The organism is Wolbachia endosymbiont of Tribolium confusum (assembly GCF_020405475.1).
Classification (GTDB): Bacteria; Pseudomonadota; Alphaproteobacteria; order Rickettsiales; family Anaplasmataceae; genus Wolbachia.
On record NZ_JAIZNT010000001.1, the window covers coordinates 1 to 57,671 of the forward strand.

Annotated in this window: 51 protein-coding genes, 1 tRNA gene, 2 rRNA genes and 2 pseudogenes; 25 read left to right on the forward strand and 31 right to left on the reverse strand. The window is 34.0% G+C overall.

All coding sequences use genetic code 11. The features are described 5' to 3' along the window. Window positions 1–96 precede the first annotated feature (96 nt). Window positions 97–225 (reverse strand): type B 50S ribosomal protein L36, encoded by a 129-nt coding sequence (ykgO, locus tag LEM02_RS00005; RefSeq protein WP_006015378.1) that lies wholly within the window; start codon window positions 223–225, stop codon window positions 97–99. A gap of 69 nt (window positions 226–294) precedes the next feature. Continuing rightward, window positions 295–1,113 carry a pyruvate, water dikinase regulatory protein gene (locus LEM02_RS00010; RefSeq protein ID WP_226079188.1) on the reverse strand — a complete coding sequence of 273 codons (819 nt, stop codon included), beginning with the start codon at window positions 1,111–1,113 and terminating at the stop codon, window positions 295–297. Between the two features lie 142 nt (window positions 1,114–1,255). Between LEM02_RS00010 and ccmC the strand changes: the two genes are divergently transcribed. The 6 genes from ccmC to guaA all read left to right on the forward strand — a co-directional run bounded on the left by ccmC (window position 1,256) and on the right by guaA (window position 8,978). Then, complete coding sequence (gene ccmC / locus LEM02_RS00015; protein ID WP_226079189.1) at window positions 1,256–1,966, forward strand: heme ABC transporter permease CcmC; 711 nt, start codon at window positions 1,256–1,258, stop codon at window positions 1,964–1,966. 339 nt (window positions 1,967–2,305) lie between these two features. Beyond that, the gene (locus LEM02_RS00020; protein WP_226079190.1) at window positions 2,306–2,902 is read left to right on the forward strand and encodes a hypothetical protein; all 597 of its coding nucleotides are present in this window, start codon (window positions 2,306–2,308) and stop codon (window positions 2,900–2,902) included. Window positions 2,903–3,459: 557 nt separating this feature from the next. After that, complete coding sequence (locus LEM02_RS00025; protein WP_226079191.1) at window positions 3,460–4,935, forward strand: type II secretion system protein GspD; 1,476 nt, start codon at window positions 3,460–3,462, stop codon at window positions 4,933–4,935. A 644-nt stretch (window positions 4,936–5,579) separates the two neighbouring features. Next, the gene (locus tag LEM02_RS06740; RefSeq protein ID WP_226079192.1) at window positions 5,580–5,825 is read left to right on the forward strand and encodes a reverse transcriptase N-terminal domain-containing protein; all 246 of its coding nucleotides are present in this window, start codon (window positions 5,580–5,582) and stop codon (window positions 5,823–5,825) included. Between the two features lie 919 nt (window positions 5,826–6,744). Next, a complete protein-coding gene (locus LEM02_RS06745; RefSeq protein ID WP_226079459.1) occupies window positions 6,745–6,993 on the forward strand; it encodes a group II intron maturase-specific domain-containing protein in 249 nt (82 codons plus the stop codon). A gap of 422 nt (window positions 6,994–7,415) precedes the next feature. Continuing rightward, a complete protein-coding gene (guaA, locus tag LEM02_RS00045) occupies window positions 7,416–8,978 on the forward strand; it encodes a glutamine-hydrolyzing GMP synthase (RefSeq protein WP_226079193.1) in 1,563 nt (520 codons plus the stop codon). A gap of 228 nt (window positions 8,979–9,206) precedes the next feature. Here guaA and LEM02_RS00050 read toward each other — a convergent pair whose 3' ends face one another. Continuing rightward, a complete protein-coding gene (locus LEM02_RS00050; RefSeq protein ID WP_226079194.1) occupies window positions 9,207–9,899 on the reverse strand; it encodes a TerC family protein in 693 nt (230 codons plus the stop codon). A gap of 281 nt (window positions 9,900–10,180) precedes the next feature. On the opposite strand from LEM02_RS00050, the gene LEM02_RS00055 reads away from it, so the two are divergent. The 3 genes from LEM02_RS00055 to lepA all read left to right on the forward strand — a co-directional run bounded on the left by LEM02_RS00055 (window position 10,181) and on the right by lepA (window position 14,495). Beyond that, on the forward strand, window positions 10,181–11,557 hold the full coding sequence (locus LEM02_RS00055) for a malonyl-CoA decarboxylase (RefSeq protein ID WP_226079195.1): 1,377 nt from the start codon (window positions 10,181–10,183) through the stop codon (window positions 11,555–11,557). 67 nt (window positions 11,558–11,624) lie between these two features. Next, complete coding sequence (locus tag LEM02_RS00060) at window positions 11,625–12,617, forward strand: hypothetical protein (protein WP_226079196.1); 993 nt, start codon at window positions 11,625–11,627, stop codon at window positions 12,615–12,617. A gap of 81 nt (window positions 12,618–12,698) precedes the next feature. Further along, the gene (gene lepA, locus LEM02_RS00065) at window positions 12,699–14,495 is read left to right on the forward strand and encodes a translation elongation factor 4 (protein WP_226079197.1); all 1,797 of its coding nucleotides are present in this window, start codon (window positions 12,699–12,701) and stop codon (window positions 14,493–14,495) included. A 239-nt stretch (window positions 14,496–14,734) separates the two neighbouring features. On the opposite strand, the gene LEM02_RS00070 is transcribed toward lepA, so the two are convergent. Both LEM02_RS00070 and LEM02_RS00075 read right to left on the reverse strand, forming a co-directional pair. Next, entirely contained in the window at window positions 14,735–15,607 is an 873-nt protein-coding gene (locus tag LEM02_RS00070) for a hypothetical protein (protein WP_226079198.1), read from the reverse strand. 96 nt (window positions 15,608–15,703) lie between these two features. Continuing rightward, window positions 15,704–16,075, reverse strand: a complete 372-nt coding sequence (locus LEM02_RS00075) for a glutaredoxin (RefSeq protein ID WP_226079199.1) — start codon at window positions 16,073–16,075, stop codon at window positions 15,704–15,706. A gap of 68 nt (window positions 16,076–16,143) precedes the next feature. Here LEM02_RS00075 and ribF point away from each other — a divergent pair, with 68 nt between their 5' ends. The 4 genes from ribF to LEM02_RS00095 are packed head-to-tail and all read left to right on the forward strand — an operon-like array spanning window position 16,144 to window position 20,194. Then, window positions 16,144–17,076 (forward strand): riboflavin biosynthesis protein RibF, encoded by a 933-nt coding sequence (ribF, locus tag LEM02_RS00080; RefSeq protein ID WP_226079200.1) that lies wholly within the window; start codon window positions 16,144–16,146, stop codon window positions 17,074–17,076. Then, entirely contained in the window at window positions 17,073–17,549 is a 477-nt protein-coding gene (lspA, locus tag LEM02_RS00085) for a signal peptidase II (RefSeq protein ID WP_007301940.1), read from the forward strand. Before ribF ends, lspA begins: the two co-directional genes overlap by 4 nt. 4 nt (window positions 17,550–17,553) lie before the next feature. Continuing rightward, on the forward strand, window positions 17,554–18,885 hold the full coding sequence (locus LEM02_RS00090; protein ID WP_226079461.1) for a M16 family metallopeptidase: 1,332 nt from the start codon (window positions 17,554–17,556) through the stop codon (window positions 18,883–18,885). Then, complete coding sequence (locus tag LEM02_RS00095; RefSeq protein ID WP_226079462.1) at window positions 18,872–20,194, forward strand: M16 family metallopeptidase; 1,323 nt, start codon at window positions 18,872–18,874, stop codon at window positions 20,192–20,194. Before LEM02_RS00090 ends, LEM02_RS00095 begins: the two co-directional genes overlap by 14 nt. On the opposite strand, the gene purN is transcribed toward LEM02_RS00095, so the two are convergent. Then, a complete protein-coding gene (purN, locus tag LEM02_RS00100) occupies window positions 20,182–20,754 on the reverse strand; it encodes a phosphoribosylglycinamide formyltransferase (protein WP_226079201.1) in 573 nt (190 codons plus the stop codon). The genes LEM02_RS00095 and purN overlap by 13 nt on opposite strands. Window positions 20,755–21,020: 266 nt before the next feature. Between purN and LEM02_RS00105 the strand changes: the two genes are divergently transcribed. Further along, on the forward strand, window positions 21,021–21,437 hold the full coding sequence (locus LEM02_RS00105; RefSeq protein ID WP_226079202.1) for a hypothetical protein: 417 nt from the start codon (window positions 21,021–21,023) through the stop codon (window positions 21,435–21,437). Here LEM02_RS00105 and LEM02_RS00110 read toward each other — a convergent pair. Next, window positions 21,430–21,951, reverse strand: coding sequence for a Na+/H+ antiporter subunit E (locus LEM02_RS00110; RefSeq protein ID WP_226079203.1), 522 nt, complete (start codon window positions 21,949–21,951; stop codon window positions 21,430–21,432). The two genes, LEM02_RS00105 and LEM02_RS00110, sit on opposite strands and share 8 nt — an antisense overlap. Before the next feature lie 103 nt (window positions 21,952–22,054). Between LEM02_RS00110 and LEM02_RS00115 the strand changes: the two genes are divergently transcribed. The 5 genes from LEM02_RS00115 to LEM02_RS00135 all read left to right on the forward strand — a co-directional run bounded on the left by LEM02_RS00115 (window position 22,055) and on the right by LEM02_RS00135 (window position 26,411). Next, entirely contained in the window at window positions 22,055–22,963 is a 909-nt protein-coding gene (locus tag LEM02_RS00115) for an ankyrin repeat domain-containing protein (protein WP_226079204.1), read from the forward strand. An 87-nt stretch (window positions 22,964–23,050) separates the two neighbouring features. Next, window positions 23,051–23,500: an SsrA-binding protein SmpB gene (gene smpB, locus LEM02_RS00120; protein ID WP_226079205.1), complete on the forward strand. Its 450-nt coding sequence runs from the start codon at window positions 23,051–23,053 to the stop codon at window positions 23,498–23,500. 6 nt (window positions 23,501–23,506) lie between these two features. Beyond that, window positions 23,507–24,298 (forward strand): prolipoprotein diacylglyceryl transferase, encoded by a 792-nt coding sequence (gene lgt / locus LEM02_RS00125; protein WP_226079206.1) that lies wholly within the window; start codon window positions 23,507–23,509, stop codon window positions 24,296–24,298. A 510-nt stretch (window positions 24,299–24,808) separates the two neighbouring features. Next, entirely contained in the window at window positions 24,809–25,027 is a 219-nt protein-coding gene (locus LEM02_RS00130) for a hypothetical protein (protein ID WP_143688855.1), read from the forward strand. Between the two features lie 37 nt (window positions 25,028–25,064). Beyond that, entirely contained in the window at window positions 25,065–26,411 is a 1,347-nt protein-coding gene (locus LEM02_RS00135) for an IS110 family RNA-guided transposase (RefSeq protein WP_226079207.1), read from the forward strand. A 96-nt stretch (window positions 26,412–26,507) separates the two neighbouring features. On the opposite strand, the gene LEM02_RS00140 is transcribed toward LEM02_RS00135, so the two are convergent. The 6 genes from LEM02_RS00140 to LEM02_RS00165 form a co-directional block, all read right to left on the reverse strand. After that, complete coding sequence (locus LEM02_RS00140) at window positions 26,508–26,660, reverse strand: hypothetical protein (protein WP_226079208.1); 153 nt, start codon at window positions 26,658–26,660, stop codon at window positions 26,508–26,510. 83 nt (window positions 26,661–26,743) lie between these two features. Further along, the gene (locus LEM02_RS00145) at window positions 26,744–27,271 is read right to left on the reverse strand and encodes a phospholipase D family nuclease (protein ID WP_226079209.1); all 528 of its coding nucleotides are present in this window, start codon (window positions 27,269–27,271) and stop codon (window positions 26,744–26,746) included. Between the two features lie 127 nt (window positions 27,272–27,398). After that, on the reverse strand, window positions 27,399–28,943 hold the full coding sequence (locus tag LEM02_RS00150) for an MBL fold metallo-hydrolase (protein WP_226079210.1): 1,545 nt from the start codon (window positions 28,941–28,943) through the stop codon (window positions 27,399–27,401). Window positions 28,944–29,003: 60 nt separating this feature from the next. Beyond that, complete coding sequence (locus tag LEM02_RS00155) at window positions 29,004–30,482, reverse strand: UbiD family decarboxylase (protein WP_226079211.1); 1,479 nt, start codon at window positions 30,480–30,482, stop codon at window positions 29,004–29,006. A gap of 118 nt (window positions 30,483–30,600) precedes the next feature. Then, a complete protein-coding gene (locus LEM02_RS00160) occupies window positions 30,601–31,758 on the reverse strand; it encodes a Ulp1 family isopeptidase (protein ID WP_226079212.1) in 1,158 nt (385 codons plus the stop codon). 96 nt (window positions 31,759–31,854) lie between these two features. Then, entirely contained in the window at window positions 31,855–33,738 is a 1,884-nt protein-coding gene (locus tag LEM02_RS00165) for a DUF3857 domain-containing protein (protein WP_226079213.1), read from the reverse strand. Between the two features lie 392 nt (window positions 33,739–34,130). Here LEM02_RS00165 and LEM02_RS00170 point away from each other — a divergent pair, with 392 nt between their 5' ends. Continuing rightward, entirely contained in the window at window positions 34,131–34,880 is a 750-nt protein-coding gene (locus LEM02_RS00170; RefSeq protein WP_226079214.1) for a DsbA family protein, read from the forward strand. A 425-nt stretch (window positions 34,881–35,305) separates the two neighbouring features. After that, window positions 35,306–35,899, forward strand: a complete 594-nt coding sequence (locus tag LEM02_RS00175; protein ID WP_226079215.1) for a TIGR02217 family protein — start codon at window positions 35,306–35,308, stop codon at window positions 35,897–35,899. A gap of 74 nt (window positions 35,900–35,973) precedes the next feature. On the opposite strand, the gene LEM02_RS00180 is transcribed toward LEM02_RS00175, so the two are convergent. From LEM02_RS00180 to LEM02_RS00195, 4 genes are all read right to left on the reverse strand, one after another. Further along, window positions 35,974–36,753 (reverse strand): hypothetical protein, encoded by a 780-nt coding sequence (locus LEM02_RS00180; RefSeq protein ID WP_226079216.1) that lies wholly within the window; start codon window positions 36,751–36,753, stop codon window positions 35,974–35,976. Window positions 36,754–36,946: 193 nt separating this feature from the next. Further along, entirely contained in the window at window positions 36,947–39,613 is a 2,667-nt protein-coding gene (locus LEM02_RS00185) for a 2-oxoglutarate dehydrogenase E1 component (RefSeq protein ID WP_226079217.1), read from the reverse strand. A gap of 460 nt (window positions 39,614–40,073) precedes the next feature. Next, complete coding sequence (locus tag LEM02_RS00190) at window positions 40,074–40,544, reverse strand: transposase (RefSeq protein ID WP_226079218.1); 471 nt, start codon at window positions 40,542–40,544, stop codon at window positions 40,074–40,076. A gap of 213 nt (window positions 40,545–40,757) precedes the next feature. Then, window positions 40,758–41,087, reverse strand: coding sequence for an IS110 family transposase (locus LEM02_RS00195; RefSeq protein ID WP_226079219.1), 330 nt, complete (start codon window positions 41,085–41,087; stop codon window positions 40,758–40,760). 319 nt (window positions 41,088–41,406) lie between these two features. Between LEM02_RS00195 and LEM02_RS00200 the strand changes: the two genes are divergently transcribed. Beyond that, on the forward strand, window positions 41,407–42,477 hold the full coding sequence (locus LEM02_RS00200; RefSeq protein WP_226079220.1) for an Aim21 family protein: 1,071 nt from the start codon (window positions 41,407–41,409) through the stop codon (window positions 42,475–42,477). Between the two features lie 53 nt (window positions 42,478–42,530). Here LEM02_RS00200 and LEM02_RS00205 read toward each other — a convergent pair whose 3' ends face one another. From LEM02_RS00205 to LEM02_RS00220, 4 genes and pseudogenes are all read right to left on the reverse strand, one after another. Continuing rightward, window positions 42,531–43,763 carry an IS256 family transposase gene (locus LEM02_RS00205; protein ID WP_226079221.1) on the reverse strand — a complete coding sequence of 411 codons (1,233 nt, stop codon included), beginning with the start codon at window positions 43,761–43,763 and terminating at the stop codon, window positions 42,531–42,533. 88 nt (window positions 43,764–43,851) lie between these two features. Then, window positions 43,852–44,571, reverse strand: a pseudogene (locus LEM02_RS00210) (IS66 family transposase); the annotation flags it as partial. Between the two features lie 191 nt (window positions 44,572–44,762). Beyond that, window positions 44,763–44,869, reverse strand: a 5S ribosomal RNA gene (gene rrf / locus LEM02_RS00215). Between the two features lie 67 nt (window positions 44,870–44,936). Next, a 23S ribosomal RNA gene (locus LEM02_RS00220) occupies window positions 44,937–47,701 on the reverse strand. A gap of 317 nt (window positions 47,702–48,018) precedes the next feature. Here LEM02_RS00220 and LEM02_RS00225 point away from each other — a divergent pair. Genes LEM02_RS00225 through ruvX form a run of 3 tightly spaced genes read left to right on the forward strand, consistent with a single transcriptional unit; the run spans window position 48,019 to window position 51,447 of the window. Continuing rightward, window positions 48,019–49,089, forward strand: a complete 1,071-nt coding sequence (locus LEM02_RS00225; RefSeq protein WP_226079222.1) for a methyltransferase domain-containing protein — start codon at window positions 48,019–48,021, stop codon at window positions 49,087–49,089. A 48-nt stretch (window positions 49,090–49,137) separates the two neighbouring features. After that, window positions 49,138–50,922, forward strand: coding sequence for a ribonucleoside-diphosphate reductase subunit alpha (locus LEM02_RS00230; RefSeq protein ID WP_226079223.1), 1,785 nt, complete (start codon window positions 49,138–49,140; stop codon window positions 50,920–50,922). Window positions 50,923–50,979: 57 nt separating this feature from the next. Further along, a complete protein-coding gene (gene ruvX, locus LEM02_RS00235) occupies window positions 50,980–51,447 on the forward strand; it encodes a Holliday junction resolvase RuvX (RefSeq protein WP_226079224.1) in 468 nt (155 codons plus the stop codon). Between the two features lie 28 nt (window positions 51,448–51,475). Here the strand turns inward: ruvX and ruvC are convergent, their stop codons facing one another. The 10 genes and pseudogenes from ruvC to LEM02_RS00285 all read right to left on the reverse strand — a co-directional run bounded on the left by ruvC (window position 51,476) and on the right by LEM02_RS00285 (window position 57,585). Next, the gene (gene ruvC / locus LEM02_RS00240; RefSeq protein ID WP_226079225.1) at window positions 51,476–51,961 is read right to left on the reverse strand and encodes a crossover junction endodeoxyribonuclease RuvC; all 486 of its coding nucleotides are present in this window, start codon (window positions 51,959–51,961) and stop codon (window positions 51,476–51,478) included. Next, entirely contained in the window at window positions 51,962–52,789 is an 828-nt protein-coding gene (locus LEM02_RS00245; protein ID WP_226079226.1) for a cytochrome c oxidase subunit 3, read from the reverse strand. It lies immediately after the preceding gene. A 47-nt stretch (window positions 52,790–52,836) separates the two neighbouring features. Continuing rightward, window positions 52,837–53,496: a TenA family protein gene (locus tag LEM02_RS00250; protein WP_226079227.1), complete on the reverse strand. Its 660-nt coding sequence runs from the start codon at window positions 53,494–53,496 to the stop codon at window positions 52,837–52,839. Window positions 53,497–53,535: 39 nt separating this feature from the next. Then, on the reverse strand, window positions 53,536–54,201 hold the full coding sequence (locus LEM02_RS00255; protein ID WP_226079228.1) for a TenA family protein: 666 nt from the start codon (window positions 54,199–54,201) through the stop codon (window positions 53,536–53,538). 110 nt (window positions 54,202–54,311) lie between these two features. After that, complete coding sequence (gene metK, locus LEM02_RS00260) at window positions 54,312–55,478, reverse strand: methionine adenosyltransferase (protein WP_226079229.1); 1,167 nt, start codon at window positions 55,476–55,478, stop codon at window positions 54,312–54,314. A gap of 39 nt (window positions 55,479–55,517) precedes the next feature. Then, window positions 55,518–55,594 (reverse strand) — tRNA-Ile (locus LEM02_RS00265). Window positions 55,595–55,602: 8 nt separating this feature from the next. Further along, entirely contained in the window at window positions 55,603–55,872 is a 270-nt protein-coding gene (gene rpmA / locus LEM02_RS00270) for a 50S ribosomal protein L27 (protein ID WP_017532465.1), read from the reverse strand. A 10-nt stretch (window positions 55,873–55,882) separates the two neighbouring features. Then, complete coding sequence (rplU, locus tag LEM02_RS00275) at window positions 55,883–56,185, reverse strand: 50S ribosomal protein L21 (protein WP_015588327.1); 303 nt, start codon at window positions 56,183–56,185, stop codon at window positions 55,883–55,885. A gap of 216 nt (window positions 56,186–56,401) precedes the next feature. After that, window positions 56,402–56,880: pseudogene (locus LEM02_RS00280) on the reverse strand (outer membrane protein). A 234-nt stretch (window positions 56,881–57,114) separates the two neighbouring features. Further along, the gene (locus LEM02_RS00285; protein ID WP_017532463.1) at window positions 57,115–57,585 is read right to left on the reverse strand and encodes a P44/Msp2 family outer membrane protein; all 471 of its coding nucleotides are present in this window, start codon (window positions 57,583–57,585) and stop codon (window positions 57,115–57,117) included. Between the last annotated feature and the right edge of the window lie 86 nt (window positions 57,586–57,671).

Sequence of the window (57,671 nt, forward strand, 5' to 3'; positions counted from 1 at the left end):
AAGAGAAGAAATGGGCAGTGCTATGCAACAATTTTTGTTTCTTTCTAACTATGCTTCCATATGAAAAACATATGACATAAAAAGGCAAACAAAAAGCTAAGAACCTTGACGCGCTTTACATCTTGGCTTTACCTTATTTATAATATAAACCTTACCACCCCTTTTCACAACTTTACAATTTTTATCTCTGTTACGATGAGATTTTAGTGACCCTTTAACTTTCATATCTACAGTAAGAATAGAATTACCTTACATTATGATTACTGACAGAGAGTTAGTCAATTGATAAATTTTTCACATTTTATTAAAATACTGTATAATTGTCGCTGATACTTCTTCGATTGACTTTTGCGTGACATCAATAATTGGCCAGTTATTTTGCTTAAAGAACTCCTCTGCTTCTTTAATTTCCTTTTCTACTTTTCTAGGGTCAGCATATATATTATTACCTTCATTATTAATTGAAGTCAGTCTATTTTTGCGTATTTCTATTAGCCTTCTTACGTCTATTGTTACTCCTATAGTCAGTTTATTTTTTAATTTTGCTAAGTCGACGTAAAAGGGTATCTCGCTAACAAAAGGAACATTTGCAACTTTATAGCCTCGGTAAGCTAAATACATACTGGTGGGAGATTTTGATGTGCGTGAAACTCCAACCAAAATTATATCGGCTTTATCAATATCTTGAATATTTTGTCCATCATCATGATTAATGGTATAGTTTATTGCCTCAATGCGCTGAAAATATTCGTTATTTATCTCAGCATGTAAGTTAAGTTTTTCGTCTTTTTCAATTTCAAGATAGGATGAGATTTCCCTAATAATGTGTGATAATATCGCTCTGTAGGGAATTCTTAGCTTTATACAATTATTTTTTAGATATTTTCTTAGCTCATCATTAGTAATAGTGCATATAACAAAATTATGCTCATCACTTTTTCTATTAATTTCCTCTAAAATTTTGTCAATCTGCTCTTCTCCTTTTACGAAAGACCAAACATATTCGATCGTTTCTACAGAACGAAAGTGTTTCAGAGCTGATTTTGCAACTGATATAACAGTTTCACCACTTGAATCTGACACTAAGTGTAGGTTAAGCTTTTTAAGGGTCATCAACGTTATACTAAAAATAATAGCAAGCAATCTGCTACTGAAATTGTGCTAATTTATTATACTACGTAAATATAGAAAAACTATCTTGTTGATAAAACTCAAACTAATTGATAAATTCTTAACACAATTATTCTCAAAACGAATGTTTTTATTAAAGCCTACAAATTTCACTTCTTTTACTAAAAAAGCTCTACCTTGGCTTGGGGTTATTTGTTTCGCATGTTTTTTAATTGGAATGTTCTTGGCATTATTCTTCTCCCCAGGAGATTATAAACAAGGAGAAATTGTACGAATTATGTATCTTCATGTGCCTTCTGCATGGCTTGCTCTTGGAATATACGGACTCATTGCATCACTCAGTTTCATTTCGTTGGTATGGAACAATAGTGTTGCTAGTGTCTTAGCACATGCCGCTGCTCCTGCAGGGACAGTCTTTTCGGCAATATGCTTAATCACAGGTAGCATCTGGGGAAAAGGAACATGGGGTACTTGGTGGGTATGGGATGCAAGGCTTACTTCAATGCTGATTTTGTTTTTTCTGTATGTTGGTTATCTTTCATTGTGGAGCGCTTTTGATAATCAAGCAAGAGCAGAGAAATCATCAGCAGTATTTGCCATTTTTAGTGCTATAAATATTCCCATAGTAAAATTTTCTGTGAATTTATGGTCTACTCTTCATCAGCCAGCAAGTATTTTTAGAAAAGGTGGAGTAGCAATAGAAGGTTCTTTACTGCTGCCACTCATTGCAATGTTTATATTTTGTACCACGTTTTTTCTAGTAGTGTGGATACTTAATGCCCTTCATTTAATTAATTTGCAGAAGATAAAGAGAGAAATCAGCATACGATATTAGGTATATAGTTCCAGAGTGTAATGTTGTGAACAGCGACGGAAATTAAAATGTAGAGCAATCATCAGCAGAGACTGAGTGGTATAAAAAATAGCTGAAGAATGTAAAAAAGGAAGTGGTATAGATAAATCTGTTACCGATAGAGAAGGTGAAATTGATACGGGCGAACCTGTTACTGATGAAGGAGAGAATGAAAATGGAGAAATTACATCTCGAAAAGTAACCCCAGATTGTTCCAAGTATGAAAATTGTGGGCCATATTCTCATTTTTATAAAGTTGATAATAAGATAGGTTGTCAAGGTTTTAGTGCATCTGATTTACTAAAGGAATTATATCCCGAGATGTACAGCAATCCTAAGATTGCAAAATATATAGAAGAGGGAGCAAATGGTAATTATGGTGCAGTAAATTTTAAATTTGCCTTTACAGAGGATCTTAATTCAATATCCTGGCTTGGTAATATAGAATGTGAAAAATGTGTGGATGATCAAATAGAGTTAGCGTGTCAAGAAGAAGAGATTAAGAGTTTCTGTTACCCGAACGTTTACCATAGTAATCCAGAATTCAACAAGAGCTTTTTTTCCAGAGGAGCATGTCCTAATCTCTTTAGAGAGCCCAGTGAAACAAGTGTTGTAAAAGCAAAACAAGTTGCACCATTGATACTTGTTAATACCTCAGGACAAATGATAGATAAAGAGGGTAATAACACTAAAGTATACTATGATGCATTGAAGCGTTATCTAAATGATGATGGTAAAATCAAGGATTGTGGAGACAATCAAAAGTGTAAGGATTATATTCCAATTATGGAGAAAGTTGCATGGAATAGTGATAAGGAAGTACTATTAAAAACTGTTGTTAATAATACGCAAGAAGCAAATCCTTACTATTATGGAAATGAGGATAATTCTGCTTCTGTTGAATTTGGTTCTATATAAGGCTGAATTTGTCTAATTTTTTCTACACTAGACACAATTTAGTCGTATCTAAACAAATACATAATCTATATAAAGAGGACGTAGGTACCATCTGTCCTTTTAAGGCATTTATGTCAATGATATGCGTAATCCATGATTTTAAACATGATGATCCTCCTAAGTAATACAAAAAAACTCAGAAAAATGTATATAGCTATGATAGAAGTTATCTATACCAATATACTTTAACTAGAGATTATAAATTAATGAAGTTGAAAAGTCTGCAGACGAAGATAGATTTCGAGCTCTAGAATATCTTCACTATCAAAATAACAAAGCTGTCAAAATTTGTCAAGTAATTTTTATCGCAACTGTACAAACATTTCACAGGACAAATTTAAAATGCTGTAAAATGGTGTCTGTTCAGACGCATGTGAAACCAGTGCTTCTTTTCATCCCACTTCCATGCGGCTAAACCCTTTTCATAATCTCCTATCTATCATTTCTTAAACCACTCCCCTGAACGGATACAATTAAATACATTTTTAACATTTTTATAGAAAACTATTAGTATAGGTTTGTATGCTGCCCTCATGGCTATTTTAAAATGTTTAATACTCCTTTTCATTATTTCTTGTACACATCTACCTAACAAGCAACATTCTGTTAATATAGACAATTATAAGCACGATTATTCATTGCAACAATATAATACTCCTTTGAAGAATAACGAACCAGCAATACCAGAAATGATACCTTTACCGATAGAGTTTCCCGATCTTACAACCAGTAATCAGTTTCTTTCGATTAATGTTGATGAAAAAGTACCAGTAAAGGATTTACTGATTGAAATAGGAAAACTTTCTGACGTTAACTTAGACATAGATCCCAAAATATCAGGTAATATTATTTTAAAGCTAAAGGATAAGAATATAAATGAAGTAATTCAGAGTATAGCCAACAGCGCCAAATTGCGTTACTCAATGAACAATGGTGTAATTAGAATTGAACAAGATTTGCCATATGCACAAAATTATTACGTAGACTTCATCAATATTCAACACTCTGCGCAAAGGAGTTTTATCATTGGTAACAATATTACCGACAGTGATGGTGATAGAAACTATATGAAATCTCAATATAGTAGTGATTTATGGAATTCATTAGAAAAAGGCTTAAATGCAATAATGGATGTTAACGGAGTAGATGATGGTGAGTTTCTTTCATCCAACAGAGAAGCTGGTGTCATTATTCTAAATGCTAGAAAAGATATTCACAAAGCTGTTGAAGAATATATTAATAAAGTTAAGAAATTGGCGTCTTCTCAAGTAATGATCGAGGCCAAAATAGTTGAAGTTTTATTAGACGATAAATACCTTTCTGGTATCAACTTAAATGATTTGCATAATGAAACAAAATCTATAACAAATCAAGGTAACTCTATTATTGACCTAGCAATTAACTCTAGTGTGAGTGATTTAGGAGATTTAGTAAAAATTTTAGGCAAATTTGGCACTTCAACCGTAATTTCAAGCCCTAGAGTACATGCTATAAATAATCAGCAAGCAATGATTTCATTTACTAAAAACCATATCTATTTTACTTCCAATATACAGAAAAATACCAAAAATTCTAATCATGCATTAATTACCAAGATGAATAGCACTCCAATAGGTGTGGTGTTAATAATCCACCCAAGCATTAACATTGATACTAACGAAATATTTATGGATATACACCCAACCTTATCAAGAATTAACGATTACACTAAAGACCCAAATATAGAATATGTCGCACAACAGAATAAAATGAAATTAAATAGTGACATTCCAATTATTGAAACCAGAGAAATGCACTCTACGTTAAAAATTAAGAGCGGCGAAGTTATGGTAATTGGTGGGCTTATAGAGCATAGAAAAGATAACCAAAACTTATTGCGTCAAAAGTCAAAAAAATTGGCTAAGACAGTAGAAACCGTCATCTTCCTGAAAGCAACAATCGTACCAACACTTGGTTTATTAGATATAAAAGATAGGAATTTATATATATATTAAACGTATCCGTTCAGGCAATGGCATCAACTTAAGGAAAGATGTTGGGGTTGCTATTATGATAAGAAGATAGTATCAGAATGATAATTAAGACCGCATAAGTGCGACCTGGGAGTCATGAAATCGTGATGGTTAAATTCCATCCACCATAACATCTGGTTGAAATTGTAACCCATATTTTAAAGATTGGCAACCTTTAGGATGCAAGCATGGGTTAAAAGGAGGTAATACCAAACCCAATGGTAAATCCCTTCAAGAAGAGTTAGATAAGGTTACGAAAGGAACTTATGTTTGAATTGTCGTTATCGAAGATATGCGAAAAGGGTTGATACGCATAAACCAAAAGGTACGGAGAAAATAGGTGATCAATGTTTATGCGATTGATCAAGATGTAACTTGTCTCCCGGCAAAAAGTAAGAACCTAAGTCTAACATGAAACGGTTTTATGGAACGGGGTAATCACATAAAAGTTCTTATTATCACTTTTAGTGTAATGAGCAGAAGCAACCGCAAGTTTCTATGTGAAAGGATTGTCCAAAAAGCCAATGCCTATGTAATATTTAGGGATATGCTGGACGTGGACACTATAGTTTGGAAGGTAAGTTGTAAGTAGTGGTTAATATGTTATGAACCAACAAATGTTAGGTATGAATGGAACGAAGTCCCCCTGGCGCAAGTTAGAGAAATCTTCTAAGCTACAAAAGCGAATTTACCGAGCTTCAAAATGTGTAACAATATCAAAAGATGCACAATCTTCAAAGGTTATTACTAAAATCAACAAGTGCAAGAATGCTGTCAGAAAAGTAACCCAAGACAATAGGGGAAAAAGACTGCAGGTATTGACGAAAAGCCATCTCAATCAAAAGAAAGGCTGCAACTGGCACATTCTTTAGATATTAGGAGAAAAGCAAAACCATCAAGACGAGTCTGGATTCCAAAACCTAGCAAACCGCTGAGCAACGTCCACTTGGGATACCCAATAGCAGATCGAGCAAAGCAAACACTTGTTAAGATGGCAATAGAACCAGAATGGGAGGCAAATTTGAGCCAACACTTATGGTTTAGACCTGGTAGATCGTCAGGATGCGTTAGCCATATTCATCGCACTTGAAGGAAAACATACATACTTGATGCTGATATTTCTAGTTGCTTTGATAGCATTGGATCATAACGCACTGCTAGAAAACTCAATACCAATTCAACTTTGAAGAAAATAATAAAAGGATGGCTGAGAGCAGGAGTTATGGAAGATAGAGAGTTTGAACCCACTAAATGTGGTACAATTCAAGGAGGACAATTTCTCCGTTACTGCAAATGTTGCATTACATGGTTGGGGACAGCACATCAAAGAAAACTTAAGGAAGAACTTTTTCCAATTTGTAAAATGAAATATATCACTTATCATATAAAAATGCACAAAACACAAGCATAATTGCGTATGCTGATGATTTTAATTTTACATGAGAGTGAAGAAGTTGTTTTGAAGGCAAAGGTTTTAGCTGGAAAATGGTTAAAACCATAGATTAAAATTGAACCTATCAAAACAAAATTACATACATTAAAAAATCCCTGAATATAGAGAAACCAGGTTTTGATTTTCTCGGTTTTACAATACGACATTATCCAAGAAAACGGCATAAGAGACCATACAAGTTAATAATAAACCCAAGTTGTAACTGTGAAACAGCATACATTAGATATTAAACAAAGACTCAAAAGAATGCTTTGGAATAACTCAAGAAGCTGTACAAGGGGCATCTTAATCCGGTCATCGGTGGATGGTGGTGTCGATATAATCAGTAGTACTGCAAGATCTTTAAATCTTTTGACAATATTATGTTTAACAAACTTTGGAAATGGGCGGTATTTAGGCACAATAACAAAGGAAAGTTCTGGATCAAAGATAAATACTTTAAAAGGTATAAGAACGATAACTGGAGGTTTATGTCAAATAACGGAATGTATCTTATTAATCACGGAGACCATGCTATTAAACGGCACATCTTGCAAGACAAGTCGCCATATGATGGAGATTGGTTATTGGGGAAAACGGCTAAGTAGAATCTCGAGAAAATCACCAAAATAATAAAATTACTGAAGATACAACAAAGTAAATGTAAACATTGTCAACTACTTTTTAGGTATGATGATATTATAGAAGTACATCATCAAGATAAAAGTAGAAATAACAATAATATAGAGAATTTATCTTTGTTACATGGGCATTGTCATGATCAAGTACATAAGAAGTGTGCATGACAAGCACCAAATTACAGAGGAGCCGTATGAGGTGAAAGTTTCAAGTACGGTTCTGAAGTCGAGTGAGGAGAGGTGACTTTCCTCACTTAGATAACTCATAAATCTGTTGCGGTAAATTTAAGTTACTTTAGTCATATATTAAAGTTTTTAAACAGGTCTTAGTTTACTTACTTTATTGTTTTCTTTATTATCAAATATTGCTTTAAATAATATGGAGGAGCACATTGTCAGCAATTGCCGTTATTGATTTTGGTTCACAGTTTACACAGCTTATTGCAAGACAAATCAGGGAAATGGGCGTTTACTGTGAAATATTTCCAAGCAATATCGATTTCGAAACAGTATCAAAATTCAATGGATTTATTTTTTCTGGAGGACCGCAATCTGTAAATGACAATTGCTCTGAAGTAAGTGAAGTAGCACATAAAATTATAAAACTTAATGAAACAATAAACACTCCTATACTTGGAATATGTTATGGACAGCAACTCATTTGTCATTATTTCGGGGCAAAGGTAAGAAAAGAATTCAATCAGGAATTTGGCAAAACTAAAATCAAGATACTAAAAGAATCCCCAATTATAAAGGATACTTGGGACGTTAATTCCGAAGTCGATGTGCTAATGAACCATGCAGACAGTGTCGAAACTATACCGCAAGGATTTACTGCTATTGCCTCAGGTATAATAAATCAAACAATCGCAATAATTGCCAACGAACAGCAGAAGATTTACTGTACTCAGTTCCATCCTGAAGTTAAGCCTACAACAAATGGTAGTAAACTTCTCTCTAATTTCTTAGATATTGCAAATTGTGAGAGAGATTGGACAATGAAGTCATTCATTGAAAAACAGAAGGAAAAAATTCAAAACTTAGTAGGGGAGAAAAAAGTAATTGCTGCAGTAAGTGGGGGGGTTGATTCAAGTGTTGCAGCAGTTCTTACACACAAAGCTATAGGAAAACAATTAAACTGTATTTTTATCGATACTGGGTTATTGCGTAAGAGCCAGACCACTGCTATGTTAAAAGAAATTCCAATAAATTACGTTGATAAATCAAACTTGTTTTTAAGTAGGTTAAAGGGAATAACTGATCCGGAAGAAAAGCGAAAAATTATCGGCAATACTTTTATTGAAGTATTTGAAGAAGAGGCAAAAAAAATAGGTGATGTGGATTTTTTAATGCAAGGCACCATTTACTCTGATGTAGTTGAATCAGGGCACGCTTCAGGAAACACTAGTACAATTAAATCTCATCACAATGTTGGTGGGTTGCCAGAAAAAATGAATCTGAAATTAGTAGAACCTTTACGCTATCTCTTTAAAGATGAAGTAAGGCTGCTTGGCAAAGAAATTGGGCTTTCAGATGAGATAATATTTCAACATCCATTTCCTGGACCTGGACTTGCAGTGAGGATCATAGGTGAGGTTGATGAAGAAAAGGTACGAATATTGCAAGAAGTAGATGAAATATATATCAACACAATGAAAAATTATGATCTGTATGATAAAATATGGCAGGCCTTTGCTGTACTGTTACCAGTAAAAACTGTGGGAGTTATGGGAGATAATCGTACATACGGATACGTTTGCGCTTTAAGGGCTGTGACTTCATCTGATGGCATGACAGCTGATGCATTTCCATTTGAAAATAAAGATCAACATTCGTTAGTATTTTGGAGATTTTTGCAAGACGTCAGTAGTATAATTGTTAACAAAGTTTCCGGAGTAAATCGAGTTGTGTATGATTTAACTTCCAAGCCACCAGCAACTATTGAGTGGGAGTAGCAATAATTTCATTCCAGTTTCAGCTACTCGAATCACACCAAAGAGGCTGCTTGCATAACTCAAATTTTAAGGAAAATTATTTAATGTCATTCCAGCACGTAACGCTGGAATCCAAAAAAAAGAATAATGGATCCCAGTGTCAGCTACTCGGATGACATCGAAATGTTCGTACAGATATTCGTCACATACCGGAATAAAAATTAGACTTTTGCCTTGTACAAAATAATTTCAAGGCCGCATTGCCTTTATTTTGCTTATAGCTTCCACAAGCAATGCAAATATAAACGAAAAATATAAATATTCTTTTGGTAATTCTATATGAAATCCATCAAGCATGAGATATACACCAACAAGTAAAATAAATAGAACGGCAATTACTTTTAAGCTTGGGCTGGATTTTATTAACTGAGCGGTATAACTTGATGAAAATAGCATTGCTAATATGGAAAATGTAAATGCTATAGCAATGATTATCATATTATGAGTTAATGCTATAGCAGTTAATATTGAATCAACAGAAAAAACTAAATCTATTAATATAATTTGTAGCACAACTAAAAAAAATTGTGATTTAACGTTTGCCTTTGTTTTGTTCTCCTTATGTACAAAAATTTCTCTCCATAACTCCATAGAACTTTTAACAATAAGAAATAACCCTCCTGCAATCATAAGCAAATCTTTTACTGAAATATCTAGTGATACAGAGTGAAATATAGGCTTTTCCATTGATAATATATGTGATATAAAAAATAGTATTACAAAACGCATCAATAGCGCCAAGCCAAAACCTATCAGGCGGGCTCTTTCTCTCAGCAGATTTGGCACCTTATCTATTGCTAGAGAAATAAAGATTAAATTGTCTATACCAAGTATAGTTTCAAGTAGCGTAAGTATCAATAAAGTCCAAGCATCAGCCAGCATTTTCATTCCAAAGTCAGATTTTGTACTTTACAATAGATGTGTAAAAATTAAGTAACTTCGACTAGGTAATTAAAAAATCAGCCTTACCCGGAAAAGAAAGAGGAAAAAGGGCATTTTTATAATAAAAGTACTTTTGTAAGAGAAATAATGAAATTAAAAATCTAACTCTCTTTACGAAAATTTTAAATAGATTGTAAAATAGTTGTACCATGAAAATATATGCCTTCTTTGTAGACTAAGATTTTTCTTTAAATTAAGATAGATACACGATAAAAGGAAATATGATAAAAGAGTCATTAGCAAAAACTGATATAGTAAAAGTTGAAGATAAGAAAGCAACAAAGGGCTTTTTTAAAATATTAGGTGAAGTAGCAGATGCTGTAAGGTCATGGGTTGGCAATATTGGCCCTGATTTAAGTAGTAGTCGCGATGTCGATAGTTTAGTCTTGAAGATGAACGAATGCTTAAACCCAAAGGGGGATGAAGTCTCAGCACGTAAGAACACTGTATCTCTTGGTAATCTATACTTGAGTTTATCAGAGAAAGGTAAAATAAAATTTTTACAAACCCTGGCAGAAAAGTTCAATCCGGATAAAACGAAAATAGATGAAGAAATAAAAGTATATAAGAAAAATCAAGGTTCTGAGTCGAGCTATAAGTTTGAACAGAGCCTAATAAAAGTCCTTGAATCACCACGTTCTAAAATATTGAAGCAGTTTATCTCCTTACCAGAGGGTCTTAAGTTTATTGTTGATATGCGTTCTGATGTGCTTAAGCTAAAGAACCAATATAAAAATCTAAGTCCACTAGAAAATGAATTAAAAAATATACTCTGTACTTTGGTTGATGTTGATCTACTTGATCTTCATCAAATTACCTGGGATTCACCTGCATCATTGTTGGAAAAACTTATAAAATATGAAGCTGTACATAAAATTTCCTCTTGGGGTGACCTAAAAAATAGGCTAGATTCTGACCGTCTCTGTTTTGCTTTCTTTCATTACAAAATACCAAATGAACCTTTAATTTTTGTAGAGGTTGCATTGATGAATGAGATTTCAGATAGTATTCAACACCTTTTGGATGAGTCAGTGCCCTCAAGTGACCCAAGCAGTGCAAGTACTGCTATATTCTATTCAATATCAAACACTCAAGCAGGGTTATCTGGAATTAGCCTCGGCAACTTTTTAATAAAGAGAGTAGTAGAAAAACTATCGCAAGAATTTAAAAGCGTAAAAGTGTATGCAACTCTTTCTCCAGTTCCTGGATTTACAAAATGGCTAAAAAATCAAGACGTAGCTTTTTTAGGTAAGCTTAATATAAAACAATCAGGTACAGAAATTTTAGAAAGCATAAAAACTAACATTGAATGCGAAAAACAGTCCCTACTGAAACTTTGTGCACATTATTTGCTAAAGGTTAAAAGCAGTGGTGGGGGTGCTTATGATCCAGTAGCACACTTTCATTTAAGCAATGGTGCATCAATCAATCAAATCAACTGGATGGCTGATACTTCTGAAAAAGGCATTAGTCAGTCAGCCGGAATAATGGTGAATTATTTGTACGAGTTGCCTAAAATAGATAACAATCATGAGAATTATATGATTAATAAAGTGATTTCTCATTCAAAAAGAGTGTCAACTATGTTGAAGAATTAATAGAAAAGATGTTGAAAGTTTCCTAATGCTTATATATGGTATAAGATAGTTTGATGAGGTAAAATATATGAATAGTGAGATATTAAAAAAAATAAAACAAAAAATACAAGATAGAGTAGAACATAAAGAACTGTACAGTGTATTTACAAATTCTGAAGAAATAAAGTTAATCAGTGATTGCATTAGTAGTATTAAAAATGGTGAAGGAAGCCAAAAGGAATTAGATTTGTTGAAAGATATTTATGCAGGACTTGATTCAATATTTAGAAACATTTCTGCCGACTGGGATAGCAATCGAGGTGGCCTAAGTAGTGAAAAAATTTATATACATTATCAAAACTTAGGGTCTATCTTAGAGATAGTAACCCTAATTAAAGGATTGAAGACAGGATTGAATCGAGCATACGTGATCTTCGACCTTGATGAACCTGCGTTAATTCGTGATGTAGAATCACTTCAGAAAAAAATGAAAGAAGCTCTGGAAAAAATGCAAGAAGAACTAGAAAAGAAAGCTAAAGAGGAGTTTGGCAAGTACATAGAAAATAGTACTATTGATGAAGTGTTAATTAAAAAATATAATGCTCTTGATCTTTTTTATGCACAAATTAAGTTAAAAGACGACAATAAAAGCACAGATATTAAAATAAGCGAGTTTTTAAATAATGATTTTTGTAAAAAAAACAATATTGCTAATTTTCTTATTTTAAATGGCAATCAAGAAAAAATTGTCTATGGTTTTGTGAAGGAAGAGGTTAGGCATTATGATTTAGGTGCTACAGTTCAATATGGAATAAAGTTTAATTGGTATGTAGATGGAAAAGAATTTAGCATTACATTAGGTGCTAACAGTGATGGCAGCATTAGAGTAATAGGCGATAGACCCACTGATAAAGATTTAGAAAAAAATAAAGATGTAAAAATTAAAGTTCCTGGCCTTGATTACCTAAGCCTTGCTGATGCAGTAAAAACATGCAAGCAGGAAAAAAATGAGGCAAGTAGCAAACTTAGTCAATCATCAACTACTGAATATTTCCGCCCATTGGTAAGGACTTCAGTTTAATGTTTTTAGCAAAAAGAGATATAAATAATTGCTCTTGTAATACTCAAAATGTAAAATAGATCTACTTAAATAAGTAGATCTATGAACAATATAAGAAATTTTGCAATAATAGCACATATAGATCATGGGAAGTCAACTCTTGCTGATCGTTTGATAGAAGAATGTAACGGTCTTGAGACAAGGGAAATGACCAATCAGGTACTTGACTCAATGGATATAGAGCGTGAACGCGGAATCACAATCAAAGCACAAACGGTAAGACTCAATTACACTGCAAATAATGGTAATAAATATTGCCTCAACCTCATGGACACACCAGGTCATGTTGACTTTTCATATGAAGTCAGCCGAAGCTTAGCCGCATGTGAAGGCTCACTTTTGGTGGTGGATAGCAGCCAAGGAGTTGAAGCTCAGACTCTGGCAAACGTGTACAAAGCTATTGACAATAATCATGAAATAATAGTTGTACTTAATAAAGTCGATCTTCCTGCTGCAGATCCAGAAAGAGTAAAGTCTCAGATTGAAGAAGTAATCGGTATTGATGCAAGTGAGTCAATTTTGATATCAGCAAAAACTGGGCTTGGGATAAAAGATGTACTTGAAGCTATAGTAACAAAACTTCCAGCTCCTCAAGGTGATAAAAATGCTCCACTGCAAGCAATTTTAGTTGATAGTTGGTATGATCCTTACCTAGGAGTAGTAATTTTAGTGCGAGTTAAAAATGGAGTACTAAAAAAAGGCATGAGAATCGTTATGATGTCTAATAATGCTACATATCAGGTCGATAATATCGGTATTTTCACTCCTAAAAAAGTTATGACTGGTGCACTTTCAGCAGGTGAAGTTGGTTTTATAACTGCTTCAATGAAAGAAGTAGCAGACTGCAAAGTAGGAGACACTATTACTGAAGAGAAAAGGCCGTGCAGCAAGGCATTACCTGGCTTTAAAGAAGTACATCCTGTAGTATTTTGCAGTATTTTTCCCAATAACACAGATAATTTTAAATATTTAAGGGAAGCACTAGAAAAATTACATTTAAATGATGCTAGTTTTACATTTGATGCTGAAACGTCAAATGCGCTAGGTTATGGATTTCGTTGCGGTTTCTTAGGAATGCTACATCTTGAAGTAATTCAAGAAAGGCTCGAAAGAGAATTTGATCTAGATCTAACAGCAACTGCACCGAGTGTTATATATAGGGTTGCAACACAAAACGGCGAGATTTTGAATATTCATAATCCAAGCGATATGCCAGATTCAACAAAAATTAAAATGGTAGAAGAACCATGGATTACTGCAACGATAATGGTGCCTGACCAATATTTAGGAGAAATTCTATCTCTATGTGAAGAAAGGAGAGGAGAACAGCAGGACTTATCTTATATTGGTAATACAAAAACAGCACTTCTGAAGTATACATTACCCCTATCTGAGGTTGTTTTTGATTTTTACGATAGACTAAAATCAATTTCCAAGGGATATGCAAGTTTAGATTGGGAAATTTCCAATTACCAGGAAAGTCAAATAGATAAATTGAGTTTTTTAGTTAATGGAGAACCTGTAGATGCATTAGCCTGCATCGTTCACAAAAGTAGAGCAGAAAAAAGGGGACGAGAAATCTGTGCACGTTTGAAAGACTTAATACCTCGTCAGCAATATAAAATTGCGATTCAAGCGGCAGTAGGCGGAAAAATTATTGCTAGAGAAACGATTAACCCGTATAGAAAAGATGTAACAGCCAAGCTCTATGGTGGAGACGTCACACGAAGGATGAAGCTGCTTGAAAAGCAGAAGAAAGGTAAGAAAAGATTGCATTCTGTGGGAAACATAAACATCCCACAAAATGCTTTTATTGAGGCTTTGAAAATAAATGATTAATATATATCCAAAAACATAAATTTAAAGAACTAAGTGATATTTTCTCAATAAATTTACTGACATTGATATGGATAAATTTGAAATAGCTATGTGAATTTGTAAAACACTATACAAGATACTATACAATGAAATCATCCCAGTGTTAAACGCCGGGATGACAGAGAGCAGCTCAATTGCTCCACTCAATCAGTAAAAATCAGATATATGTAGACATTGGCTAAAACCATTCCAACAACATTTTAGTGAAACTTAACAAGCTTATCTATAGTTTTAGTGATGATTCTTGGAGTATTTGGAGAGACTTCTGAGCCCAGTCTATTTAACCGCTCTATAGCAAACCCGCTGTTCTCATTTATTATGAAATCACATAAAATATTTTCTATATCTTTAATAACACTTTCATGCTTTCTCAGAGGATGGTTATTCGGATATCTATGAATGGTTTTGATGCTAGAATACTCAACGAAAGCTTGATCTTTAAAAGCAAGTTGTCTCAATTTCTCTTTGAATTTTTCTTCTTCATCTCTTGCTAAAAGGCAAGACTTTATCAGTGATTTTATAATCGAGTTTATAGCCTGATGTATTTCAGAATGCACTATAACTTTGATGATATTTTCTTCCACTATGCAATCATAAGTGCTTTTTTCGCTCTTTAATGACTCTATAAGCATTTTGCTATTTTGCGAATTCAATTCCAGATTCTCTTCACTTATAGGAGTCATTATAAAGGTATTCTTATTTACCCTGATGTAAAATTGTGGAAACCCTTTAGAACAGGCAAATGCTACATCCTTAGACTCAAGTGCGTGATTGTATGAAGAAGAAAGGGTGCTTGCTATAACGCTACTTGGTACTTTCATTCCATGATTACTTAGGTGATTTAACACATTCTCAACATCATGATATGTAAAACCTGTATCTTTTATCAATTCAACAACTTGTATGCAATTGTGTTGTTTATACTCTATTGTCACTTCTTCTGTAAAAAGAGTTTTAGCTGCTATATGCTTATCAAGCACTGTGAAAATCTTGATGAAACTCTCTAAATCTTGTTTGTTAATTAATTCAATACTAATTAAGTTTTTGCTAACAATTATAATATTTTTTATCATTTTTTTCCCACTAAAAAAACTCACTAGATGAATTGTATTTTTAATTCATTAAAAATTGTTTAAAGTGGGTATGCTAGCAACAGTAAGACAAAAAAATCACATAAAATCTTCATTATGTATTATATTACATCCCTCGTGTTCATCACTGCCGCTTGTGTAAGCTGTTGCATTAATGCTATCTTCATTGTTATTTAACATATTATTCAACTTTCCTTCTTTTTCAAGATCCATCAGTTTGTCACATCCAGCAATATGATATACATAATCACCATTTTCATCAGTAATAAAAATTTGTGGAACTGTCCTGACGTTATATTTTGATTTTATACCGTCAAACAAATCCGAGTTTCTAAGTACATCAATTTCTTCGTATTTCACACCTTTTTCATCCAATAACTCTTTTGCTTTCCTGCAGAATGGGCAGTACTTCTTCACATATATTACAACTTTTCCTTTAGTGTTTTTCACGATTTATCTCCATAGTTTATAAAATACAACTATTATATATAAAAAATATATATATAATATCAAATTGTATGAAAATTATTTACAACTGTGAGCAAGGGATAAAAGATAATGTGGCACTAACTTTCGGAAATTTCGATGGCGTTCATTTAGGACATAAGTTTGCAATTTCCAATCTAAAGAAGGTAGCACAAGAAAGAGGATTACCCTCTGCAGTTTTAACTTTTGAGCCTCACCCATCAACTGTTTTATTTAGTAGGAACAATTTTAGGTTAATAGACCAAGAACAAAAAAAGGAACTTATCAGCAGCTATGGTATAGATTACTTGTATATTATTAATTTTAGTAGAGGTTTTTCTGAGGTTAGCTGCGATGACTTTATTGGTAAGATTTTGGTAAAGAAGTATGGTGCTAAACATATAACTGTTGGAGAAAGTTGTACTTTTGGTCACAAACGATTAGGTAATATATCAACTTTAGAGAAATATTCAGAAATGTATGGATATTCTTTAACTAAATTAGAGCCATTGATAATCGATGGAAAAATTTGCTCCTCTTCCTCAATTAGGGAGTGTTTACAAAAAGGTGAAATAGAAGTTGCTAATAAGTTGCTTGGCAGGCCTTATCAAGTTTTTGGTATTGTAACAAAAGGTGCGTGTAGAGGGAGAGAAATAGGATTTCCAACTATAAACATTCCGATAGAAGATTATATGATAAAACCTAAGCTTGGTACATATTACGCTAAAGTGGCATTTCCTGAAAATAGTTCAAATTGGCTATATGGAGTAGTCAACATTGGTATGAGACCTACATTTAAGGACTTAAAAAAACCTATAGTAGAAATGCATATATTTGACTTCAACGAAAATGTATACAATTTTAAGGTTGATATACAACTTTTAAAATTTATTAGGGCAGAAAAAAAATTCCATAGTATTAACGAGTTAACAAAACAGATAGATCGTGATATAATGAAGGCTTACCAGTTAAAGATAAACTTATGAAAAGGATATGTTTAGTTATTATATTGATTATAGTATCATTCGATCAAACAAGTAAATTGTATATAAACTCATTGATTGATGAGGGGGAGTCAATCGAGATTACTAGTTTTATGAAATTAGTTGAAGTTTGGAATTCAGGAATTAGCTTTGGAATGTGTAGTACTCTGCCGCATGGCAGCTTCTTTTTTTCGGCATGTTCAATATTAATAATTGGTATACTTGCATACTTGATATATAAATCTAATGATAAGTCAATTTACCTTAGTTTTTCTCTGATGATTGGTGGAGCGATCGGAAATGTAATTGATAGAATCTATTGGGGCGCTGTATATGATTTCATATATTTTCATATCAATGATTGGTATTGGCCAGCCTTTAATTTAGCTGATCTATCTATAGTTTGTGGAATGTGTACATTGTTATATAAGTGGTATATATATGATAGGTCTATCTCTAAGCAAAATGAGGAATGAAATAATGCTTCGCAAATTCTTTAGCTTTTTCATACTATCCGTGTTTTTTTTCATTTGTCCGATTTCTTTGGAAGCTGAAATCATAAAGCATGCTAAGCTCAGTAACGGATTGGATGTTTATGTAGTACCTAATCACCGAATTCCAGCTGTTTTTCATGCAATAATATATAAAGTTGGGGGAATGGATGACCCAATTGGCAAAGCAGGATTGGCTCACTACTTTGAACACTTAATGTTTGAAACTACAGGAAAATTTAAAGACATAGAATCCACTTTGGGCAGCATTGGGGCCCAATTTAATGCTTTTGCCACCAAAGAATACACCTGCTACTACGAATTAGTTCTCAAAAAAGATTTACCACTAGCAATGGAAATTGAAGCAGATAGAATGGGCAATTTTGATGTTACTCAAGACAAAATAGATAGAGAAAAAAATATCGTATTAGAAGAAAGAAAGATGAGATTTGATAATAATCCTGAAGCTTTACTATGGGAGGAAATGAACAGTGCATTTTATCGTAATGGTTATGGTAGGTCTGTTATTGGTTGGGAGAGCGATATTAAAACTTACAATCAAGATGACATAACGAGGTTTCACGATAACTATTATCATCCAGGCAATGCAATACTGCTGATTGTTGGTGATGTGGAATTTGATGAAGTAATGAAATTAGCAGAAGAAAAATATGGAGAAATTAAAGCTAAGCCTGTAATTAGGCATTATCCAAATCAAGATCCAATACATAATGCAGATATATCGGTAATTTTAGAAAGCACTGAAGTAAAAGAGCCAGTTTTATACTTTCGCTATAGTGTTCCTTTATTTGAGCAAATAAGTGAAACTTTTCCTGTTGATTTGGCAGTTGATGTTTTGGGGAATGGCAAGTCTAGTAAGCTATATAAAGATTTAGTTCTAGATAAGAATGTAGCAGTAGAAGTGTTTGCTTATTATAATAGCTTAGCTTTTAGTAATGGTTACATTGAGATTCGGGTAACTCCAAAAAGCGGGGTAAATTTGGGTGCTGTTGCAAGAGAGTTAGAAAATTCTATTAATCACTTTAACTCTGAAGGAATAACAAGTGAAGAGTTGCAAAGCACAAAGTCTAAATACAAAGCAGCACAGTTTGATAATCTATCTGATTTAACTAGTGTAGCAATATTTTATATACCACGTCTAGCACTAGGTATCCCACTTGATGAAATAGACATTTCATATAGCAAAATTAATGATGTCAATCTGAAAGATGTAAATCACAAAATTCGTACTATTTTTTCTACTAATAAATTAGTCGGCCGTTTGTTACCAAAAGGAGGTAATAATGATGAGAATAAGTAAGCTTGTATTTCTACTTTTTTTCTGTCCGGTCTTTAATTTGCAGGCGAGCAGCTACCTAAATATAGAGGAGGTTACTACTAATAAAGGGCTTAAGTTTTTGTTTGTTGAAAACCGTGATCTACCAAAAGTTTCACTCAATATATCATTCAAAGATGCAGGTTGCGTGTACGAAAGTGCAGAAAAGCAGGGGCTTGCTTGGTTTACTTCTCTTGTAATTCAAGAAGGAGCAGGAAAAAACGATGCCAAAGATTTTGTAAAAAAGCTTGAGGATAAAGGAATTAGTTTAAATTTTACTGCTGGTTTAGAAGCATTTAGGGTTTCATTAAACACTTTATCTGAGAATCTAGAGGATGCAATTTCACTACTGAGTGATGCTATAATGCGTCCTAAAGTTGATCCTGAAGGATTGAATAGAGTTTTTGAAAAAGCCAAAGTAAACTTTAATAATTTTGAAAAAGATCCTTATTTTATTGCTGCAAAAGAGTTGGATACGTTGTTGTTCAAAAAACATCCTTACTCAAGAGATCCATATGGAACTCTAGATACCATAATGAGCATTACTAGAGATGATGTTTTAACATACATAAAGCGTAATCTTACTAAAGATAACACCGTTATTAGTGTTGTTGGTTGTACAACAAAAGAAGAAGTTGGTATATTGCTAGATAAATATTTATCTAAATTACCATCAAAAAGGTCAAAAGTTAGAAAAATACCTGTAAAAAATGATTTTTGGCCTGCAGAAAGTAAGAACATTTTTATGGATATACCACAGAGTGTAATACTTTTTGCTCAAAAAGGCATAGCATATGAAGACCCTAATTACTATAATGCTAGTGTTTTGATTAATGCGCTTGGTGGTATGAGTCTAAACTCAATACTGATGAAAGAGTTGAGACAAAATCTAGGTATTACTTATGGTATTAGTGCACGTAATGTTCCTAATAAGCATGGAAATATTATATCTGGATTTATGAGTACTGATAGTTCCACTGCTAGCAAAGCTATATCAGCAGTAAAAGATACATTTAGCAGAATAAAAAAGGAAGGAATTGACGAACAATTATTCAAGGATGCAAAAATCAGTTTAGTAAATGACCTTACCTTCTCTTTCCTATCCAATAATGCAAATACAGCAATGTTGCTGGATAGTATGCAGATAGACGATCGTGATGTTAACAATATAAATAATTATACGAATATCATTAATAATATTAAATTAGAGGAAGTAAACAAGCTGGCAAGTTCTTTACTGAATCCTGAAAATTTATTTTTTGTCGAAGTTGGAAGAAACGCTCAAGGCCAATAGTTAATACCTTCTGCTATTGATCTTACTGCTTTTACATAACACTTATGCTCTTCAGCTAGAATGCGCTCTGAGAGACTTTGAACATCATCATTTGGTAACACTGGAACAGTAGCTTGAGCAATTATGGCTCCAGCATCAACTTCAGTAGTAACATAGTGTACGGTACAACCTGTGATTTTTACACCTGCTTTCAGAGCTTGCTCTTGGGCATTTAGGCCTTTAAAAGATGGAAGTAAAGAGGGATGGATATTAATAATCTTGTTATGCCATTTACTCAGAAAATCAGCTTTTAGGATTCTCATAAACCCTGCAAGGCAAATTAAATCAATCTTATATTGAACAAGTATTTCATGAATTTTATCAGTATCAAGTGGCTTATCTTCAACAACAAACGCTGGAATTTTTTCTTGCCTTGCTATTTCAAGGCCTTCAGCTTCACTATTATTTGTGATAATGCATACAGTTTGAGCAGGAAAATTCTGATCTTGACATGCTTCTATTAAAGCCTGCATGTTTGATCCTCTACCTGAAATTAGTATTCCGAGTTTTATCTTTTTCATTTTAGTGCAGCCGTAAGAATGGACATTAATAAAATAGCTCAAAAGGAAAGTTTATTTTAGAATAAATACTATTGTGTAGCAATATTTTACACTGCTGAATAACATGGAATTAAAGAAATCATTCATCTTAGAGTAATTTTAACGTTTTACTTTGGGAATATTGTGCAATTTATGGTAAATAAATGCATATTTTTATGGCCGCGTTATTATTTATTTAACGAAATATTAGTATAATTTATTACACTGAATTAAGTGGAGAGAATTCAATGAATAAACTACCAAATAATGCAAAAACAAGCAAGTCTCAGGTTACTCAGTGGGAGGTAATAAAAAATTGTGAATATTCTGATAATTGTTTATCAAAAGTAGTAACTTTATACGTCATTAAAATGGCGGAATTATCAGATATTTATACGAGTAATGAACCTGAAATTAATACTATACTTACAAGAATAAGCATAACAAGTGAAAATGCATTTTTAAATAAGGTTGTTGATATTGAAATTATGGAGGGCATTTTTCCGTACAAATTCAACAGCAAGAAGAAAAATAACATATCAAGGCTAGAAGATTTGTACAATTATTTATGTTCTACTGTTATTGATAGCCTTCCAAAAGAAATGCTTGAAAGCCTAAGAAGAGAATACAGAGACGCTGTTAACTTATTTAAAGCAATTACTTAACTAGGTGTAGCATTTTTAAGACTTTACCTTCTATTTCAGAAATGCCACTTTCAAGATCTTTATCTATCAAACATATGGTAGATAAATATGTTTTCTGCTTCTTTTCAACATTGATAGTTAAAGTTCCAGGAGTAATCGTAACCGAGTTAGCAAATAATGCAATGGTCTTATCATTATGTCCTATGCATTCTCTTACAATAACAATTGGCTCAACTGTAGATTTGAATCGTAGCACCTTTTTTGTTACATAAATACTTGAAAAAATAATTTGGTAAATTAGCCAAGGTATATAACTTATAAGCTGATAAAATGATAGCCTACCACTATCATTTAGAATTTGACTAAGGGCACTTTCAGCATCAATTAACCTTTTAAAGATAATCAATGTGAACACAGAAGAAAATACTCCACAGAGAATAAAAAAAGGCTCAAAATAACCAGACAATATAGTCCATAGAAAAAATAAAATTATAAATGATAGAGAAAAAAACTTAATATTTTGCCTGAGTTTCATGGTTTGGAGTATAACTTAAATGATTTTTTAGGAAAATAAAAAGTTCTTGATTTTTGTGTCAAAGAACATAATAACCAAGTTATTTTAATAAGTAGTGGAGATTATGACGCTTGATGATTTTCTAAAAATGCTTGAAGAAATAAATGATACTTCAGGTTTAAGCAAGAACAACATAGTTGAACGAATAAAAATAAAATTAGAAAGAATTGATTTACGGAGGTGGGAAGATAGTGGATTTAATATCAATCATATATTCACTACACATAGTGCTGTAGAAACTACATTGTTGCATTTTGCTGCTAAGAGTGGCTATGAGAACATAGTAAGAACTCTAATTGAATATGGAGCATATGTTGATGCACGGGACAGCGATGGATGCACCCCTTTACATTTTGCTGCTGAATGGAACCACAAAGGCATATTAGATATTTTAATTGAAAGTGGAGCAAATGTTAATGCGTGGGACAATGATGTATGCACACCTTTACATCTTGCTGCTGAAGGTGGGAATGAAAGTGTAGTAAGAGCTCTCATTGCATTTGGAGCAGGTGTTAACGTGCAGAACAATAATGGGCATACTCCTTTACATTTTGCTACTGAAAACGGCAATGAAAGTGCAGTAGGAGCTCTAATTGCATGTGAAGCAGATGTTAATGTGCAGAGCAATAATGGATATACTCCTTTGCATTTTGCTGCTGAAGTTGGTAATGAAAATATAGTAAGGGCTCTAATTGCATACGGAGCAGATGTTAATGCACAGAACAATGAAGGACAAACTCCTTTACATCTTGTTGCTGAATGGGGTTCTACAGGTGTAGCAGAAATTTTAGTTGCAAATGGTGCGAATGTTTATGCACAGGACAATGAAGGACAAACTCCTTTACACTTTGCTGTTGAATGGGGCTGCAAAGATGTAATAAGCTTCTTGTTAAGTAATGCTAGTCCTAGTGCTGAAATGGCAGTAGGAAGAGTAGAGCAAGTTACACCTGTGAAAAGATTGAAGCTCTTTTAATCACGCACGCATTTTTAAGATAATCGTTTTGTTATGAATTAAAGCAAAAATTCTGTAATATATTGAAGCTTAAAGATATCTTTAGATATGGAAGTTATTGCAGAAAATAGGAAAGCAAGGTTTGAATACTTTATCTTAGAAGAATTTGAAGCAGGTATGATTTTGTTAAGTAGTGAAGTGAAATCACTAAGGGAGAGAAAAGCAAATATTTCTGATGCTTACGTTACCGAAAAAAAAGGTGAAATATGGTTATACAATATGCATATTGCAGAGTATAAAGCTGCGAATCAAAAGAATCATAAGCCAAAAAGAGAACGTAAATTGCTTTTACATAAAAAAGAGATAGATAAGCTAATTGGTCAAATCAAAACCTCTGGAATAACTGTTGTGCCGCTTTCTATCTATTTTAATGATAAAGGGTTGGCAAAAACTAAAATTGCTATTGTTAAAGGAAAAAAACTCTACGATAAGAGAGCAACCATAAAGCAGAGAGAGTGGGACCGTGAGAAAAGTAGATTGTCTAAGAATAATTTGTAGTAAAATATGTCTTTAAGTCCAATTATTTTTAGCATCGGTCCTGTTTCTATATATTGGTATTCTTTAGCATATGTTTTTGGTATAGTTTTTGCATATTGGTATTTACATAAGCTAGACAATCAAAAAATATTTACTAAGAATTTTTACGATTCGTTATTAACAACTACTATTATAGGCGTTATTCTTGGGGGCAGGCTTGGCTACGTGTTGATATATGATCCAGTTTTTTATATAAGCAGCCCTATTGAGATATTAAAGACCTGGGAAGGAGGAATGTCATTTCATGGTGGTGCTATAGGAGTTTTGCTTGCAGTAATAATCTCCTGTAGAAGATATAAAATTCCTATATTTTATACACTGGATCTAATTTCTTGTGGAACTCCGATAGGTTTACTTCTAGGCCGCATAGGTAATTTTATAAATGGAGAGTTATTTGGCAAGGTTACAACTATGCCGTGGGGTATGGTATTTCCAGAAAGTGGTGATAATTTATTGCGCCATCCAAGTCAACTTTATGAGGCATTTTTTGAAGGAGCGCTACTTTTCGTAGTTGTAAATTCACTATTTTTCTTGACCAAAATGAGATTGTATTATGGTGCAACAACTGGTGTTGCAGTTATGTTGTATGGAATAGCACGTTTTATGGTTGAATTTTTCCGCGAGCCAGACTATCAAATTGGCTATTTATGGTTCAATTCAACTATGGGACAGTTGCTTTCTATACCTATGATTTTGGTGGGAATGCTTATATATTTAGGTGCGTTGAATTTTAGGTTTGATACAAAATCTATTCAATAGACAAGAGGTAAGTTGAATAAAAAAATACAGTAGAAGTTTATCTACTCCATAGCATGTACAACTGTACGAACTTTTCGTGTTGCAGAGAATAAACGTGAGGGCACAAACCTTTTGTTGCATAGCTATGAAACAAACTTAGTAGCTACTGACCAAATTCATTACTAAGTAGATATTCATTTTCCACCAGAATATTCCTGATTGAGAAGCTACTTTATTAAAACATATTTTTAAATTTTTGCCAAAACCCTGGTTGATTATCATTAACCTTTGTGAAGGCTATGTTTAAACTGTATCTCGAATCGCTTGGCATATCATACCTAATGTTCAGTATTGAAATTTTGTTTTTATTATGAACAGAAACATCGTCATATGATAACTTTGTCGTGTAGCACTTTATATGCTTTTACTTGTCATATACTATATCACCTGATTCCCCTTCTAGTTCTACAAATTTAGTTTTTTTCTGACATTCTTTTATTTTTATTAGATCCTCGTTTAGCATCGAACAAAATGAATCTGTCAAACCAGGAAGAAACTCATCAATTTAAGTTTCTAGTAGTTTTAAGTATAGTTGTGAAGGAAGCGCCTCATGCAGTTATAACCGGAATCTTCACTGGTGCCATAAGTGCCCGTCGTTTAGCATGGTTTTGGAGGAACGGTCAAATCATTGATGGAGTCCTTAGACTACCTCGGTTAGGAGATTGTATTATATCAACCGTCCCAAGCTGAAGCGTTTCCCTGCTATAAATTATATGAAGGAGTTACCATGAAAAAAACAAAAAGTAAATTAGAAATAATGAACCCTAACGCAGCAGGAATAGATGTTGGTTCAGCTATACATTATGTGTGTGTGCCAGAAGGAAGTGATGAACAGCATATACAAAAATTTAGCTGTTTTACAGAGGATCTTCATAACATAGCAAAATGGCTAAAAAAGTGTGAAGTTACTACAGTAGCCATGGAGTCAACCGGAGTGTACTGGATTCCTTTGTTTCAAGTACTTGAATCATATGGACTTGAAGTAAAACTTGCAAATGCAAGACATGTAAAAAATGTACCTGGAAGAAAGTCAGATGTCCAGGACTGCCAATGGCTTCAACAACTACACAGTTATGGGTTAATCGAAGGATCATTTAGGCCAGATAATCAAATGTGTGTATTGCGTAGTTATGTGCGGCAACGTAAAAACTTAATTGAAAATGCTGCTACACATATTAATCGTATGCAAAAGGTGTTGGTACAAATGAATATTCATTTACATAAAGTAATAAGCGATATCACTGGCGTCACAGGAATGCAAATTATTAAAGCAATAGTAGAAGGTGAAAAGAATCCCGAGAAGCTAGCTGAATTCAGAAGTGTGAATATGAAGAACGATAAAGCTACTATAGCAAAAGCATTAACAGGCGATTATAGAGAAGAACATTTATTTGTACTGAAACAAGAATATACAGCATATACTTTTTTTCAAGAGCAAATAACTGAATGTGATAAAAGCATAGAAAATTACTATAAAACATTTGAAACAAAGTCCGATGAGAGTAAAGAGTTAGGTAAGGAAAAAAACAAGTCTAGAAGAGGCAGACCAAACTTCACCTTGCGTGAGAAATTGTATAGGATAACCGGAATAGATTTTACTAAAATTCCTGGATTTGATATACTAACTGTACAAACTATTATTTCAGAAGTTGGCATTAACCATAATAAGTGGCAATCAGAAAAGCACTTTACTTCATGGTTAGGACTTAGCCCTGCTAACAAGATCACAGGAGAAAAAGTATTTGGGACAAAAACTCGTAAAGTCATTAATCGCGCTACAAATGCCCTGCGAATGGCTGCTTATGCTGTGGGAAATAGCAAAAGTGCATTAGGTGCATATTGTAGGAGATTAAAAAGACGGCTAGGAGCAATAAAAGCAATTACTGCCACAGCAAGAAAATTAGCATGTATTTTTTACCAAATGTTGAAATATGGACAAGAGTATGTGGAAAAAGGAATGAGTTATTATGAAACACGCTACAAAGAGAAAATTGTGAAAAATTTGATCAAAAAAGCGCAGGAGTTTGGCTACACATTAGTTCAACAAGAAGAGTTAATTAATGGAGTTTCTTAGGAGTGATATTGAAACCGGTAGTGTATTCCCAGCATACTCTTTAGCTAAAAGCTCACTTTGAGGATACATTTTTATTTCCCTTCCAAAACTGTGAGTCTATAAAATTATTGCTCCAAAATGTACATATTCGTCAGTAGCATACGGTACACCACCATAATTGCATTGAACTTTGTAATCTCCAACACCATTGTTTTGAAAAAAATCATGAATGGCAGTGTAGCTACCAGCAGCATCGTCTATATAATCCACTACCTAACCCTTAAAACCTTTGACTTATTGTACCACATGTAATGACATTAATCAACCAGAAAATCTTTTTGATAACAAGTTATTTAGGGAGCATATTGATAGGATTGTGACATCCGTATTTCCCAGTTCTTCACATACTGCTGGACTAATTCAGGATAGTTTTCAATGATTAATAAATTTTCAGCATTTCCCTTTTCAGCTGTTTTACTTAGGTTAAACGACCCTGTGATGACTTTTTGATTATCAACAATTATTACCTTATTATGGGCGATTTTTGGCTTATTATCGATCCAAATCGGTATTCCATTTGAAAACAATTCGCTTATGACACTATATTTTGAATGGAGTTGTGATTTATCTAAGACGACTTTAACATCAACACCACGCTTTTTGGCATTAATCAAAGACTTCGCAACTGTTCCAAGAGTAAATGTATATTCTTGAACTAAGATGGATTCTTTAGACTGATCTATCTCGCTGATTATCGGTACAGCACAGTCTTCTTCAGGTGAGAAGCAAACTGTAGCTTTTGGGCAAGGCGAGAATATAGGACCCACATAGTAATACAGAGAAAAACATGCTAACAAAAATAAAAGATATAGAAGCCTCACAAACCACACCTAAATATATGGTGATAGACTACATTATAGTTTAATTATCTGTCAACCCATACTCCTTCACTTCTCTGTAATTTTTTTCATTACTTCCTCGCTCATTTCAAACTTATGAGTTATTACATCAATTAACCATAAACTTACTATTCCCTCTATACTTTTGCACACTCTCTACATCAAATTTCGAATCTGCAATTTGTCCATCATTCAATCTTTCTCCAATCTTTGGAAATATGGTGCTTTCTGTAAGATAGTCTTTAAGCAATTTCTTATCAACGTCCCCAAGTTTTTCAGCAACCTCCATAATTTCCTTAATGATGAAGTTCTTTGAATGAACCAACAATGATGTCTGTTCAGGTAAAATTGCAACAATAGGTTTTGCTATAAGAGGAGTGCTTTCCTTTAATCTTTCCTTATCAAGATTCTGCTTCAACTTTTCTTCTTGCCTTGCAAGTTCCTTACTTAAATCTTCTTCACTTAGATCTAAATATTTAAGTAACTTTTTTAACACAAACAAACCTTCATTAAACCTATCAGGTCCAAGTTCAAATTTATAATGATGCATCATTATAGTTTGAATCTTCTGTAGAAACTCCTGAGAACCTTTCCCACTTAGCTTAGCAAGATTTTCAGTTTCTATGAATTTTAAAAGAGCACTGTATGAAGTAGATTGATGAGTTATATCCATGTCATGGCGTGTATAGTTCGGACCGCTTGGCTCTAAACAAACAATGTTCGGGATTTCCACATTTTCATCACTTTTTTCTTTATTAATCTTCTTACTTCTGATTTCATTCCATAACACGGCATCAGTTGCTTGTTGATTTTCATTAGATAAAGATCTTGTATCTCCTGAATACTTGAATATCACATCTTCTTGTTCAGGATTTATTACCCAGCCAGCAACCAAAGACTTGTGATGGTCAATACCAGATCTACCAGAACGATGATCTGCAGGAATATTAACGAAATTTACTGTTTTGTTTGTTCCACCAATATCTTTGGTAACAGAAATTTTTGTATACCACTCTACTTCTTCCACTTGATTAAATCCAAAACCCTTGAGTAATTTTTTATCTCCCATAGGTACAAATATCTGTGGTTGAGGCCAATCTTTTGTTTTATAAAACCTTAATAGTTTTTTGAGGGAATTTTCGTCTACATGGTCACGGTGGTTATGTGAGATTATGATAACATCAATTTTAGGTAAACTTTCAATTTTAGGGTGAGAGTTCGTTTTCTCTGGATAAAGCAGCCTGTTCAAACCGCTAAATACTGGATCTGTTAAAATATTGAAGCCAGGAACCTGAATTAATTGAGTTGCGTGACCCATATTTTGGATGGCATATTTTTCCCTTTCTTGTAAAGCTTGAATACCATCAGACTTATAAATTTTATTTTCATCTTTATTTTCTTCTTGAGAAAAGTAAGATAGTTTACTCTTCACGTCCTTTGATAAAAATGGAGCAAAAATACTCCTGATTATCCTCTTAATTTGCGTCTCTATAAAAATCCTCAGATCGTTCAATGTGCTTTTATTACCAAGACTAGTAATGTATCTATTTTTAGTTTTTTCAGTGCGCTCGAATTTTACATCCTGAAACTTGCCTTGTAATTCATCGATATAATTACAATTAACATGAACTTTGGGTTCCTTAGTACTTACCATAACATTTATCTATTATTAATAAAATATTATAAGTGTATAATATTTTTAACTTTTTAGCAACTACAATCCATATTCCTTCCATTTCTCTGTAACTTTCCTTACTATTTCCTCACTCATTTCAATTTCTCTTCCCCATTCCCGATTAGTTTCAGGTGGAAGTTTGTTTGTTGCATCAAACCCTATTTTACCTCCGAGACCACTTTCAGGAGAAGCGAAGTCTAAATAATCAATTGGAGCATTCTCTATCATGATTGCATCACGTACAGGGTCCATTCTTGTTGAAACTGCCCACATTACTTCCTTCCAATCACGTATATTTATATCATCATCAACAATTATAATGAATTTAGTATATAAAAACTGTTTGAGAAAAGAGAGTATGCCCATGACAATTCTTTTTGCATGTCCTGGATAAGCCTTTTTTATCGACACTATCGCTATTCTATATGAGCAACCTTCTGGAGGCAGGTAAAAGTCCACTATCTCTGAAAATTGATTGATAAGAATGGGCACAAAAATTTCATTGAGCGCTTCACCAAGAATTGATGGTTCATCTGGTGGCTTGCCAGTGAAAGTACTGAGATAAATTGGATTTTTGCGCATAGTAATTGCAGTAATATTAAACTCAGGAAATTGTTCAACAGCATTATAGTAACCGGTGTGGTCCCCGTATGGCCCTTCATCTTGATAACTATCCAAACTCACATATCCTTCCAGAACGATTTCTGCGTGAGCTGGCACTTGAAGAGGAATAGTCTTACAATTTACAAGCTCAAGAGGCTTTTTTCGCAGTAGCCCAGCAAATTGATATTCTGACAACGTTTCTGGCACTGGAGTTACCGCAGCAATAATCGTTGCAGGATCTGCTCCAATTACAGCAGCAGCAGGAAACTTCATACTTCGCCTCTTTTCCTTCCACCTTTTATGATGACTTGCTCCTCCACGATGTGCAAGCCAGCGCATTAGAGTCGTTTTTTTATCCACAACCTGCATACGATATATTCCAAGATTAAAATTATCTTGTTTGTCTTTCGTAGGTCCTTTTGTTACCACAAGTGGCCAGGTGATAAGCGGTGCAGGTTCATTTGGCCAGCATGTTTGAATAGGCAGCAAACTAAGATCTACTTCATCTCCTGTTAATACTACTTCTTGACATGGAGCTTTGCTCACAACTTTACTTCGCATTGACAATACAACTTTCAGCAGAGGAAACATCTTCACAGCATCTTTGAAGTTTTTGGGTGGCTCAGGTGATCGCAAAAATGCGAGAAGTTTACCCAGATCCCTTAATTCACCAGGATTTATACTAAGTCCCAATGCAATTCTCTCAATAGTACCAAATAAATTCACTAAAACTGGAATCGAATTTTTGCCGCTTTCTGTGACAACATTTTCAAAGATGATAGCTGGTCCTTTGTTTGACAAAACTCTGCGGTGAATTTCTGTCATTTCAAGAACGGTTGAAACTTCCTTTTTAATCCTAATTAGATCTTTTTTTTCCTCTAAGGCTTTGATGAAGTCGCGTAAGTTGTTATACATACTTTGATTTTAGAAGTTTTACACTCCATACTCAACTCTTCTGTTCTAATCACAATTTTAGGTCTTTATGCAGGGTAAAGCATTTACCCTACATAAATTCAGAGCTAATTTTTGAAACTTATCTACCTTCACGTATTTTTTCTTTCACAATTTTGTCACCCCAATATTCAAATTTTTCATCAAGTTCACTATCGCTCTTATCTGCTACACTCTTCATAAGCGCTTCCGCAAACTCTTTTCGTTTTCCTTGTATTCGCTCTTCTTCTTGTTTTTTATCTGCGTGAACATACCCTGCCAATTTCTCATCAATCTTATCAAACGACTTACCTTCTTTCATCATGTCCGTAATTATCTTCGCATTCTCTAAAGCATATATTCCACAATCATAAGTATTGCCTTGTTGCTCTACTTTACAGCTTCTTATATCTTTCTCTTCTAACTTCAGCTCTCCTTTAAAAAAATTCGATAATGCATCTTGCATTGGGTTACCAAACGAATTACAGTAATACGCTCTAAAATTCCCATTTTCCTTATCATATGCAGTAACTAACGTAACAAAGTGGCTGCTTAAATTTAGAATTAAGGTCATTATCCCTGGCCCTCCTTCCTTATTTGCTTCCTCTTTATATCGTTTGCAATGCTCTCCGATTGCAAATTCTATCGTTTGATGAGAAACAGGCTGGATGTTATCTATAACATCAAAAATCATACCATGACTTGGACTCGACAGTTCAACATCATTCTCAAAGTTAAGATCAGCATCATACCCATACACAGCTTTTGCAATATCCTCGATCTCTCTAGTTGATAGCCAGCTCGTATATTTTCCATTATTCACGTTGTGCACAAGAGTATTATATTCTTTGCTATAGAATAATTTTTTCTTATTCACACTTACATCACTTTCTAACAAAGAACTAGGGCTTTCAACCTTAATATTTGTATTTACTGGCTGTTTTTCATCTCCATCTACTACCTTTTCTCTGCCTTGACCTTCTTCTTTCTTAATTTTCCTCTGATTAATAGAATCCTTAACCCGATGATATAAAGGACTCCCAATACTCATTGCCACTGCAGAAAAGCTAACAAAAGCAACTCCAAGCATAGCCCATACAACTGGATTAAAAATTAGTAACGTAAATGGAAAAATTGGAACAACAGCTAAACTAATAAGCAAACTAGCAATAGTAGCTCCTAGATAAAGGTAGGCACTATATTTAACACCAGACTTAAAACCACCCCACGAATGTTCTTTTATATAACTTTTTTTATCCATTTACACCTCACACTGAATATATTTTAATTATACTGGCATTAACATTAACGTAAAGTTAAAACTGGATTTAGTTTATCAAAATAAGTAACAAAATATCTATTCACTGATTACTATAGAAGCTCTAGAAAAATTATTCTCTAGCTCACTTTTTAAGTTTTTATACTTAGCAGTCTTTAATTCTTCATTGGTAATAAAGCTTTTCTTTATGGTTATTAAATTGCTAAATTCGGTTCCATCATTTTTATATTTACAGAACCTATTTACATATAACCAAGGAGAATCTATTTCAAAATTCAAATTTTCACAGTTTTTAATTTTGATATCTTTTATTATCATATGGCTTTCCTTCGTTTTAGGAACACCAATAAAAAGGTCTGATATTTGATCAGAAGCTGTATTCACAATATCATTAAGCCAATTATCTCCTAAATTCAAAGCTGGCCCTAAATTTGTCTTAAAAATCTTATTTTTTTGCTGAAACTCATATTTGATTGTAAGATCTTCTACATTACGTAAAGTAAGGTCAGGCAATTCTAAGAACTTCTTTTCTTCTTCATCAAGATATACTCCACTAATCATACGAAAAACAGAATCTCTTAACTGCTCATCTGAATAATATAATCCAACACCTGTTAAGCCTAGAGCTGCTTCCCCTTGCACGATAAGCTGGCCATATTCATTTACAACATCATCTTTTATAGTTAATTCACTATGGGATATCACTTTTGAATTTTCACCTTGTACAGCAGGAATTTTTATGTAATCCGCTTCCTCAGAATCGAGTACTAGAGCGTTCCTATCAGCAATGTCTGGAAAAATACCCTGTGCCATACTGACAGTGTTAGTTGGATCAATCCAATATATTTTTCCATCTCTATTTATTACTCTGAGCATCACATGATTAAAATTACCCATATTAGGTAATGCTTCAGGATTAGAAGTGCTAGTAGTTCCTCTCATAACTAAAATAGGTTGAACTTTATAACCAAGTTCTTGTAAAATAGCAGCCGTGCTAGCAGAAAAGTCTTTGCAATCCCCAACTTGAGAATCAGCAACTTTCTCCAAATCTCTCGGAAAAAATTTTCCTGACACTGTACGCCAGTCTCCCATGTACTGAACTTTTTCATTCAATAAAGAAGTAACTGCATTAATTTTCTCCTCATCGGTACTCTCATTGGCAGCAAATTCTGCTATAGCTTCAAAAGTTGCTGGAAGTGGCTGGTTAATGACGCTATGATATCCAGGGGCTAATTTTTTAGCCAAATCCTCCCATTTAGATAGGCTCGACAGTGATACCCAAGTGTTATGTTTAATATTCAATATTCCATTATGTGGTTCATTTATTGTGTTTTCATAAATTGCTTTCTTTAAGGTAATGTTTATATAATGTACACCATCCTTTTTTTCCTCAGCAATCTCTAATACTTTTCTTGGATCATTCACTTTAATCTCTAGAGGCAATTCAGAGTTGATTTTAGTATTTTCTGCTTGTAAATAATCTCCATAATAAGAGAAGCTCAAGCCATAAAAATTATCAACAGGAACCTTTTTGTTAACTTGTTTATACCTTAAATATACTTCTGTACCAATTTCTATTTTAGGAAACGATATAGTTACTTGCCTTAACTGATCGAAGCCTTTACTAGGACTAGCTAGCGGTTTATCCTCTATCATGTCTTCAGTGACTATATATTCCTCTCCGTTATAAGCTGTTTTAGCTTCTAAAACAGTCAAATCTGCACTATCATCATTGTAAACAAGACTGTATAGAGAGAACCTATCACGTCCGGATTCCTTGAGTATTTTCGCTTGTAGTTTTACTTCCGTTTCATAGGTACCATCTCTATTAACATTAATGTTAACATTAGAAAACTTAATCCCAACAGAAGCATCTGCGTACTTACTCCACCTTGCTTCAGCTATAGTAGACATGAAAAATACTAGTAATGCTAAGTTAAAGAGAGTTTTTAAAAATTTCATTATGTACCTACACTTATTGAACCATTAAATCCATGCAATTTTGTTCACAGTGTAAACAGGAATAAACTCAGCAGATTGGGAAAGAAGCTTATTTTCTAGAATGGCTATTTCTTCCTCTCTACCAATTATTGGTTCGCTCATATAATTTACCGCCGTGTTTGTCAGCATTATATGCGGCGGTTATAAAATAATCAACTTTTTTACCGCCGCGATTACAATTGTTATACGCGGCGGTAAGGATTGCTTAAATCTCAAATGCCTTATTATACACAAGTTTTCGTTACTTAATATCACCAGATTCTCTGATATAACATATATAAAGTTTGCATTTCTTGATAAAAATGTTTTAACATTAAGCATTTCTTTAATATTTGTATTCTTTAAGTAAGTATATGTCTAAGATATCGTTTTTATTGATTTTTATACTTGCAGTAGCAAGTTTACCAGTAATAAACAATTGGCTTTCACACCGCAGTCAGACCTTAAATGATGATTATATAGGTGAGAGATTGGATAATTACATCAGTAAAAATTTTGATAGAGTTCTAAAAGCTCTCCAGGAAGAGTCAGCTAAAAATAGTTATGCTAATGCAACCAAAAATAAAATTTCTCAGCATAAAAATGAAATATTCGACTCCACTTATCCTTATTCAGGAAATGAAAATAGCAATGTCGTAGCTGTAGGATTCTTTGACTATTCTTGTGGCTATTGTAAGGCAATAAAGAATGACATAAAACAGTTGATCAATGATGGCAAAATTAAATATATCTTTAGGGATGCTCCAATACTTGGTAACAACTCCTTAAAGGCAGCAAAAGGCGCTCTAGCTACTTATTTTATCGATAAAGAAAAGTACTTAGATTTTCACTACGCTGCACTAGATCACAGAGGAGAATTTTCAGACAAAACTATATTAGGTATAGTAAAAAATATAGGGATTAACGAGGACGATTTTAACAACTCTATGAAAAGTAATGCAGACAAAATTGAGCAAATGATAAACAACAGTAAACTTTTAGTAAGCGAGCTTGGAGTAGGCGGCACACCTTTTTTGATAATAGGAGATAGTCTTTTTGTAGGAGCAACTGATTTGAATGTATTACGCAAAAAGGTGGATGAATTGAGCCGCAAGGAGGGCTAAAATTTTTTTACTTTACAGAATAAACGAATTTAAGTACACTAGCCATGATAGGTAATAGTACGTATTTCTACGTATTAATTCAAGAAAAATACCCACAACTAAGCAGCACAACCTTCAGTAATTAATCTCAAGGACTTGCTAATTAAATAAAATGTATATTATTTTGGAGTTATAATATGAGAAATTTTAACAGAGAACCAATTGCTCTTTTTCGGCAAATCAAAGAAAATAAAAATTTAAGTAGTTTATTGCATAACTTAAAGAGCGCTTATTCTGAAAAGTGAGTTAGAAGAAAATTGCACCCTTACTTTTCTAGAAGAAGCAGGATTAAAAATTTATAGCCTGATTGATAAAGCAACTTCGAAAGTTTAAGATTTTTACTACTTTATCTATATCAACTCAATTTTATTTTCACAGGAGGAAATATGTCATTTACAGAAATTAGATTTCCAGAAAATATATCTTATGGTTCCACTGGAGGACCAGAATTTTCCACTGACATTGTAACAACTCATAATGGCTGTGAGCAGCGCAATATTAATTGGTCTCGTGCACGTGCCAGGTATAACATAGCTTATGGAATTAGGTCAAACGAGCAGCTAACAGAACTCATAACATTTTTTCAGGCACGAAAAGGTAAAGCTATAGGGTTTCGCTTTAAGGATTGGTCAGACTTTACAGTTATCAATCAAGAAATTGGCATAGGAGACGATAAAAAAACGATCTTTCAACTGATGAAAACTTACATAAGTGGAAAAGACAAGCATACACGAACTATTAAAAAGCCAGTGCATGATACAATAAAAATTTACCTAGATGGTGAAAAGACAGAAAAATATTCAGTGAATTATTCAACTGGAGAAATAGAATTTATGAAACCACCAGCAAAAGGCACAATAATCACCGCAAGCTTCGAATTTGATGTACCAGTACGATTTGATACAGATTACCTAAACGCTTCTATTGATAACTATGGCAGCAATAGCTGGAACAATATTCCCTTGGTGGAAGTGAAATAAAGTTAAAGTATGCTCCATAAAAGTTAAGCGATACTGAGGCTCATATTTAAATGAGCCTCAGCATATTTTAAAGCCTATCGTCCATTACAATGTTCCACACCTGAAATTTGAGGAGATTCTAATGTAGTGCTTTCTTTTTCCTGTAAAATAAAAAGTTTTAACAACTCCTTTATAGCTATTTTTGCAAGTGTTTTATCATCTTTATTTAAGACTTGATCTAGCATGTTTTTTTTCTGTAAGCGACTAACATAATTTCTATCTTCCTCATTCAGCCCTTGTATTTTGTTAATACAAGACAATACTAAATCCGAATTCTTCATTGCTAAAATTCCATTTAGGAAAATATCTAATTTTGTTTTATCTTTAGTCAAATCTTCAACTAACCTATTTCTGACATCATCATTATTCATAATAAGTGTGGGATAAGAATTAGGCTGGTTAGTAAGTATAGAATCCTCCAAAGGTACTCCCTTCATGCCAGGTTGAGAGTAGTAAATTATACTACATACAATAACTTCTGAAAAATTATCTATAGTATGATAACCAAAACCCTTGTAACAACTTGCTAGCAAAGAAAAAAGACGTATTATACTTGTACCTCTATCTTTCATTTCCTCAAAAAGCTTCCTATCTTTTATTAGTTTATTCAAAATGTAATACATAGCTTGACAATGTGAATCGTAAAGACAAAACATACTACTTCCGTCAAAAATAGCCTCAGCTAATTCTATAGACTTTTTATCCTCATCTATAAAAGCCCTTTCATTTCTATTTAATTGTATGATTTCCTCTCTTCTCCCGCCACCTAGCTTCATTATTTTCTTTATTAACATTTCAAATATTTCTGTATTCATATATATCCTATATTAATTAATATTAGTATTAATCATAGTTACTTTTAAAATAAAGATAAAATGAAAATTTTAACAAAAATTATACTTTTATATTTGTATGAGTATATAAGAGGTTTGATTGTTGTAAGTTATCTAAGTGCCAGCGTCTAATTAATAAGTCTGCTTGAAGCCGTTTGGTATTTGCACGATTGTGCTAGATACCCTGTACAATCTGCTTCAAAATTTCTTCTTGTTGCTGAGCATGAACACTAGTATAACCACATGCAGGAGATGCGGCAGTGGGTCTTGCAATACATTTAGGCCTTTTTGCTTGAATATTGAGATTAGATAACACTTCTTCTATCAATGGGTTAACAAAAAACCACCCTCCCATATTTTTTGGCTCTTCTTGGCACCATATAATTTCAGCATTCTTATATTTTTCGAGTTCACTGTTTAGTTTATCAGCAGGGAATGGATAGAATTGTTCTAAACGCATTACTGCTATATCGTTTATTTTTTGTACTTCAAGCATTTCAATTATGTCGTAATAAACTTTACCACTACATATTACAACTTTACGTATTTTATCACTTGCAACTAAACTTTTTCTACACTCTGGAATTACCGTGAGAAATTTTCCTTCAAAGTCAGAAAGGTTAGAAACTGCCCTTTTATGACGCAATAGTGATTTAGGTGTAAACACCACTAAAGGCTTACGAAAATCTCGATGAATTTGTCGGCGTAAAACATGAAAATAATTCGCAGGAGTAGAGCAATTAACCACCTGCATATTATCTTCCGCACAGAGTTGCAAAAACCTCTCTATACGAGCAGAACTATGCTCAGGCCCCTGCCCTTCATAACCATGAGGCAAAAGTAAAACTAGACCACTTGATCGCAACCACTTTGTTTCTGCAGATGAGATAAATTGGTCGATCATGATTTGCGCACCATTTGCAAAATCACCAAACTGTCCTTCCCAGAGCACCAGTGAATATGGAGAGTCAAGGCTATATCCATATTCAAAACCCATCACAGCATACTCAGATAGTGCGCTATCTATAACTTCAAAGCGAGCTTGCTTCTCACTTATGTTGTTTAGTGGAATAAACTCTTCCTCCGTTGCTTGATTGATAAGTCTTGAATGACGGTGCGAGAAGGTGCCGCGACCAGAATCTTGTCCTGACAAACGCACTCCTATTTCTTCTGTAAGTAGCGATGCAAACGCAAGACTTTCAGCAGTTGCCCAGTCTATGTTGCTACCGGAATTTATACTGTCTATTCTGCCATCAAGTATTTTCCTAACTTTATTATTGAGATTAAAACTGCTTGGGATATTGCTATTTATGTGTACACCTAATTTTTTTAGCTCATCTGGTGAAACACCAGAGTCCGTATAATATTCACTCAAATCATTTAACTTTGCTCTTCTCAATTTCGACCACACTCCATCAAACCAGTCAGCTTTTTTTGGAGTGTAAGTCACTGACCCAGCAAGACTTTTATCCAACCTTACCCTAAATTCGCTGCGCAATTTACTTACTTCATCACTAATTAGGACTTTCTCTGCAGCCAGCTTCTCTTCGTAAATTGTTCCCGGAGTTTTATGCCTTAATATTGCTTTATACATAAGTGGCTGAGTAAAATTTGGTTCATCACCTTCATTATGGCCATATTTGCGGTAGCATATTATGTCAATCACCACATCCTTTTTAAATTTCTGCACATACTCCATTGCCAAACTCGCGGCAAAACTCACGGCTTCTGGATTATCTCCATTAACATGAAATATTGGAGCTTCTATTGATTTTGCTACATCAGTACAATAAAAAGAAGAGCGTGCACAACGAGGATTCGCAGTAAAACCAACTTGGTTATTGATGACAATATGAACGATACCACCAACTTTATAACCTTCAATGTTGCTCAAAGTCAGGGTTTCGGCAACCACTCCCTGCCCGATAAAAGCTGCATCACCATGAATTGATATGCCAAGCACAGATCTCGTATTTTGCTTTGCTCTTACTCTTCCAGCTAGAACCGGATTTACCGCCTCAAGGTGAGATGGGTTAGGACATAAACTTAAGTGTATTTTTTTACCACCAGCAAGTGCTCGATCAGAAGAGTAACCAAGGTGATATTTGACATCACCAGATACCTCAAGACCACTTGGGTATGCAAGATTGCCTTGAAATTCAGACAGCATTGCCGCATATTCTTTCCCCATAACTTTGGTTAGAACATTAAGCCGTCCTCGGTGGGCCATACCAAGAACTATTTCTTCAATACCAAAAGCTGCAGAATCACTAATAACTCCTTCAATTGCAACAATGGCTGACTCCCCACCTTCGATAGAAAAACGCTTATATCCAGGAAATTTCATATGGAGAAATTGCTCGAACATCTCAGATTCAATCAAGTGCCTCAGTATTTCTTTTTTATCCTGAGGGCTTAGCGTATAGACCTGATTTTCAATTTTCTCCTGCAGCCAAACTCTTTCCTCATAAGAGGAAATATGCATAAATTCAAAACCGATATTCTTGCAGTAAATATCTCTGTAGATTCTAGTGTCACTTGTAGGAGAAAGATTCAAGTATTTTTGATAATCTATTTCCTTATTTACATTCGGTGATAATGGATTTAAGTCTGCAAAAAAGTGACCATAAGATCTGAAAAAATTTGCTAAATCATCATCATCTACCTTGGCTTCATTCTGTGCTCTGCAGGGTTCTGCTTTATTAACTTCTAAATTGCTCGAAAAAATTCTGTACCAATCTTCTCCAATTGATTTATCGCCTTGCAAGTAACGGCTATAAATTTCTTCCACAAATTCGACATTATCGCCATAAAAACAGGAGTTATTTTTAAAACTGGACATAATCACTACAAAAGTATCAAATACTTATGAGTATAACTTAAGTTTTTTAAAAAAGAACTCCTTTAGTTTCTAATTATTAAGTTATACAAACACTGTAATCTGAGTTTTACAGAAAGGGTGTCATTCTAGACTGACATCTAATCTTTCCATAAATGCTGTATAAAACAACTATACTCATCAACTTGTTCTCTAATTGCACATAAGTCAACAATAATTTTTATATAAACCAAAATAACATATTTCCTACATAATCTTTAATAATTTTACATACAAGAGCAGTGTGCTTCCATGGTTCTCTCCGCGGTCTGATATGACAACAAACTTGTCAAGCCGCACTATACTTGTTAGGTGGAAGTGGACGGCAACATGTGCCCAACGAAGTCTAGGCTTCAAGGTTTTTTCTTGCTTATCCCTTCCATCGGCATTACTACCTCGAGTAAAATTATTGTTTATGCTCCTCTTAATTGTAATAACAAAATTCTGTTTTATTGACCAACATCCTGTGCATAATTACAGCCAATTTTCTTGCTACTGCTACAATTGCTTTCTTCATCCCTTTTTTCCTTGCAAGTTTTAACCCCCAGCTTTTCAACTTAAAATTTTTCTTACTAACTGTAAGTAAGACTTGTGCAGCTTCATATAACATACTTCGACATTCCATGGGCCCCATTTTTGATATACTACCATGCCGATCAATTTCTCCAGAAGCATATTGTCTTGGTGTTAACCATATACGCTCAACTGTACTAGATCTTTCAAATCTATTTGGGTTATCCACTGTTGCTTTATATGTCATTGCTACTATAGTACCAACACCTGGAGCAGTAGTTAATAATTTACAATCCTCATCTTTTTTGCCTTGTTCTAAGAGCATCTTGTCAAGTTTTTCCAATGACTTCTCTATTGCCTCTAAACTACAAACTAACGCCAATTGAAGCCTTACTTATTTCATCAAATCTTTAATTGCTTTTTCTATTCTTAAAGACAAGCTTTCAAATTTTGACCCTTGACCGAGCTTTATCCCGTATATTTTTAATAACCTCTTATTGTCCCAACAATCTGCTGGTAGCTGCATGTTAACTGTCTTCTACTTCCAAGTGCTATTTTAATTTGACAAGATTCATCCGATTTTACTAGTACTTCTTTATAGCCCAGCCCTCATCATTTGAGCTATACCTCTTGCATCATTCTTATCGTTTTTATTGATTCTTGCAGACAAAGCTGCTGCCATATGTCTTGCATCTACACAAACTACTGGCAAGCCAAAACTCCTTAATTTTTTGCACATTGATATTGAAAGTTGTCCACTTTCTACTCCTATAGTTTCGTAATTTTTGCCTTGTTCAAGCAAGTACTCTGCTATTGCCTTGCTTTCGCTTGCAACAACTCCTTCTTTAACAATCTTTCCTTTCTCATCAACGATACTAATGAAAGTTTCTTTGAGTGAGACATCTAATCCGCTATAATATTTCATGAGACTACTCCTACTGTAAAAGTTTAAATTGTTTTTGAAGAACTTATTCTACTGAATTCGTTACTTCGTGTTAAAATAATGGAGTATGTCTCTCCATCATTCAACAGCAATTACAGTATGTGCCCAATCATAATTCCTAGATTCCAGTGTTAGCTACTTGTTTTTTGGATTTCTATACTATTGCTGATTGAAGATTATTGAAATTTTTTTGCACATTAAGGAACGCAAGCGTTTATGAGTCAGAGGATAAGTCATATAACATTTACTCGGTCTTAATACTTTGAATTTATATTTGAGTAAACGATAAACAGCAATTGGTATGAGTGATCTATTTAAAAGTGACAATTATGATAAAAATCTCAATTCTTTGATAAGAGTCATAAAGCTGAAGGATACAAAAAAAATTAATGAACAATATGATGAAACACTGAAAGATTTATCTCAAGCTCTGAAGAATTTTACAAACAACGCAAAAGATGTAGCCAAATTTGTTATATATAGCGACTTGAATAATTATGTAGAACCTTTGAGCACAAAGCCACTCGGTTTTATTGGAACATTAAAAGGGATATTAGATAGAGTCTTGGAAAAAGATATTCCAACTAATAATAATGACATAAAAAATTTTGTTGGTGATGAATTATCAGGTTTCACTATAGAAAAAGCAGCCGAGTACACAAATATTTTAAGTACAATTAATCTATTCAAGAAAGGACTTAAAGAAATTTTAGATTCGAAGCAGAGTGGAAAAGGCAATAAAGAACATAAATCATACGAAGTAAGCACGGAAAATAAAACGACACCAAAGCAGAAGGAAGATACTCCTAAGCTGCAAGAAGGAAAACAGCCGGTAGGAAAATTAGTTATGAAGAGAATAAAACGGCCAACAACAGCACCTCCGCCACCTCCTACTGTTCCGAATGAGCTTAAACCTGAGCCTCAAGAAAAGGTTTCTACTACTGAGAAGAAGAAGGTGCGCTTTAAATCAGAACCAGAGATTATATCTTTTGATGATTCAGGATATGAAAGTTTATCAGATGAGGACTCTGGTAAAAAAATATCTAATTATCAAGAAAAAGGGTCCATTTACGCAGCAGTTCCTAAAGAGCATATAAAAACGAAAAGAGTAAGTAAACAGCAGCAGCAATCTAAGCCTCCAATACCATTAAAACCATCAATAGCACCACGAGTGCCAAACACTACCGAACAGAAAGTGAGGCAAAATCAGGAAAAATCTCCGTCAGTAAAAGAAAGAGCGAAAAGCTTTGAGTCCAATACCTTAGTCTATAATGCTAATAAAAAAGCCCATGCTTCTACACAAGTTAGTGTTAAGGAAATAATTGCACAGTTTGAGGGAGTGTTAAATAAACTGTGTCAAACCAAGAAATAAAAATATAATTGATATAAAAGGGAGTGTTAAATAAACTGTGTCAAACCACATTTTTAGCTCAACTGAATTTTCAATCTGTTGGGAAAGAAAATATCGAGCTGAGATATAGTTAATGCCCAATTAGGCAAAGCCATTACCCATTTTTGCTCTACTTTTTTTATAGCACAATATACCTGTTTGTACAAGGCGTTTGTGTTGGTAAATGAGCCCTTGGTTTTGGTGAATTTCCTAATTTGCCTATGTAGCCCCTCTATGGGATTAGTAGTATAGATTATCCTCCTAACTGGATCGGAATACTTAAAATAACCAGATAGGTTTTCCCAATTATTCTGCCAAGATTTTATAACCATAGGGTACTTTGTGCCCCATTTTTCATCTAATTCCAACAGATAATTCTCGGCAATTTCCTTACTTGAAGCTTGATATACCTTCTTTAAATCACTCAAAAAACTCTTTGCATCTTTACTAGCTACATACTTCAGTGAGTTACGTATCTGATGCACTATACACATCTGCACTTCTGCATTAGGGAACACACCGTTTATTGCTGCAGGAAAGCTTTTTAGCCCATCTACACATGCAATTAGAATATCTTCCACTCCTCTCTCTTTGAGATCATTTAGTACTCCCAACCAGAAGTTAGCTCCTTCACTTTCAGCTAAATAAAAACCTAATACTTCTTTTCTGCCATTTTGATCTATACCTAATATATTATACATACATTTACTTACACAATGCCCGTCCTCCTTGACTTTAAAAAATATTCCGTCCATGAAAACTATCGGATATACAGACTGCAGCGGACGACTACGCCATTCGTTGATTACTGGTAGCAGTTTGTCAGTAATACTTGATATCTCTGCCGCCGATATTTTGTGATCGTAAATTTCCTCAATATGTGACGCTATATCTCTGTATCCCATGCCACTGGCAAATGTGCTTAAGACCTTTGCTTCAAGTTCTGGATGTAGGCTTGTTTGTCTTTTTCTAACTATTTGGGGTTCAAAGCTTCCTTCCCTGTCTCTAGGTGTTAACAACTCAAATGAGCCTCCACTCGTGCGTAAAGTTTTTGCGTTTCTCCCATTTCTTCGGTTATTTTCTTCACTTTTAGCTGACATGTGGCTTTCTATTTCACCTTCCAGACTTGCCTCTAGCAACCTTTTTATAAACGGTGTTAATGCTCCATCTCTTCCCGTCAGCGGCCTTCCTTCTCTTATCGATGATAGAATATTTGCTTCCAGTTCTTTATAGTCTACCAAACCGGTAGTTCTGTTTACTTGACTCATGTCAAACCTCCATTTTTTTATATCAATTATATTTTTATTTCTTGGTTTGACACAGTTTATTTAACACTCCCGTTCCTAGCTCTGATTACGTAAAATATGAGCTTTTACAGTAAACGATATAATGCCTAATTTGCTGTTCAGCATGATAGTGGAATACTTTCTGGTTTACTTAAAAAATTTCACATCATTCTTTCAGATTTTAAAATATTTTTCGCAACTTGAGAAGCTCCAGTTGCTTCAGATAGGTAGCTTCAAGTAATACCTTATACGTTTTGCAACTTTCTTACACTTCTGTTTCATTTTTTAATAAAGCTTTTTTTAGCATAAATAATTCAGTGGATGCGTTTTTTAAGTAACAACCCAGAATTTTAACTTCAATAGTCCAGCTATGTTTCAAAGTACCTGTCAGCGACTATTACGATTGCAACATACACTGTCTTTTAAATCTTCTTTCCCTTTAAAACTTGCAGTATTGCTTCAGCACTAACCAAGTTTACCTTTATTATAACACGTTGATGCGCAAAACCTTACTTTTCTTATTCGATTTGCTCATACACCTTTTTGTATTTTGAAGGAACTCTATATTCACTATTTGATACGCTTTCAATTCACATTAAAAACATCACTTATAATCCTCACGTTTTGAATTTTTATAAAATCCACTGAGTGCTACAATTATCACCTAACTATTGGACCAAATGTATCTGCTTTTTGGTAGTTTGCTACTTCTTCTTTCTCCTCATCTCTAACAACTTAATTAATATTCAATTATATAAAGTTTGATTTTCGGAAGATCAATTGCTTGATGATTTGTTAAATGTTGCTATCTCTCCTCCTCATTTGCAAATAGGTGACAAACTCTACTTTTAAATTTTCTACTTTTATTTTAAAGTTTTCGCAGAGTTCTAAAAGATCAGTTACATTACCTCACAGCTACTCTATGTTTACCTTGTTTCATCGCTCTACTGAACAGATATAAATAAAAAGAAATTTTTATAAACTTGGCAACGACCTACTTTCCCTTTTTAAGTATCATCGGCGCTAAAAAGTTTCACTTCCGAGTTCGAAATGAGATCGGGTGGTTCATTTTTGCTATAGCCACCAAGTCAACAAAAATTTCTAACTTAACAAATTTTAATTTAATATTTAACACTGCATATGCACATATAGAAAGCAAATAAATCAATCAGGCTATTAGTACCAGTTAGCTTCACATGTTACCATGCTTCTACACCTAGCCTATCAACGTGGTAGTCTCCCACGGCCTTAATTGGGAAATTTTTTTGAAGAGGGTTTCTTGCTTATATGCTTTCAGCAATTATCCCATCTATACATAGCTACCCAGCGATGCTATTGGCATAACAGCTGGTACACCAGAGGTATATACATCTCGGTCCTCTCGTACTAGAGTCAGATCTTCTCAAATTTCCTTCACCCACGGCAGATAGAAACCGAACTGTCTCACGACGTTCTAAACCCAACTCACGTAACACTTTAATCGGCGAACAGCCGAACCCTTGGGACCTTCTCCAGCCCCAGGATGTGATGAGTCGACATCGAGGTGCCAAACGGTGTCGTCGATATGAACTCTCGAACACCATCAGCCTGTTATCCCCGGCGTACCTTTTATCCGTTGAGCGATAACCCTTCCATGCAGAATTACCGGATCACTATGACCGACTTTCGTCTCTGCTTGGTTTGTCAACCTCGCAGTCAGGCAAGCTTATGCCATTATACTATCAAGCTGATTTCCGACCAGCTCTAGCTTACCTTCGCACGCCTCCGTTACTTTTTAGGAGGCGACCGCCCCAGTCAAACTACCCACCATACAATGTCCTAGTTCCAGATAATGAAACATAGTTAGATATCAAAAGTGTAAAGGGTGGTATCTCAAGGTTGACTCCATTATAGCTAGCGCCATAACTTCAAAGTCTCCCACCTATCCTGCACATCACACTTTTAATAGCAATGTAAAGCTATAGTAAAGGTGCACGGGGTCTCTTCGTCTAACCGCGGGTACCCCGCATCTGCACGGGGAATTCAATTTCGCTGAAGTGATGTTGGAGACAGTGGAGAAATCGTTACGCCATTCGTGCGGGTCGGAACTTACCCGACAAGGAATTTCGCTACCTTAGGACCGTCAGTGTTACGGCCGCCGTTTACTGGGGCTTCAATTCAGAGCTTGCACCCCTCCTATTAACCTTCCAGCACCGGGCAGGCGTCAGACCCTATACTTCCACTTACGTGTTTGCAGAGTCCTGTGTTTTTAGTAAACAGTCGCTACTCCCTATTTTGTGCCACCTACTCATAGTTACCTAAAAGCAGGTTACCCTTCTTCCGAAGTTACAGGTATAATTTGCCGAGTTCCTTCAACATCATTCTTTCAACACCTTAGTATACTCTACTCATCCACCAGTGTCGGTTTACGGTACGGCCTCATAAATATAAGTGCTATTTCCTGGAGCTTCTTTTAAGCATAGATCAATCCAATAAGACCTATACAAATACAAAACCCGTCACACTTAAGAGGTTTAGGAATATTAACCTAATTGCCATCGACTACTCCTTTACGGACTCGCCTTAGGAACCGACTAACCCTACGCAGATTAACTTAACGTAGGAACCCTTAGATTTTTGGTGAGAGTGTTTTTCACACTCTTTTACGCTACTTATGTCAGCATTCTCACTTCCGATATCTCCAGCAGTTTTCACAAACCACCTTCACAGACTTATGGAACGCTCCGCTACCGCACCTATTAATCGAAATCAATAAGCACCCACATCTTCGGTATACAGCTTTAGCCCCGGTACATTTTCGGCGCAGAAAAACTTATTTAGACAAGTGAGCTGTTACGCTTTCTTTAAAGGATGGCTGCTTCCAAGCCAACCTCCTAGCTGTAATGGTTTTTCTACTTCCTTTCCCACTTAGCTGTAATTTTGGGACCTTAGATAGTGATCTGGGCTGTTTCCCTTTCCACCACGGACTTAGCACCCGTAGTGTGTCTGCTGTATAATTAATTATTGGTATTCGGAGTTTGGTTAGATTTGGTAAGATGATGAATCCCCCTAGTCTATCCAGTGCTCTACCCCCAACAACATACATACAACGCTCTACCTAAATAGATTTCGCGGAGAACCAGCTATTTCCAAGTTTGATTGGCCTTTCACCCCTAATCACAACTCATCCAATAATGTTGCAACATTAACTGGTTCGATCCTTCAGTATGTTTTACCATACCTTCAATCTGGTCATGACTAGATCACTTGGTTTCGGGTCTAATCCATAAAACTAAACGCCCTATTCAGACTTGCTTTCGCTACGCCTACACCTACCGGCTTAAGCTTGCTTCATAGATTAACTCGCTGACCCATTATGCAAAAGGTACGCTGTCACTCTAAATATCAATAAATTGATATAGAGCTCCAACTGTTTGTAAGCACTTGATTTCAGATTCTATTTCACTCCCCTCCCGGGGTTCTTTTCACCTTTCCCTCACGGTACTTGTTCACTATCGGTCGTTAAGGAGTATTTAGGCTTGGAGGATGGTCCCCCCATATTCAAACAGGATTTCACGTGCCCCGTCCTACTCAAGGATTTAAAAACTTTCTATTTATACAGGACTATCACCTTCTATGGTTACCATTTCCAGAGTATTCTAATTCTTATTTTTAAATCACTAGCCTTTTCCGCTTTCGCTCGTCACTACTAACAGAATCTCGGTTGATTTCTTTTCCTTTGGCTACTTAGATATTTCAGTTCACCAAGTTTGCTTTATATACTTAGTATATAATAACTAGCTAAGCTAGTTGGGTTTCCCCATTCGGAAATCTGCGGATCAAAATTTGTTGACAATTTCCCACAGCTTATCGCAGCCTGCCACGTCCTTCATCGCCTCTTAACGCCAAGGCATCCATCAAGTGCTCTTAATAATTTATTTATCTGACTATATGTAGAATATGCAGAGTTAAATATTAACTTACAATTGAATTGAGATTAAATAATCTCTACCATAAAACTTTTCAAACATCTAAAAACTAATCTTTTATATGTTACAATCTGATAAATCATATGTCAACGCCTTTTTATACAAAACATTTACCTATTATTATCAACAATCTTAAACAGTAAAATCTGAGAAATATTCTATAAATTGATATGTACAGAAAAATTAATGAAAAAGATATTTTGTAAGATAAAATGTGTTAAAATTAGTTACCTAAAAATGACAATGAACATTTGGAGTATTTCTAATGTATGAAAAGTAATCTATCTCTTATAAAAAACTTTGCTTTAAATTTTATATCTAAGCTTACTGGCTTATTAAACATTAAAAAAGTAAAAAATTTCATTATGGATAAATACAATACTCTCCATAAAGAAACTATAGTGCTTCTTGAAAAATCTAAAAACCTGTTAAATACCAACATTGAAATCGGGTTATATCACTTCTATAAAGGTAATATATCAGATGCAAAGTTAAGATTTTGGTTAATTAGCATATTCTACCCCAATTTACCTATAATCTGGTATAATATTGGAAGATGTCATTTTGCAGTAGGAAATACTAATAAAGCTTATAATTATTTAACAAAGACGTTAAAATTAGATAGTAGTCACAAAGAAGCTTCTTACTACTTAAAAAAAATAACAAACACATCAGATATCGTAGAATTGCCTAAAAATCTCATAAAGCAATATTTTGATTACACAGGTGAATATTTTGTTGAGTATTGGCTAATTGCCAAACAATACAGAGGGCATGAACTCATACACATGATAATTACAAAAGTCTTTAACAACTCCACTTCTGAACTGAATATACTCGACCTTGGTTGCGGTACTGGAATATGTGGTCACTTCCTAAAAATAAGTAATATTAGAAGTCGCATAACAGGAGTTGACATCTCAAATAGAATGCTCAATATTGCAAGAGGATGCCTTATAAAAGGTAAACCTGTTTACGATGAGTTAATACATACAGAAATGAAAGAATTTCTTAAACAAGAGAAGAATCAGCAATATGATGTAATTATCTTTGCTGAAGTGCTACACTATCTACATGATTTTCTAGCAGAATTGGAACTAGCAAAAGGATTGACAAACAAAAAAGGGATTATTGTATGTTTAGTAAGAAGAAAGGAAAGTAAAGGTATTGACTTTGTAAACAAAGGAGATTATTTTCGTCACTCAGAAGATTATATTCAGCATGTTGCAAAAGAAACAAATATGCAAATAAGTCAAATGAGTTACTGTAAAATATATGGCAGCCAAGTTGATGGTATCTTGTTTGCATTACAGTATCCACAAAAAAATTTAACAACTTAATCGAGAAATCGCTCAAATAAATTTCTATATTATCATAAAAGGAGCCTTATGAATTACATTACTATTAATTACGCAAAAGATAGTAAATTAACCGATTTTGGAAAAGCAGTTCTATTGGATAGGTATTTAATAGAAAATGAAAGTTATCAAGATCTCTTTATACGTATTGCTAATTACTATTCTGATGATAGAAAACATGCACAACGTCTTTATGATTACATGAGCAACTTGTGGTTCATGCCTTCAACACCAATACTTAGTAACGGCGGTACCAAAAGAGGATTGCCTATTTCCTGCTTTCTTAATGAAACTGAAGATAGCTTGAAGGGAATAGTTGATCTATGGAATGAAAATGTTTGGCTCGCTGCACGTGGTGGTGGAATAGGTAGTTATTGGGGAAATTTACGTTCAATTGGTGAAAGTGTCAAAGGTAGCGGTAAAACATCAGGAATTGTGCCATTTATCGTAGTACAAAACGCTCTGACGCTTGCAATCAGCCAAGGATCCTTAAGAAGAGGAAGCTCAGCAGTTTATCTTCCTGTATGGCATCCAGAAATAGAAGAGTTTCTAGATTTACGTAAACCAACTGGTGGTGACCCAAATCGCAAAGCATTAAATATACATCATGCTGTAATAGTAACAGATAAGTTTATGCAAGCTGTTGAAGATGATCAAGAATGGGATTTAATAAGCCCTCATAACAATAAAGTTATTTCAACAGTAAAAGCACGGGATATATGGATTAAAATATTAACAGCAAGAGTTGAAACTGGAGAACCTTACATTATTTTCCTTGATGCAACAAATAACAATAAGCCAGAATCTTACAAAAAACTCAACTTAGACATCAAAATGTCAAACCTATGCAGTGAAATAACTTTAACTACAGGTTACGATCACCTGAAAAAGTCACGCACTGCTGTATGTTGTTTATCATCCGTAAATCTTGAATACTACGAAGAATGGAAAGATAATGAGCTTTTCATAGAAGATATAATGCGTTTTCTTGATAATGTATTAGAGGATTTCATAAACCAAGCACCAAATGAAATACAGCGAGCAAAATATTCCGCAATAAGAGAGCGTAGTATCGGTCTTGGCGTGATGGGTTTTCATTCATTTTTACAAAGTAAAATGGTTCCTTTTGAATCAGTAACAGCCCAACAATGGAATAAAAAAGTATTTAAGCATTTGCGCGAGCAAGCAGATGTAGTTTCTAAAAAATTAGCAGAAGAAAAAGGGCCATGTCTTGACGCTAAAGAAATCGATCTAATGGAAAGGTTCACACATAAGCTCGCTATTGCTCCAACTGCCTCAATTTCGATTATCGCAGGCAATACTTCCCCTGGAATAGAGCCATATGCAGCAAACGTATTTATACAGAAGACACTTACAGGTTCATTTGTAGTACGAAATAAATTCTTGCAAAAACTACTAGCAGAAAAAAATCAAGACAATGATGAAACATGGTCCTCAATTTCAACAAATGAGGGTTCTGTTCAGCATTTAGATTTTCTTAGCAAGCATGAAAAACTGACATTTAAAACAGCATACGAACTTGATCAACAATGGATCATAGAACATGCAAGTGATAGAACTCCTTATATTTGTCAATCTCAATCAGTAAATCTGTTCTTACCTGCCAATGTGCATAAACGCTACTTACACAAAATACATATGCTTGCTTGGAAAAAAGGATTAAAAAGCTTGTATTACTGCAGATCACAATCAATGCAGAGAGCTGACAAGGTCTCACATGACATATTCAAAAAAAGTGAAATATTGCAACAAAAAACAGATATTAATTATGATGAATGTCTATCATGCCAGTAGACTGTACATAACTTACTGTCACAAAAATACAATTGTACAAAAGTTATGTTTTCATAGATGCTACATAGAAATCCAGATGAATTTCTAAAGTCTATTCCAAGAGATAAACGTATAATGTGCCTTGATATGGGAGAAAAACAAATAGGCATAGCATTTAGTGATAAAACACAGCTTATAGCTACAGCTCATAGTATATATTATAGAAGAAATATGAGCAAAGATTTAGGTTATCTAAATAGAGTGCTTAAAGAAAATGAAGCTGGATCAATGATAATAGGACTACCATTCAAAATAGATGACCAAGAGACTGAATGGTGTAAAGCAATAATCCAGTTTGCAAATAAAATAATAAAAAAATGTAAAGTACACATATACCTACAAGACGAAAGTCTATCAACATCTCTTGCAACTCACGCACTAAAAATTACTGGAATATCAATCACAAAATCAAAAAAAATAGATGATAAAATTGCTGCATGTATTATTCTGCAACGAACGTTAGATAAGATAAATACCATCAAATAGTTTTTTTAACTGAATTCATGTAAAACTATTAAATAAAACAAGAACTTCTCGTATAAGCATGACAAATTGCTGTAGCAAGAGCATCAGCAGTATGATGACATTTTATATTTAAGTTTTTAACTATTTGCTTCACCATAAATATAATCTGATCCTTATCAGCATGACCATTTCCAGTAATGCTCTTTTTTATATAGTTTGCATCATATTCATTCATGGGTAAATCCGTCATTTGTAATACTAAAATTGCAATCGCTCTTGCATATCCCAAAGTTAGTGAAGATTTTGGATTTTTATTAACAAAAATTTTCTCTACTGCAGCTTCATTTGGAGAATATAGAGAAATTACTTTCTTTAATTCTTCAAAAATTATATATAGACGTTCACCTACACCCAATTTACCATCAGTTGATATGGTACCGCCACCCAAAAATTTAATATTATTCTTTTCTTCCAGTCTAATAATGGCCCAACCAGTCTTACTCATCCCTGGATCTAGGCCTATTATTTTAATCACTTAATAAAGGCTTAACCAATAAATAAACAGAAATAAAAATATCCATACTAGATCGACAAAGTGCCAATACCAAGAAGCAAACTCAAAGCATAAGTGATCTTGAGGTGTAAATTGACCTTTTCGAGCTCTAAATAAGCATACTGACAAAAATATTATTCCTATTATAACATGCACACAATGAAAACCAGTAATTATGTAAAAGTTGGATGTATAGATAAGTTTCTCCCCTGCTTCTTGTAGAGAAAAACTTGCTTCATGATATTCGATTGCTTGCACTATTATAAAGAACATCCCAAGCAATATAGTTATAGACAGCATTTTAATCATGCTTTTTTTATCATTTTCAAGTAACAAATGATGTGCTGAAGTAATTGTTGTACCAGAAAGCAATAATATTAGTGTATTCATAAATGGTAACAACCACGGATCCGGTGGTAAAATCCCTTCAGGGGGCCATTCAACTTTTTTTGTAGGAGAAAACGCTTCAAATAAAAAAACCGGATCAAGCCAGGCTTTAAAGAATGAACAAAAGAACGCTATAAAAAACACAACTTCCGAGAGGATAAATAAGTACATTGCAAGCTTGAGTCCATGTTTTACAATGGCAGTATGGCATTTATCATAAATTGCTTCTCTTATTACATCTCTCCACCAATAAAACAGCACTCCTGATACCGCAGAGATTCCCAAAACTAAACCAAATATTCCAGAAATTTGTTTATGGAGTGTACCAACTAATCCAAGTGCAAGAACAAGAATTGCTGCTGATATAGCAATTGGCCAGGGACTTGGGTCCACTAAATGAAAATCATGTTCTTTACTTTTCATATCACCTTCAAAAATACATATCAAGCATACAAATTAGCTTAAAATTGTCAATATTTCTTAAAATCTTGATCAAATTTTGAAAAATTATATGCGCTATTCCAAAAGCCTAACTCAAATTGTGCAGTTATTTTAAATAATTCAAGCATTCTGGTTCTTTCACTTTCCCTTGCTTTGTTACAATACTCGTCAACAATATCTTCCAAAGCAACACATCCAGATTCCATCAAGCTACTGCTAAAAAAATCAAACCAATCCTTATACCTATTATTTTTTTTAATTTTACTTCTCATATTACCAATAACAACTTTATATATAAAATGGCAAGAGTAAATAACTGTTACAGCTTCATAAATGTCGCTATACGAAGTAGACAAAAGAAAGTTAGTAAAATTGAAACACTCTAGCGACTTTTCTCCACGATTTATGGAGTATACAGTAAAGTAGTGGTCGTATAACACTCTCATAATCTCTATTCCTCCTTTAGCCACCCCAATCAATGGAACAATGTTATTACAACTCTCCATTTTTGATGCAATCATTAAAACAGTACGAACATAATCAGCTAAAAAGAATGCATCTTGTTGTATATAAAATTTGAAGTTTTCTATGTTTAAAGTATTATTTGCTAATTCAACATTAAAAGGATGCTCAATAATATCCTTTAAAAGATTTGACCCATAATAGCTCTTAATTATACCACTGAACATCACATAAACTAGAATATAATTTAGTGTTAATACTACAGACTATGCTAGAGAATACATCTCATCCCAAAACAATATTTCTAGCTCTAAACCTCTCTTAAAAAACTCATGCATCCTTCTTTTTTCACAATCGCCAGCTTTCTTATAAAATTTATTCGTAACATTAGTAAACTCATCAATTGCAGCATTCATTGCTTTGCTATTGTAAATATTGATCCATCCTTCGTACTTGCTATTTTTAACCTCATCAGGTGTTACCTCACTCATCATATTATGTAGAATGATTTGGTATATGTTAAAGCAAGGGTAAGATGCTGATAAAGCTTCAGCAACAGAACTGTGATATGCAGCGCGCATGAAAAAGTCAGTAAAGGCAGAACAGGCTCTTGATTTTTTGTAATTATCAGATAAATCACAATCTCCAAAATGTTCTTTATATTGCCTCCGAACATCAAATGTTCCTCTTGCCACATTTATTAAGCTGCTCATTATTTCAATGTCATGAACTTTAGCTGCAATAATCAATAAAGCACGAGTACAGTCCACTAAATATAAAAAATCCTGCTGAAGATAAAATTTAAACTTTTCATAATCTAGCGTATTGTTCATCAATTCAACATTGAAAGGATGTTTTATTATTTTTTCAATAAGGCCAGATGACTCTCTTACAGCAATATCGTAAAATTCTTCTTTTGGTTTGTCGGACATCTTGTAAGCCTCATAAATATTAAAACTGGTATAATTACTAAAAAGTTACTTACAATTTAATAATAAGTTATTATATCAGTATCAAGCTAGAAATAAAAGAGTTTAATAGTTTAAAGAAATTCTCTCTTTTTTTCTTCTATATTAAATTCTTTACAAAAATCAGTAGATAAGTCCACACCTTCCCAAGAAAATCCACCATCACTTTCCGATTCTTTACCAAAATGCCCATAGCAGGCTGTACGTTTATATATAGGACGATTAAGTGATAAATGTCTTATTATGCCTTTAGTTGATAAATCTATGTTACCTTCAATAAACCCTTTAATCCTCTCTTCATCTATTGTATTCGTGCCAAATGTATCAATGTAAAATGAAGTAGGTTTTGAGACACCAATTGCATAAGAAAGCTGCGCAAGACAACGTTCAGCTAAACCTGCAAAGACAATATTTTTAGCAAGGTATCTCGCCATATAAGCTGCGGATCTATCAACTTTTGTTGCATCTTTTCCAGAAAACGCTCCTCCACCGTGTGGAATATAGCCTCCATAAGTATCAACCATAATTTTTCGTCCGGTTAATCCACAATCACCAACCGGTCCACCAATAACAAATCTACCTGTTGGATTGACTAAGAGATTTTCTTCAGAGCACATCCATCCTTCAGGTAAAGATGAAACTATGTAAGGATAAATTATTTCCTTCACTTTTGATTGACTCAGATCCTCAGGGTGCTGTATTGAAACAATAATACTCTCAGCATGCACTGGAAGATTATTCTCATATGCTAAAGTAATTTGTGACTTTGCATCTGGGCCAAGCTTTACCTCTTTAACCATACTTATGATATTTTTCAAAATCGAGTGTGCATAAAAAATGGGTGCCGGCATGAGGCTTTCTGTCTCTGTTGTTGCATAGCCATACATTATGCCTTGATCTCCAGCACCTTGATCCACACCTATTGCAATGTCATTTGATTGTTCATGTAGCAATATATTTATCTTCACTGTTTTCCAGTGAAAACCATTATACTCATAACCAATATCTTTTATTGTATTCCGTACAATACTTTCAATCTTGCTATTTTCAATGTTCGGCCCAAATACTTCCCCAGCTATAATAACATTATCTTTAGTAACTAAAGTCTCTATTGCAGTACGAGAGGAAGAATCATTAAAAAGGTATTCGTCAAGTATTGCATCTGAAATCTGGTCTGCTACTTTGTCTGGATGACCGGCTGCTACTGATTCACTGGTTACTGAATTCTTATGTAAAACCATCACTTAGTTACACGATATCAAAACTATTGCAAATTTAAATGGTGGGTCTGGGAAGAGTTGAACCTCCGACCTCACGCTTATCAGGCGTGCGCTCTAACCACCTGAGCTACAGACCCGTATCTATTCAAGCCAAGGCTTGCATATTATCTGTAGGCACAACATCAATAAACGTCTTTTTATTTGCTGATTTTCTAAAACTCACCCAGCCTTTCGTTTTAGCAAAAATCGTATGATCTTTACCCATACCAACATTCTTTCCAGGATGAAATTTTGTACCTCTTTGACGTACAATTATGTTACCTGGAATAACCTCACCATTCTTCTTTATCCCGAGCCGACGCCCTGCCGAATCTCTACCATTACAGGAACTACCACCTGATTTTTTAGTTGCCATATCTTACCTCTTACTTTTGAAGACTAATTTCATTGATACGAAGAACAGTAATATACTGCCTATGACCATTTTTCCTACGGTAATTTTTTCTTCTCTTTTTCTTAAAGATTATAATTTTTTTATCTCTACACTGCTCCAGTACTTCAGCTTTAACAACAGCATTAGATGAACAAGATAAGCCATTACTTGAAACACAAATCACTTTATTGATTTCCACTTCCTCTTTTTCTTCAGCTTGTAATCTTTCTACTTTAATTATGCTGCCTTTTTTTACTAAATACTGCTTTCCACCAGTTTCGATTACTGCAAACATGACAAATATCAATTATTGTTATTAACACTAATCGTAAATGATGCTACACATACTGTCAATATAAATAAAAACATGAAATACTTCTACCTTTATCTGCTTTTCCTTGGAGAGTAGTCAAGTTTTAAAACTTGACTACTCTCAAATTCTCTTAGTATCATGAAAACTTTACGACGTTAATAAAAACTCAAGCTTTCACTAAAAACATTCAATCGGAGCTTATAAATTAAAACTCATTCCAAGTTCAAACCCATGAGAAAAATTACTGAACTTGTGAAGTTTATAGCCAGCGAAAACATTCGTTCTCTCAGAAAGTGGAAGATTAATACCAGCACCTATCTGGTAGGAAAAAACTTTTTTACGTCTAGCTGTTGACCTTGCTGTGCTGGTTGAGATACTTTAGCTCCACCTCCTACACCAAAAGTAACATAAGGGGTAATATCCGTACTTTCAAATTGATGATGATAATGAAGCTTTGCCATGAATCCTAACTCTGCCAAAGATCCTCCAAACAAAACAGATTTCAATACAGGACCAGCTGAAATTTTTATGCTATCTGTATAATGATAGCCAAGCTCATAATTAATACCAAGATTACCATATGACGACGAAGTATAGATTCTATCTCTAATCCAATCAACTCCAAAAGACGGTGCTGACAGAGAACAGCAGACTACTAAAGTAAGTAATTTTTTCATTTTCACCCTCTAACCATGAATATACGCATATATACTCACAGAAAAGTTAAAAATTACATAACTTACATAATAAAATCGGAATCACTTTCTTAGCTACTTGCCTTTCTCTTGCAATTGCCAAACTTCTCTTTGTCACATTTTGTCACCTACTGCAATCATCATTTTAGCCTATATCACTTGCTTTTTTTCAACAAAAATTCAAACCAGACTTCACTAAAAACATTCAATCGGAGCTTACAAATTAAAACTCATTCCAAATTCAACCCCATGCGAAAGTTCATGAAACTTTTGCAGCTTGTAGCCAGCAAAAACACTTGTTCTCTCAGAAAGTGGAAGATTAATACCAGAACCTATTTGATAAGAAAAAAATTCTTCTACGTCTGGCCCTTGATTTTCTGAAAGAGGAATTTTAGCAACTCCTCCTACACCAAAAGTAACATAAGGAGTAATATCTGTATTTTCAAATTTATAATGATAATGAAGCTTTGTCATAAGTCCCGCGTCTAAAATCCCTTCACTCATAACAAGTTTAACTGCAGGACCAAATGAAATTTTAATGCTATCTGTACAATGATAGCCAAGATCATAATTAATACCAAGCATGCCATACGACGAAGAGGTGTAGGTTCTATCTTTAACCCAATCAACTCCAAAAGACGGTGCTGACAAAGAACAGCAAGCCAACAAAGTAAGTAACTTTTTCATTTTTATCCTCCAAAGATTAATATATGCATATACAAGCATATAAATATTAAAAATAGTATAAATTGCAAGTAAAAAATTGGAATTAT

Excerpts from the sequence above, each read along its gene's own strand:
- lgt (WP_226079206.1), top strand. The coding sequence starts at position 23,507 with ATGTCTTTAAGTCCAATTATTTTTAGCATCGGTCCTGTTTCTATATAT.
- LEM02_RS00165 (WP_226079213.1), bottom strand. The coding sequence starts at position 33,738 with ATGAAATTTTTAAAAACTCTCTTTAACTTAGCATTACTAGTATTTTTC.
- LEM02_RS00230 (WP_226079223.1), top strand. The coding sequence starts at position 49,138 with ATGAATTACATTACTATTAATTACGCAAAAGATAGTAAATTAACCGAT.
- rplU (WP_015588327.1), bottom strand. The coding sequence starts at position 56,185 with ATGTTTGCAGTAATCGAAACTGGTGGAAAGCAGTATTTAGTAAAAAAA.
- LEM02_RS06740 (WP_226079192.1), top strand. The coding sequence starts at position 5,580 with ATGAATGGAACGAAGTCCCCCTGGCGCAAGTTAGAGAAATCTTCTAAG.
- LEM02_RS00060 (WP_226079196.1), top strand. The coding sequence starts at position 11,625 with ATGAATAGTGAGATATTAAAAAAAATAAAACAAAAAATACAAGATAGA.
- purN (WP_226079201.1), bottom strand. The coding sequence starts at position 20,754 with ATGAAAAAGATAAAACTCGGAATACTAATTTCAGGTAGAGGATCAAAC.
- lspA (WP_007301940.1), top strand. The coding sequence starts at position 17,073 with ATGAAAAGGATATGTTTAGTTATTATATTGATTATAGTATCATTCGAT.
- LEM02_RS00195 (WP_226079219.1), bottom strand. The coding sequence starts at position 41,087 with ATGAAATATTATAGCGGATTAGATGTCTCACTCAAAGAAACTTTCATT.
- LEM02_RS00115 (WP_226079204.1), top strand. The coding sequence starts at position 22,055 with ATGACGCTTGATGATTTTCTAAAAATGCTTGAAGAAATAAATGATACT.
- rpmA (WP_017532465.1), bottom strand. The coding sequence starts at position 55,872 with ATGGCAACTAAAAAATCAGGTGGTAGTTCCTGTAATGGTAGAGATTCG.
- LEM02_RS00160 (WP_226079212.1), bottom strand. The coding sequence starts at position 31,758 with ATGGATAAAAAAAGTTATATAAAAGAACATTCGTGGGGTGGTTTTAAG.
- LEM02_RS00255 (WP_226079228.1), bottom strand. The coding sequence starts at position 54,201 with ATGTCCGACAAACCAAAAGAAGAATTTTACGATATTGCTGTAAGAGAG.
- LEM02_RS00205 (WP_226079221.1), bottom strand. The coding sequence starts at position 43,763 with ATGAGTCAAGTAAACAGAACTACCGGTTTGGTAGACTATAAAGAACTG.
- ccmC (WP_226079189.1), top strand. The coding sequence starts at position 1,256 with ATGTTTTTATTAAAGCCTACAAATTTCACTTCTTTTACTAAAAAAGCT.
- LEM02_RS00135 (WP_226079207.1), top strand. The coding sequence starts at position 25,065 with ATGAAAAAAACAAAAAGTAAATTAGAAATAATGAACCCTAACGCAGCA.
- LEM02_RS00020 (WP_226079190.1), top strand. The coding sequence starts at position 2,306 with ATGTACAGCAATCCTAAGATTGCAAAATATATAGAAGAGGGAGCAAAT.
- LEM02_RS00175 (WP_226079215.1), top strand. The coding sequence starts at position 35,306 with ATGTCATTTACAGAAATTAGATTTCCAGAAAATATATCTTATGGTTCC.
- lepA (WP_226079197.1), top strand. The coding sequence starts at position 12,699 with ATGAACAATATAAGAAATTTTGCAATAATAGCACATATAGATCATGGG.
- LEM02_RS00250 (WP_226079227.1), bottom strand. The coding sequence starts at position 53,496 with ATGTTCAGTGGTATAATTAAGAGCTATTATGGGTCAAATCTTTTAAAG.
- LEM02_RS00180 (WP_226079216.1), bottom strand. The coding sequence starts at position 36,753 with ATGAATACAGAAATATTTGAAATGTTAATAAAGAAAATAATGAAGCTA.
- ribF (WP_226079200.1), top strand. The coding sequence starts at position 16,144 with ATGAAAATTATTTACAACTGTGAGCAAGGGATAAAAGATAATGTGGCA.
- LEM02_RS00110 (WP_226079203.1), bottom strand. The coding sequence starts at position 21,951 with ATGAAACTCAGGCAAAATATTAAGTTTTTTTCTCTATCATTTATAATT.
- LEM02_RS00185 (WP_226079217.1), bottom strand. The coding sequence starts at position 39,613 with ATGTCCAGTTTTAAAAATAACTCCTGTTTTTATGGCGATAATGTCGAA.
- smpB (WP_226079205.1), top strand. The coding sequence starts at position 23,051 with ATGGAAGTTATTGCAGAAAATAGGAAAGCAAGGTTTGAATACTTTATC.
- LEM02_RS00170 (WP_226079214.1), top strand. The coding sequence starts at position 34,131 with ATGTCTAAGATATCGTTTTTATTGATTTTTATACTTGCAGTAGCAAGT.
- LEM02_RS00245 (WP_226079226.1), bottom strand. The coding sequence starts at position 52,789 with ATGAAAAGTAAAGAACATGATTTTCATTTAGTGGACCCAAGTCCCTGG.
- LEM02_RS00055 (WP_226079195.1), top strand. The coding sequence starts at position 10,181 with ATGATAAAAGAGTCATTAGCAAAAACTGATATAGTAAAAGTTGAAGAT.
- LEM02_RS00155 (WP_226079211.1), bottom strand. The coding sequence starts at position 30,482 with ATGTATAACAACTTACGCGACTTCATCAAAGCCTTAGAGGAAAAAAAA.
- ykgO (WP_006015378.1), bottom strand. The coding sequence starts at position 225 with ATGAAAGTTAAAGGGTCACTAAAATCTCATCGTAACAGAGATAAAAAT.
- LEM02_RS00105 (WP_226079202.1), top strand. The coding sequence starts at position 21,021 with ATGAATAAACTACCAAATAATGCAAAAACAAGCAAGTCTCAGGTTACT.
- LEM02_RS00200 (WP_226079220.1), top strand. The coding sequence starts at position 41,407 with ATGAGTGATCTATTTAAAAGTGACAATTATGATAAAAATCTCAATTCT.
- LEM02_RS00010 (WP_226079188.1), bottom strand. The coding sequence starts at position 1,113 with ATGACCCTTAAAAAGCTTAACCTACACTTAGTGTCAGATTCAAGTGGT.
- LEM02_RS00070 (WP_226079198.1), bottom strand. The coding sequence starts at position 15,607 with ATGATAAAAAATATTATAATTGTTAGCAAAAACTTAATTAGTATTGAA.
- LEM02_RS00150 (WP_226079210.1), bottom strand. The coding sequence starts at position 28,943 with ATGGTAAGTACTAAGGAACCCAAAGTTCATGTTAATTGTAATTATATC.
- LEM02_RS00050 (WP_226079194.1), bottom strand. The coding sequence starts at position 9,899 with ATGCTGGCTGATGCTTGGACTTTATTGATACTTACGCTACTTGAAACT.
- LEM02_RS00285 (WP_017532463.1), bottom strand. The coding sequence starts at position 57,585 with ATGAAAAAGTTACTTACTTTGTTGGCTTGCTGTTCTTTGTCAGCACCG.
- LEM02_RS00090 (WP_226079461.1), top strand. The coding sequence starts at position 17,554 with ATGCTTCGCAAATTCTTTAGCTTTTTCATACTATCCGTGTTTTTTTTC.
- ruvX (WP_226079224.1), top strand. The coding sequence starts at position 50,980 with ATGCTACATAGAAATCCAGATGAATTTCTAAAGTCTATTCCAAGAGAT.
- LEM02_RS00095 (WP_226079462.1), top strand. The coding sequence starts at position 18,872 with ATGAGAATAAGTAAGCTTGTATTTCTACTTTTTTTCTGTCCGGTCTTT.
- metK (WP_226079229.1), bottom strand. The coding sequence starts at position 55,478 with ATGGTTTTACATAAGAATTCAGTAACCAGTGAATCAGTAGCAGCCGGT.
- LEM02_RS00130 (WP_143688855.1), top strand. The coding sequence starts at position 24,809 with ATGAATCTGTCAAACCAGGAAGAAACTCATCAATTTAAGTTTCTAGTA.
- LEM02_RS00225 (WP_226079222.1), top strand. The coding sequence starts at position 48,019 with ATGAAAAGTAATCTATCTCTTATAAAAAACTTTGCTTTAAATTTTATA.